Source organism: Acidihalobacter sp., from assembly GCF_037381185.1.
In the GTDB taxonomy this organism is placed as follows: Bacteria; Pseudomonadota; Gammaproteobacteria; order DSM-5130; family Acidihalobacteraceae; genus Acidihalobacter_A.
Genome location: NZ_JARRQY010000002.1, coordinates 1 through 57,671 on the forward strand (window position 1 = coordinate 1; position 57,671 = coordinate 57,671).

48 protein-coding genes are annotated in these 57,671 nt (G+C 62.7%); 34 read left to right on the top strand and 14 right to left on the bottom strand.

The features are described from left to right. Window positions 1-488: 488 nt before the first annotated feature. Window positions 489-1,457: a hypothetical protein gene (locus P8014_RS00660; protein ID WP_337815375.1), complete on the bottom strand. Its 969-nt coding sequence runs from the start codon at window positions 1,455-1,457 to the stop codon at window positions 489-491. A 240-nt stretch (window positions 1,458-1,697) separates the two neighbouring features. Between P8014_RS00660 and P8014_RS00665 the strand changes: the two genes are divergently transcribed. The 4 genes from P8014_RS00665 (at window position 1,698) to P8014_RS00680 (ending at window position 5,540) form a co-directional block, all read left to right on the top strand. Next, on the top strand, window positions 1,698-3,185 hold the full coding sequence (locus P8014_RS00665) for a Do family serine endopeptidase (protein ID WP_337815376.1): 1,488 nt from the start codon (window positions 1,698-1,700) through the stop codon (window positions 3,183-3,185). A gap of 147 nt (window positions 3,186-3,332) precedes the next feature. After that, a complete protein-coding gene (locus P8014_RS00670; protein ID WP_337815377.1) occupies window positions 3,333-3,512 on the top strand; it encodes a PLDc N-terminal domain-containing protein in 180 nt (59 codons plus the stop codon). A 4-nt stretch (window positions 3,513-3,516) separates the two neighbouring features. Continuing rightward, window positions 3,517-4,137, top strand: coding sequence for a DUF938 domain-containing protein (locus P8014_RS00675; protein WP_337815378.1), 621 nt, complete (start codon window positions 3,517-3,519; stop codon window positions 4,135-4,137). A 125-nt stretch (window positions 4,138-4,262) separates the two neighbouring features. Next, complete coding sequence (locus P8014_RS00680; RefSeq protein ID WP_337815379.1) at window positions 4,263-5,540, top strand: ABC transporter substrate-binding protein; 1,278 nt, start codon at window positions 4,263-4,265, stop codon at window positions 5,538-5,540. Window positions 5,541-5,623: 83 nt separating this feature from the next. Here P8014_RS00680 and fghA read toward each other — a convergent pair whose 3' ends face one another. From fghA to P8014_RS00700, 4 genes are all read right to left on the bottom strand, one after another. Next, complete coding sequence (gene fghA / locus P8014_RS00685) at window positions 5,624-6,466, bottom strand: S-formylglutathione hydrolase (protein ID WP_337815380.1); 843 nt, start codon at window positions 6,464-6,466, stop codon at window positions 5,624-5,626. Between the two features lie 8 nt (window positions 6,467-6,474). Continuing rightward, on the bottom strand, window positions 6,475-7,584 hold the full coding sequence (locus P8014_RS00690; RefSeq protein WP_337815381.1) for an S-(hydroxymethyl)glutathione dehydrogenase/class III alcohol dehydrogenase: 1,110 nt from the start codon (window positions 7,582-7,584) through the stop codon (window positions 6,475-6,477). Window positions 7,585-7,630: 46 nt separating this feature from the next. After that, entirely contained in the window at window positions 7,631-8,212 is a 582-nt protein-coding gene (gene gfa / locus P8014_RS00695) for an S-(hydroxymethyl)glutathione synthase (protein ID WP_337815382.1), read from the bottom strand. A 108-nt stretch (window positions 8,213-8,320) separates the two neighbouring features. Then, a complete protein-coding gene (locus P8014_RS00700; protein WP_337815383.1) occupies window positions 8,321-9,742 on the bottom strand; it encodes a selenium-binding protein SBP56-related protein in 1,422 nt (473 codons plus the stop codon). Window positions 9,743-10,196: 454 nt separating this feature from the next. Between P8014_RS00700 and P8014_RS00705 the strand changes: the two genes are divergently transcribed. From P8014_RS00705 to P8014_RS00775, 15 genes are all read left to right on the top strand, one after another. After that, on the top strand, window positions 10,197-12,149 hold the full coding sequence (locus P8014_RS00705) for a sigma-54-dependent Fis family transcriptional regulator (RefSeq protein ID WP_337815384.1): 1,953 nt from the start codon (window positions 10,197-10,199) through the stop codon (window positions 12,147-12,149). A 243-nt stretch (window positions 12,150-12,392) separates the two neighbouring features. Then, a complete protein-coding gene (locus P8014_RS00710; RefSeq protein ID WP_337815385.1) occupies window positions 12,393-13,046 on the top strand; it encodes a hypothetical protein in 654 nt (217 codons plus the stop codon). Window positions 13,047-13,438: 392 nt separating this feature from the next. Further along, entirely contained in the window at window positions 13,439-13,717 is a 279-nt protein-coding gene (locus P8014_RS00715; RefSeq protein ID WP_337815386.1) for a Nif11-like leader peptide family natural product precursor, read from the top strand. An 11-nt stretch (window positions 13,718-13,728) separates the two neighbouring features. Continuing rightward, on the top strand, window positions 13,729-14,031 hold the full coding sequence (locus P8014_RS00720) for a hypothetical protein (RefSeq protein WP_337815387.1): 303 nt from the start codon (window positions 13,729-13,731) through the stop codon (window positions 14,029-14,031). 213 nt (window positions 14,032-14,244) lie between these two features. Beyond that, on the top strand, window positions 14,245-15,486 hold the full coding sequence (locus P8014_RS00725; RefSeq protein ID WP_337815388.1) for an acyl-CoA dehydrogenase family protein: 1,242 nt from the start codon (window positions 14,245-14,247) through the stop codon (window positions 15,484-15,486). Between the two features lie 6 nt (window positions 15,487-15,492). Further along, the gene (locus tag P8014_RS00730; RefSeq protein WP_337815389.1) at window positions 15,493-17,946 is read left to right on the top strand and encodes a PAS domain S-box protein; all 2,454 of its coding nucleotides are present in this window, start codon (window positions 15,493-15,495) and stop codon (window positions 17,944-17,946) included. Next, a complete protein-coding gene (locus tag P8014_RS00735) occupies window positions 17,946-18,584 on the top strand; it encodes a response regulator (RefSeq protein WP_337815390.1) in 639 nt (212 codons plus the stop codon). The genes P8014_RS00730 and P8014_RS00735 overlap by 1 nt, the downstream gene beginning before the upstream one ends. A 349-nt stretch (window positions 18,585-18,933) precedes the next feature. Continuing rightward, window positions 18,934-20,142, top strand: coding sequence for a fatty acid desaturase (locus tag P8014_RS00740; RefSeq protein ID WP_337815465.1), 1,209 nt, complete (start codon window positions 18,934-18,936; stop codon window positions 20,140-20,142). 81 nt (window positions 20,143-20,223) lie between these two features. Continuing rightward, window positions 20,224-20,616 carry a group 1 truncated hemoglobin gene (locus P8014_RS00745; RefSeq protein ID WP_337815391.1) on the top strand — a complete coding sequence of 131 codons (393 nt, stop codon included), beginning with the start codon at window positions 20,224-20,226 and terminating at the stop codon, window positions 20,614-20,616. A gap of 69 nt (window positions 20,617-20,685) precedes the next feature. Next, window positions 20,686-21,759 (top strand): 2Fe-2S iron-sulfur cluster-binding protein, encoded by a 1,074-nt coding sequence (locus tag P8014_RS00750; RefSeq protein WP_337815392.1) that lies wholly within the window; start codon window positions 20,686-20,688, stop codon window positions 21,757-21,759. Between the two features lie 536 nt (window positions 21,760-22,295). Further along, complete coding sequence (locus P8014_RS00755) at window positions 22,296-22,715, top strand: NAD(P)H-dependent oxidoreductase subunit E (RefSeq protein ID WP_337815393.1); 420 nt, start codon at window positions 22,296-22,298, stop codon at window positions 22,713-22,715. Continuing rightward, complete coding sequence (locus P8014_RS00760) at window positions 22,712-24,259, top strand: NADH-quinone oxidoreductase subunit NuoF (protein WP_337815394.1); 1,548 nt, start codon at window positions 22,712-22,714, stop codon at window positions 24,257-24,259. Before P8014_RS00755 ends, P8014_RS00760 begins: the two co-directional genes overlap by 4 nt. A gap of 12 nt (window positions 24,260-24,271) precedes the next feature. After that, a complete protein-coding gene (gene fdhF, locus P8014_RS00765; RefSeq protein ID WP_337815395.1) occupies window positions 24,272-27,127 on the top strand; it encodes a formate dehydrogenase subunit alpha in 2,856 nt (951 codons plus the stop codon). Beyond that, window positions 27,124-27,990 carry a formate dehydrogenase accessory sulfurtransferase FdhD gene (fdhD, locus tag P8014_RS00770; protein ID WP_337815396.1) on the top strand — a complete coding sequence of 289 codons (867 nt, stop codon included), beginning with the start codon at window positions 27,124-27,126 and terminating at the stop codon, window positions 27,988-27,990. The genes fdhF and fdhD overlap by 4 nt, the downstream gene beginning before the upstream one ends. A gap of 14 nt (window positions 27,991-28,004) precedes the next feature. Then, the gene (locus P8014_RS00775) at window positions 28,005-28,217 is read left to right on the top strand and encodes a formate dehydrogenase subunit delta (protein WP_337815397.1); all 213 of its coding nucleotides are present in this window, start codon (window positions 28,005-28,007) and stop codon (window positions 28,215-28,217) included. A 30-nt stretch (window positions 28,218-28,247) separates the two neighbouring features. Here the strand turns inward: P8014_RS00775 and P8014_RS00780 are convergent, their stop codons facing one another. Together P8014_RS00780 and P8014_RS00785 are read right to left on the bottom strand one after the other, a co-directional pair. After that, on the bottom strand, window positions 28,248-30,212 hold the full coding sequence (locus P8014_RS00780) for a monovalent cation:proton antiporter-2 (CPA2) family protein (protein ID WP_337815398.1): 1,965 nt from the start codon (window positions 30,210-30,212) through the stop codon (window positions 28,248-28,250). A 2-nt stretch (window positions 30,213-30,214) separates the two neighbouring features. Beyond that, window positions 30,215-30,691, bottom strand: a complete 477-nt coding sequence (locus tag P8014_RS00785) for a DUF3301 domain-containing protein (protein WP_337815399.1) — start codon at window positions 30,689-30,691, stop codon at window positions 30,215-30,217. A 212-nt stretch (window positions 30,692-30,903) separates the two neighbouring features. On the opposite strand from P8014_RS00785, the gene P8014_RS00790 reads away from it, so the two are divergent. From P8014_RS00790 to P8014_RS00805, 4 genes are all read left to right on the top strand, one after another. Next, a complete protein-coding gene (locus P8014_RS00790) occupies window positions 30,904-31,248 on the top strand; it encodes an inositol monophosphatase family protein (RefSeq protein ID WP_337815400.1) in 345 nt (114 codons plus the stop codon). A gap of 87 nt (window positions 31,249-31,335) precedes the next feature. Next, complete coding sequence (gene msrB / locus P8014_RS00795) at window positions 31,336-31,737, top strand: peptide-methionine (R)-S-oxide reductase MsrB (RefSeq protein WP_337815401.1); 402 nt, start codon at window positions 31,336-31,338, stop codon at window positions 31,735-31,737. Continuing rightward, a complete protein-coding gene (locus tag P8014_RS00800) occupies window positions 31,734-31,949 on the top strand; it encodes a hypothetical protein (RefSeq protein WP_337815402.1) in 216 nt (71 codons plus the stop codon). The genes msrB and P8014_RS00800 overlap by 4 nt, the downstream gene beginning before the upstream one ends. A 34-nt stretch (window positions 31,950-31,983) precedes the next feature. Continuing rightward, the gene (locus P8014_RS00805) at window positions 31,984-32,316 is read left to right on the top strand and encodes a mechanosensitive ion channel family protein (RefSeq protein WP_337815403.1); all 333 of its coding nucleotides are present in this window, start codon (window positions 31,984-31,986) and stop codon (window positions 32,314-32,316) included. Window positions 32,317-32,357: 41 nt separating this feature from the next. On the opposite strand, the gene gshB is transcribed toward P8014_RS00805, so the two are convergent. Continuing rightward, window positions 32,358-33,308, bottom strand: coding sequence for a glutathione synthase (gene gshB / locus P8014_RS00810; RefSeq protein ID WP_337815404.1), 951 nt, complete (start codon window positions 33,306-33,308; stop codon window positions 32,358-32,360). Window positions 33,309-33,474: 166 nt separating this feature from the next. Between gshB and P8014_RS00815 the strand changes: the two genes are divergently transcribed. The 6 genes from P8014_RS00815 to P8014_RS00840 all read left to right on the top strand — a co-directional run bounded on the left by P8014_RS00815 (window position 33,475) and on the right by P8014_RS00840 (window position 43,507). Next, window positions 33,475-33,888, top strand: a complete 414-nt coding sequence (locus tag P8014_RS00815; RefSeq protein ID WP_337815466.1) for a response regulator — start codon at window positions 33,475-33,477, stop codon at window positions 33,886-33,888. Window positions 33,889-34,050: 162 nt separating this feature from the next. Further along, window positions 34,051-34,416, top strand: a complete 366-nt coding sequence (locus P8014_RS00820; RefSeq protein ID WP_337815405.1) for a response regulator — start codon at window positions 34,051-34,053, stop codon at window positions 34,414-34,416. Between the two features lie 7 nt (window positions 34,417-34,423). Beyond that, window positions 34,424-34,960, top strand: a complete 537-nt coding sequence (locus tag P8014_RS00825; RefSeq protein WP_337815406.1) for a chemotaxis protein CheW — start codon at window positions 34,424-34,426, stop codon at window positions 34,958-34,960. A gap of 107 nt (window positions 34,961-35,067) precedes the next feature. Beyond that, window positions 35,068-37,227, top strand: a complete 2,160-nt coding sequence (locus P8014_RS00830) for a methyl-accepting chemotaxis protein (protein ID WP_337815407.1) — start codon at window positions 35,068-35,070, stop codon at window positions 37,225-37,227. A gap of 59 nt (window positions 37,228-37,286) precedes the next feature. After that, the gene (locus P8014_RS00835; RefSeq protein WP_337815408.1) at window positions 37,287-43,001 is read left to right on the top strand and encodes an Hpt domain-containing protein; all 5,715 of its coding nucleotides are present in this window, start codon (window positions 37,287-37,289) and stop codon (window positions 42,999-43,001) included. A gap of 38 nt (window positions 43,002-43,039) precedes the next feature. Then, entirely contained in the window at window positions 43,040-43,507 is a 468-nt protein-coding gene (locus P8014_RS00840) for a chemotaxis protein CheW (protein WP_337815409.1), read from the top strand. A 49-nt stretch (window positions 43,508-43,556) separates the two neighbouring features. Here P8014_RS00840 and P8014_RS00845 read toward each other — a convergent pair whose 3' ends face one another. The 6 genes from P8014_RS00845 to P8014_RS00870 form a co-directional block, all read right to left on the bottom strand. Continuing rightward, the gene (locus tag P8014_RS00845) at window positions 43,557-46,088 is read right to left on the bottom strand and encodes an EAL domain-containing protein (RefSeq protein WP_337815410.1); all 2,532 of its coding nucleotides are present in this window, start codon (window positions 46,086-46,088) and stop codon (window positions 43,557-43,559) included. Between the two features lie 93 nt (window positions 46,089-46,181). Then, on the bottom strand, window positions 46,182-46,682 hold the full coding sequence (locus P8014_RS00850; protein ID WP_337815411.1) for a hypothetical protein: 501 nt from the start codon (window positions 46,680-46,682) through the stop codon (window positions 46,182-46,184). Window positions 46,683-46,753: 71 nt separating this feature from the next. Further along, window positions 46,754-47,872, bottom strand: coding sequence for a sn-glycerol-3-phosphate ABC transporter ATP-binding protein UgpC (ugpC, locus tag P8014_RS00855; RefSeq protein WP_337815412.1), 1,119 nt, complete (start codon window positions 47,870-47,872; stop codon window positions 46,754-46,756). A gap of 52 nt (window positions 47,873-47,924) precedes the next feature. After that, window positions 47,925-48,806: a carbohydrate ABC transporter permease gene (locus P8014_RS00860; protein ID WP_337815413.1), complete on the bottom strand. Its 882-nt coding sequence runs from the start codon at window positions 48,804-48,806 to the stop codon at window positions 47,925-47,927. Then, window positions 48,799-49,710: a sugar ABC transporter permease gene (locus P8014_RS00865; RefSeq protein WP_337815414.1), complete on the bottom strand. Its 912-nt coding sequence runs from the start codon at window positions 49,708-49,710 to the stop codon at window positions 48,799-48,801. The genes P8014_RS00860 and P8014_RS00865 overlap by 8 nt, the downstream gene beginning before the upstream one ends. 115 nt (window positions 49,711-49,825) lie before the next feature. Beyond that, window positions 49,826-51,103 carry an ABC transporter substrate-binding protein gene (locus P8014_RS00870; RefSeq protein WP_337815415.1) on the bottom strand — a complete coding sequence of 426 codons (1,278 nt, stop codon included), beginning with the start codon at window positions 51,101-51,103 and terminating at the stop codon, window positions 49,826-49,828. Window positions 51,104-51,363: 260 nt separating this feature from the next. On the opposite strand from P8014_RS00870, the gene P8014_RS00875 reads away from it, so the two are divergent. From P8014_RS00875 to P8014_RS00895, 5 genes are all read left to right on the top strand, one after another. Beyond that, entirely contained in the window at window positions 51,364-53,190 is a 1,827-nt protein-coding gene (locus tag P8014_RS00875) for an alkaline phosphatase PhoX (RefSeq protein ID WP_337815416.1), read from the top strand. A gap of 66 nt (window positions 53,191-53,256) precedes the next feature. Further along, entirely contained in the window at window positions 53,257-54,948 is a 1,692-nt protein-coding gene (locus tag P8014_RS00880) for a hypothetical protein (RefSeq protein ID WP_337815417.1), read from the top strand. Window positions 54,949-55,041: 93 nt separating this feature from the next. Beyond that, window positions 55,042-56,445 carry a dihydrolipoyl dehydrogenase gene (locus P8014_RS00885; RefSeq protein ID WP_337815418.1) on the top strand — a complete coding sequence of 468 codons (1,404 nt, stop codon included), beginning with the start codon at window positions 55,042-55,044 and terminating at the stop codon, window positions 56,443-56,445. Window positions 56,446-56,448: 3 nt separating this feature from the next. Next, on the top strand, window positions 56,449-56,991 hold the full coding sequence (locus P8014_RS00890) for a DinB family protein (RefSeq protein ID WP_337815419.1): 543 nt from the start codon (window positions 56,449-56,451) through the stop codon (window positions 56,989-56,991). Window positions 56,992-57,005: 14 nt separating this feature from the next. Beyond that, complete coding sequence (locus tag P8014_RS00895) at window positions 57,006-57,665, top strand: LysE/ArgO family amino acid transporter (protein WP_337815420.1); 660 nt, start codon at window positions 57,006-57,008, stop codon at window positions 57,663-57,665. Window positions 57,666-57,671 lie beyond the last annotated feature (6 nt).

Genomic DNA, 57,671 nt, shown 5'->3' on the forward strand with positions numbered 1-57,671 from the left:
CAACATGATCTGCACCGCCCGCGTTGGGGTGCGCTTCGCTTACCCCAACCTACCCCTCGATACGCGAATGCGTAGCCCAAGCGTTTGGGAGGCGTTCTGTTTTGACCTTCGGTTCCCGTGTGGCCTTGCCTCGAGCGTGCGCCCCGGCGCGGGGGCGGGCGGCAGGAGGCCGCCCGAGCAGGCTTTGCCAGGATGGCAAGTGCCTGCGGTGCCCCGTGACGGGGTGTGCGCTCGAGGTTTGCCCGTCAGGGACAAGGCCTTCGGGTGCCTTTCTTTTGCCTCTTTCTTTGGGCATGTAAAGAAAGGGGCTCGGGCGCGTCACCCAAGCAGGATCAAAACTGGAAACGCTGATTCGCGCCCGAAACAAGCCTCAGCGCCAACAATGGGAGCTGCTCCCACCACATAACCAACAGAAACCACACACCTCAAAACCGCGCCAGAAACCGGCCACCATGGTCAGCGAGTACGTCGCCTTTACTCAGGTACACTCAAAAATACCCTTCCTGCTCTGCTACCGCGGACAACAACGCCCGCCCCGCATCAAGGTTGTTCATGATCCCGTGCCGGTGGTCGATCCACCACTTGGCCTCGGCTTGTTCTTCCAGATAGACGGTGGCCTTGGCCACGCCCTGCTTGACGGTATGCCAGTGGTCCGGGTCTTCCTGCTCGGCTTCAGTGTCGTTTTGTGCGATCCACTTGTGCACCTTGTCGATGGCGCCGAAGGCGCTCAGGCGTATGCCCTCGGCCCAGGTGACTTGTTTATCGGAGCCCTCCAGCGGCGGCAGGCCCCGCTCGCGGGCCGCAAGCCGGGCCTGCTCGGTCCTGCTGCGGCGTTCGGCGTCCATCTGGTCGGCCTGACACAGCAGGCAGGCACCCTGGGCGAGCTGCCCGCAGCGGTCGTCCCAGGCATAGTCGTCGTCGCCGTAGAAGGGGTAGAGCGTGACGTGCTCGCAGGCGTGGCGTACGGAGCGCAGGTCGAACAGTTCGCGCTCGGCGCCGTTGCCCTGGTTGGGGCCGAACAGTGTGCAGGGGATGCCTTGCTGCGTGCACCAGCGGGCGAAGTCGAGCTGCTGTGCCGACTCGTACACGCGGCGGATCTTTCGCCCGGCCAGGTGACGTTCGATGACTTGGATCTTGAGTTCGGCCGCCGGTGCACGGTCGTCTGCCGGGCGCATCCACAGTCCGTCATAGCCGATATGCCAGCGCTGCAGCCAGGTATCGGTCTGGGTACGCACGGCTGCGCTGCGGCCGGTGAGCAGCACGATGGGGTGGCCTTCCGCGCGCGCGAGGTTGAGGCGCTGGATCAGCGGCAGGTTGGGCATATCGTCCACGCAGGCGGCGTAGAAGGCGTCCCAGTCGCGCACGCCTTCGTCGTTGTGCAGGTGGTGCAGGCGGTGTTCGATCAGCGCGAGCACGCCGTCGAGTCCGCAGAGTACGATTTCGTCGGCGTCGGACATGCGCACAATGTTCTGGATTCGGGCGCGGAAAGCAACCGTGGGCCGTCAAGTCGTGTTGTTGAGCGTAAAAACAGGTAAAACTTTGCGTGCGGGACCATCGTGCGATTGGGCGTCGGGCCGCGCCAGCGCTGAAATCGCGGGACTTTACAGTCTGTTGGGCAACGCCGCGGGCTTCGGAACCAGCCTTGGGCGACGCCTGTCCATCTGGGCGTGAACGAATATTCCAAGATGGAGGCAAGCATGAAAAATCCCCGCATTCGCCGTTTCCCGACGGCGCCCAGGCGCTTCGTTGCGGCCATGGTCTTCTGCGTGCTGGGCGTCGGATTGGGTGCGACGACGCTCAGTCTGGCCGCACCGGCGCCGCTGGCCATTCACGTGAATGATTCGCCGCAGCCGCCGCTGGTGCGGTTGCCCGACTTCACGCCGATCATCAAGAAGGTCGGTTCGGCGGTGGTGAACATCAGCAGTACCAGCACCAAGACGATACCGCAGAGCGCGCAGAATCCGTTTCCGCCCAATTCTCCGTTCCATCAATTCTTCCACCAGTTCATGGTGCCGGGCGGTCCGACGCACGAGAAGGTGTCGGATCTGGGGTCGGGCTTCATCATCAGCCCCAACGGCTATATCGTCACCGCGGCGCACGTGGTACACGGCGCCGACCACATCATGGTGACGCTGGCCAACCATCACGCCTATCCGGCCAAGCTGGTAGGCATGTCGGTGCGCTACGACACAGCGCTGCTGAAGATCAAGGCGGAGAATCTGCCGACGGTGCCGGTCGGCAACTCGGATCATCTGCGTGTTGGGCAGTGGCTGTTGGCGGTCGGGGCACCCTTTGGCTTCTTCAACACGGTGACCCAGGGCGTGGTGAGTGCGGTCAATCGTTCGCTGCCGCATGACGATCAGTACATCCCCTTCATCCAGAGCGACGTGCCGATCAATCCGGGCAACTCCGGGGGGCCGCTGTTCAATATGTCCGGCCAGGTGGTCGGCATCAATGACCAGATCTACACCAAGAGCGGCGGGTATATGGGATTGTCGTTCTCGATTCCGATCAACACCGTGATGCGGGTGGTGCACGATCTGGCTCAGCACAAGCCGATCCAGTTTGGCTGGCTGGGTGTGGAGGTGCAGGACGTGTCGGCCAAGATGGGGCAGGCGCTGCATCTCAAGGAGCCGGTCGGCGCGTTGATCGCTTCGGTGGTGCCCAACGGTCCGGCGATCAAGGCCGGTCTCAAGCCCGGCGACGTGGTGGTGACCTTCAACGACAAGCCGGTTTACGACGTCGGCCAGTTGCCGCCGATGATCGGCAACACCCAGCCCGGGACCAAGGTATCGATCGGCATTCTGCGCAACGGTAAGCCCAAGACGCTCGAAGTGACGATCGGCGCACTGCCCAAGAACGCTACGAGCATAGGCGGTAGCTCGGGCGGGAAGAGCGGCGATGTGCAGCGCTTGCAGATTCAGGTGCAGCCCTTGACCAAGAGCGCCGCGAAAAACCTCGGGATTAGCCGCGGCGTGCTGGTCATCGGTGTGGGTTCTGGTCCGGCGGCGCAGGCCGGTATCACGCCCGGCATGGTGATCCAGGATATCGGTCAGCAGTCGGTCGATTCGCCCTCGCAGCTTGAACGTATCGTTGCGTCGCTGCCTTCCGGCGAGCCGGTCCCGATCAGGGTCCGCAAGGGCAAGCAGAGCCTCTACACCGTGGTGATCCTGCCCAACTCCTGACTCCTGGCCTTAAGGACGGTTCGGTATCCCGATGCAGGCGCCTCCTCGATTCCCGAGGGGGCGCTTTGCGTCGAGGAGCCCGGCGCTGGTGCATGCGCCCTTCAGGGCCGACAATGTGCGGGATGCCTGATTATTGGGGAATGCTGCATGAGCGTACACGTAAGTGGATTGTTCGGTTTCGTCCTGTTGGTGCTCGATGTCTGGGCGCTGGTCAAGGTGATACAGAGCCGCGTCGGCACCGGCATGAAGGTGTTCTGGATCGTATTGATAGTGCTGGTGCCGTTGTTGGGTTTCATTCTGTGGCTGCTGTTCGGCCCGAAGGATTGATGCGGTGAGTGCAACGACACATGAACCGGTTGCCGACAAGCGCTATTCACCGGCCAGCGAACAGAATCGCGCTCCGATCGAGGAGGTGCTGCACGGGTGTTTTGCAGCGCCTGGAACGGTACTCGAGTTGGGTAGTGGCACGGGCCAGCACGCGGTCTATTTCGCCCGCGCCTTCGCGTACCTGCAGTGGCAACCGAGCGACCTGCCGGAGAATCTTCCCAGCATTCGCGCTTGGCGTGCGGAAGCGGACCTGCCGAATCTGCTCGAACCGCGCGAGTTGGATGTGCGTACGCAGCCATGGCCGCTTGCGGAGGCTGACTACGTCTATACCGCCAATACCTTCCACATCATGGGGTGGGAAGCGGTGGAAGCCTGTGTCGCAGGCATCGGCAAGGTGCTGAAGGATGGCGGCCTGTTCGCGTGCTATGGACCGTTCAACTACGGCCGTAGCTATACCAGTGAAAGCAACGCGCGGTTCGACGCTTGGCTGAAGGGGCGCGATCCGCGCAGCGGCGTGCGCGATTTCGAGGCGGTGGACGGGCTTGCACGCGAGGCTGGCCTGATGCTGCAGCGCGATTTCGCCATGCCTGCGAACAACCGCGTGCTTTGCTGGCGCAAGCGCTGAGCGTCCAATCCGTAAGCTGGTCGACGTCGCGATGCGGTAGTGCGGCGTGGAACCATCCTTCTCGTTATGTGTCAACGGAATGACGGCGCAAGCCGTCACTTCATTCGCTATACGAGGGTGCAGTTATGAGAAGGAACTGGTTCGTGGCGACTTCCGCCGCGCTGGCGGCGCTGCCGTTGACCACGGCGCTGGCGCAGGCCGCTTGTTCGATACCGATCGGGGTGGTGCTGCCGACTTCTGGCGAACTCAGCGCGCAGGGACAGGAAAACGTGCAGATGGCGCAGCTGGCGATCAATCAGATCGATCAGGCCGGAGCGGTGGACGGTTGCCGCTTCAATGCGATCATAGCGAATAGCCAGACCAAGCCGGCGATCGGCGTCGATGCGGCGAAAAAGCTGGTCGACCTGAAGAACGTGCCGGCCATCGTGGGCGCTTCGTCCAGTGGCGTGTCGATGGCGATCCTGACCTCGGTGACCGCACCGAGCAAAGTGGTGCAGATTTCCTCCTCCTCCACCTCTCCGGCGCTGACCACCCTGGCCAAGGAGGGCAAGACGGGGGGCTATTGGTTCCGTACCGCGCCTTCCGACGCGCTGCAGGGCGTGGCGATGGCGTATGTGGCGCGCAAGCAGGCCAAGCTGCAACGCGTTGCCATCCTGTATCTCAACAACCCGTACGGCAAAGGGTTATCGGGGCGTTTCGCCAGCGAGTTCAAGGCTATGGGCGGCAAGGTTACGGCCGATGTGCCGTTCAATCCACGCCAGCCGACGTACATGAGTGAAGTGGGCAAGGCCATGGCGGGCCATCCCCAGGCGTTGTTCCTGGTGGGTTATCCGAATACTGCCGAAGTGATCATGCGCGAGTGGATCGGTTCCGGCGGTCCGCACGTATATCTGTTCCCCGATGCACTGCACGCGCCGCAGTTCGTCGACAGCATCGGCGGCAGCTATCTGAACGGACATGTTTGGGGCACCGTGCCGGGCAATAACAAGACGCGCAGCCTGGGCTACGTGGCGAAGTCCTTCACCAAGGCCTACGGGCATCCGATGCGCGAGTCCTACGATGCGGCTACCTATGACGCCGCGGCGATCGAGGTGCTGGCGGCCGAGGCGGCCAAGGGCAAGGGTGAGTCGGTAAGCGGCACCACGGTGCGTAACATGATCCCCGACGTGACCGATCCAAGGGGAACGCCGATCTATGCTTCGGTGGTGAGTTTCCGTAAGGGGGCCCGGCTGCTCAAGGAAGGCAAGCCGATCCGCTATGTGGGGGCGGCTGGTACCTTGCACTTCAATCGCTACGGCGATGTTTCCGGGCCCATGGTCGTTTGGCGCGTGAAGAATGGCGCCATCGATCCGATCGAAACGCTGAGTGCCAAGCGGATTGCCGGGCTGAAGAGCAATTCCTGATTACGTTCGCGGCGGATCCGGCTCCGCCTGACCGACGACGTGCGGGGAAGCGTTCTGCTTCCCCGCACGCGTTTCCGGGCAGCCTATTTCAATGCCGCCGCATGATAGGCGAGATGTTCGCCGATGAAGCTGGCGATGAAGTGATAGCTGTGGTCGTAGCCGTCGCGCATGCGCAGCGTGAGCGGGAAGCCGTGAGCGTTGCAGACTGCTTCGAGATCCTGCGGGTAGAGTTGTTCGGCCAGGAACTCGTCGGCGGTGCCCTGTTCGATCAGTAGTGGGATTGGCTCGGCGCCGGCGATAACCAGCTCGGTCGCGTCATAGGCCTTCCAGGCTTCGCGGTCGCCGCCCAGGTAGGCGCCGAAGCAGCCCCCGCCCCAGCCGCAGGCCGTCGGGTGGCAGATCGGCGCGAAGGCCGACACCGAGCGGTAGGCGCCGGGGTTCTTCAGCGCAGAGATCAGCGCGCCGTGGCCGCCCATGGAGTGGCCCGAGATGGACTTGAGGCCCGGCACCAGCGGCAGCTCGGCTTCGACCAGTGCCGGCAGCTCGCGGGTGACGTAGTCGTACATTTGATAATGCTCGGACCACGGCGCCTGTGTTGCGTTGACGTAGAAACCCGCGCCCTGGCCGAGGTCGTAGCGTTCGGCTTCGTCCGGCACGTCTTCGCCGCGCGGGCTGGTGTCGGGGATGACCAGCGCGAGTCCGAGTTCGGCCGCATAGCGCTGGGCGCCGGCCTTGGTGCGGAAGTTGTCGTCCGTGCAGGTCAGCCCCGAGAGCCAGTACACGGTCGGCACCGGACCGTGTTCGGCCTGCGGCGGCAGGTAGACGGAGAACGTCATGCGGCAGCGGCAGTTGGTGGAGTCGTGTTGGTAGCGATCCAGCCAGCCCCCGCTTTCCTTGATGCGTTCGATACGTTCGAGTGTCGACATGAAGTCCCTCAGAAAATGATCACGGAACGGATGCTCTGACCTTCGTGCATGAGGTCGAAGGCGCGGTTGATGTCTTCCAGCGGCATGGTGTGGGTGACCATTTCGTCGATCTTGATCTCGCCGTTCATGTAGCGGTCGACGTAGCCGGGCAGCTGGCTGCGGCCCTTGACGCCGCCGAAGGCGGTGCCCTGCCAGCGTCGGCCGGTGACCAGCTGGAACGGACGGGTGTGGATTTCCTGGCCCGAGCCGGCCACGCCGATGATGGTGGACACGCCCCAGCCCATGTGGCAACACTCCAGCGCCTCGCGCATGACTTCGACGTTGCCGATGCACTCGAAGGAGTAGTCGACGCCGCCGTTGGTCATTTCCTTGATCGCCTCGGTGGTGCTGACGCCGAGTTCCTTTGGGTTGACGCAGTCGGTTGCGCCCAGTGCGCGGGCCATCTCGAATTTTTCCGGATTGATATCGACGGCGATGATGCGCGAGGCCTTGGCCATGACCGCGCCCTGAATGGCCGACAGACCGATGCCGCCGAGGCCGAACACAGCCACGGTCGAACCCGGTTCGACCGTGGCTGTGTTGAGTACGGCGCCGATGCCGGTGGTGATGCCGCAACCGAGCAGGCAGACCTTGTCCAGCGGCGCGGCCTTGTTGATCTTGGCCAGGGCGATCTCGGGCACCACGGTGTACTCGCTGAAGGTCGAGCAGCCCATGTAGTGGTAGATGTCCTTGCCGCCGACCTTGAAGCGCCGGGTGTGGTCGGGCATGTAGCCGGTCCATACGGTCTCGGCGATGCTCTGGCACAGGTTGGTCTTGTCGGAGTGGCAGTACTCGCAGTGCCCGCATTCGGGGATGTACAGCGGGATGACGTGATCTCCCACGCTCAGGTTCTTTACCCCGGCCCCCACTTCGACGACTTCGCAGCCGCCTTCGTGGCCGAGAATGCAGGGGAACGCGCCCTCGGGGTCATCGCCGGACAGAGTGAAGGCATCGGTGTGGCACACGCCGCTGGCATGCACTTTGAGCAGGACTTCTCCTTCCTTTGGGCCTTCGACGTCGACTTCCTCGATGACGAGCGGTTTGCGCGGTTCCCAGGCGACAGCGGCTCTGGCTTTCATGGGCGATCTCCTTGTTGTGGTGTTTTTGCTGCGTTGCCGAAGCGATTCAGGCCGTGCCCAGTACGCCTTTCTCCTTGGCGACGTGCGTGGCGATCAGGTCCATCAGCGCCGGCGAGAGGCAGTCGTAGGGCTCGAGCCCGAGTTCGTGCAGCCGCGCTCGGATGGTCTCCATCTGGGCTGGGTCGGTACCGCCTTCGATAAGCGAAGAGACGAAGGCGGCGAACTGCGGTTCGCACCAGCCGGCCTCGTTGGACAGTTCGGTGTGAATGAAATCCAATCCGTAGAACGGATGGCCCTTGTCTTCGATGCGGCCGAACATATGCGCGCCGCATTCGCGGCAGGCGTGGCGCTGGATGGCCGCCGAAGGGTCAAGGATCTCGAGTTTCTCGCCGTGTTCGACGACGCTGACCGCTTCGCGCGGCACCACGGCGACGAGGGAGAACTTCGCGCCCTCGGGTTTCCAGCACTGGGTGCAACCGCAGGCGTGATTGTACGCACTTTGCGCGTCGACTTTTACGACAACCTGATCGTGGGCGCATTTGCAGTGCAGAGTGCCGCCGTGGAAATGCGGATCGGTGGGCTTGATGCCGTGATCGATGTCGGGGTGAAGCGAGACGGATGCGTTCATGGTCGTATGCCTCTTGATCTGTTGGAGTGTTTCGCCGGGCGGCGAAGCGGTATGCGCGGGTGCCAGGCATCCCGCGCAAACGCGGTCGAGCTGTCTGTGCGTGGTGGACTAAACCGAGCTGTAGCAGAACGAGTCGGTCGAGCAGTCACCCCCTTCGAGTCGGATCTGATGCGCGCGATAGCCTTTTTCGAAGGTGACGAAGAAGTCCGGATCGAGCGTCAGCCCACCATTCGGGTCGACGTGGACGAGAACCTGCACACCGGGCATGTCGCCATCGGGATAGAACTGGTCGTCCCAGGTGCTGTACAGCGAATTGGTGAAGTAGATGCGGCGTCCGTCGCGACTGATCTCCAGCATCTGCGGTGCGCCGGGGAAGTCTTTACCGGACGGATGCGGCGTGCGGCGGACGACGCCGCCCAGATGGACGCTGCCGCTCAGTTTCGGATTGTGCGGGTCGCTCACGTCGTATTGACGCAGTTCGCCGGTTCCCCAGCAGGCGACGTACAGGAATTTGTCGTCCAGCGACAGGTCGATGTCGGTCACCGTCGGCGGGACCGCACCGAAACCCTTGAGCAGCTTGGGCAGGTCGGCCGGATCAGCCGCCTCGGCCGGGATGTCGATGATCTTCTTGACCTTGAATTCCTCGCTGGCTTTCGCCTCGTCTCGGTACCACAGCCAGATTTCGCCGTTCAGGTCTTCGGTATTGACGACGACGCCGAGAAAGCCGTAATCGCGGTTCGGCTCGTGCGCCGGGCGTACTTCCAGGGCCATCTGATGGCTGGGGCCGAGGTCGATGGTCTGTTTCAGGCGGCGCTTGGACAGGTCCCAGAAATGCAGGTGGTGGCCGTATTTGTTGGACAGCAGATCTTCGGGGACGATACCGTTCTCGTACTGCCGCGGGGTGCCCCATTCGCTGGTCATGGCGACGTTTTGCGACAAGTGCCACCAGAAGTCGTAGGAGAGCCGCTGCTCGCCGTGGTCCATTTCCCACGGACCGAGGATTTCGAAGGACTCGCAGTCCATGATAAAGATGCCGGAGGGCGTCTCGTCGCCGTTGACGCCTTTGCCGCCGAGGCAGCTGATGTAGATGCCGTCCGGCCCGCAGTGCACGGTGTGCGGCCGCGAATAGCCGGTTTTGCGCATCAGCTCTTCGGGTTCGATGATCTTGACGATGCGCGCCTGCGTCGGATGTGGTTTGGTGTCGACGATGTAGATGCGCGATGAGCGGATGCCGGGGATGACGAGGTAGCGCCGTTCCACGAAGGGGTGCCCGCCCATCGGATTCAGCACCGAACTGCAGGCGTTCCAGCCGAAATGATGCAGTTCGTCGCCGATGTTGGGCATGCGGACTTGATGCACGATCTGACCGTAGGATCCCGAGCGGGGGTCCAGGTCCACGACCGACAGCGCATCGGGTTTGCTGCCGTCGGTGCACAGGTTCACGACAAAGCCGTAAGTCTCTCTAGGGGCCTCCATCGCCAGTTTCGGCGAAGGATAAAAGGTTGGATCCGTACGCAATACGCTGGCCATAACTCCTCCAATTGTGTTCGTCGTCTGTTTTGTTTTTCTGTCGATCCGAAAGCGGCTGAGCCCGTCTTTCCCATTTCCTCCCGAAATCGTTCTCCGCAAGCCGAGCCGCGTTCGGAAATGCTACGAAAGCATGATGCGTGCCATTGATGCGCCCATAAGCGGATGTGTTGCGCTTCGCCGACGATTATCTAAGCTCATGGCCTGGGCGCGATGCAGGATGGTTGCGTGTGTGTATCCCGTGCGCGGCGGCGCCGACGCTGGTGGAGTTCGACGATGTACACGAATCGGATACAGTCGTTTGGGAAGTGCCGTACTGGCTGGATGTGCGCATCCGCTGTGGTGTCCCCGATGTGGAAATATGTGACGCACTGTCACCTTATCGGTACAGCTGCGAGTGTCTCCTTCGCTGTGTACCAGGCGGACGGTCCGCGCCCATGCACAAGGACGGTGACGCGTGCCTGATCGCGAAGCCGCGCGCCATCTCGAACGTATCCAGGCGATCGTGACCGACGACGCCATGGTGCACGGTGTCGAGTCCTATATTTCGGATTCCTGGCGTCGCTGCCTGATTGAGCATTGCTTGGACCCCGGAGGCCGGTGCGAGCCCGAGGTGCTGGAGTCCGCGCTGCTGCGCGAACGCCTTCAGCGGCACGAGCGCCTGCTCTCTCTGGCGTCGGAGGAAATGGGCAATTTGCACCAGCAGGTGGCTGGCTCTGGGCACGCGATCATTCTCACTGACGCGGACGGCTGCGTGCTCGACTTCGTGGGCGACATGGAGTTCGAACGGCAGGCGGGCGCTAACGGCCTGCTTCTCGGCGCGCTGTGGAACGAGCGTACCCAGGGCACCAACGGCATGGGCACCTGCACGGTGACCGGCAAGCCGGTCACCGTGCACCATAACGAACATTTTCTGGTCCGCAACGCGGTGCTGACCTGTTCCGCCGCACCCATCTACGATCCAGAGGGCGGCCTGATGGCGGTGCTGGACGTGTCGAGCACCGCCTGCGTGGCCCAACAGCATGCGATGAGTCTGGTGAGCATGTCCGCCCAACTCATCGAAAACCGGGTATTCCGCTGCGCGTACCGCGACCGCTACCTGCTGCATTTTCACAGCCGGCCGGAGTTCCTGAACACGCTGGGCGAGGGCGTGCTGTCCTTCGATCCGGAAGGCAAGGTGCTCGGCGCCAATCGCAGTGCGTTGTTCCAACTGGGCGTGGATTCGCGGGAGATGCTGCTCGATCGGAATATCGCAGACGTGTTCGACCTGCGCTTGGCCGAGTTCATGGATGAAGTCGCCAGACGTTCGCCCGAACGGCCGGTTTCCCTGCACGGCATGGCGGACGGCAAGCGGTTCTTCGCCCTGCTGGAGAGCCCGGCGCGCGTCGGCGCGCGTGCCGGGGCGAGCGTGCGGTCGGCGCCGCCGCGCGGGACGGGCACGGCGGAGCCCAGTCTGGAGCAGCTCGATTTCGGCGATCCGTGCATGGCCAAGGCCATCCGGCAGGCGAAGAAACTGATCGGCCGAGACGTGTCGCTGCTGCTGTCGGGGCCGACCGGAGTCGGCAAGGGGCTGTTCGCCAAGGCCTTGCACGCCTACAGCGACCGTGCGGACAAGCCGTTCGTTACGGTCAACTGCGCGGCCATTCCCGAGACGCTGATCGAGAGCGAACTGTTCGGCTACAAGGCCGGCGCGTTCACCGGCGCCAACCGCCAGGGCAGCCGCGGCAAGATCGTCCTGGCGCACGGAGGTACGCTGTTTCTGGACGAAATCGGTGACATGCCGCTGTCGTTGCAGGCGCGCCTGCTGCGCGTGCTGGAGGAACGGGAGGTCATGCCGTTGGGGGCGGAAACCTCCATCGAGGTCGACATCAACGTCATCAGCGCGACGCACCGCGATCTTGCGGCCCTGGTGCGCAGCGGCGAGTTCCGCGAGGACCTGTACTACCGTCTGCGCGGCCTGACCCTCGTTCTGCCGGCGCTGAGCGCGCGCACGGACAGGCGCCAGCTGATTGAGTACATGCTCAAACTCGAACAGGCCGGCGACCGCATTCGCATCGAGCCGGATGCGATGCGCATGCTGTTGGACTACGCCTGGCCTGGCAATATCCGCGAACTGCGCAACACCCTGCGGACATTGATCGCATTGTGCGACGACGAAAGGATCGCGGCCGCCGACCTCGCCGATGAATTCCATCAGACCGCGGGAACCGACGCGGCGGGGTCCGCCGATCCGGATGGCTCGGAGGAGGGTGAATCGCACAATCCGCTCGCCTCGGCCGAATGCGCGGTGCTGCTGCGCGAACTCGAAGCGATGCGCTGGAACGTGGCCAAGGTCGCGCGCAGCTTTGGCGTTAGCCGCAACACGTTGTACCGGAAGATGCGCCGCTACGGCATCAAGCCGCCACGCTAGGATCTGCGCGCCCGGCTCACGCTGTACCGATTCGGGCGCAGGCTGTCATGCCCCGCGGAACAGATCGGCACACCCGCGCAGAGCCGTCGCCGTGTCCGGGCGCCGCCGATGCGGTGGAAACCGCGGTCGGGTGCTGTTGGCAAGGTATGTGCTGTGCGATTGCATGACGGTGATGGCCGGCGACGTGAGGCGCGTTGCCCGAAGGCCTGCCGCATAACCACTACAAGAGCGGAGGATCGATCGATGATGCATGTACCGGGTTTGGTCGCGATGGCCGCGGCGATGGGTGTCTACCAGGGCGTGAATCCTTCCATGGGCTGGCTTTACGCAACGTCCAGGGGGCTCGAAAACCATTCGGTGAAGGCGCTGCTCGGCGGCGGAGTGAGGTTCGCCTGGGGACACTATCTGGGTATGAACGTGGTGCTGCTGCCGATGGCCTGGCTGCTGGCGTTCACTCAGCTGCACCCGATGCTGCTGATGCCCTGGATCGGCGCCACGCTGATCGTCTACGGCCTGCTCAAGCTGAGAAAGTCCGGACATCCGCGGTTGCTGAACCGGGTGTCGCCGCTGCACGTGAGCCGCTGGTCGTTCGTGATGGCGCTGACGCATTGCGGTTCTCCGCTGATGATGCTCTCGCCGTTGCTCGGATTGGTGATGATCTCGCAGGCCGGAGCGCCGGCGGCGGTGAGTTTGCCCACCGCGCTGCAGAGCTACACCCTGCTGGCGCTCGGCATCAGCGCGGCGATGGCCTTGCCGCAACTGGTGATCTCGCTCGCCATCGCCGTGGCCGTGTATTTCCGGCTCGGGCTCAAGGCGCTGACGCGCTACTGGCTGAATTTCGATCTCGGCTGGTCGATCATTTTCATCCTGATGGGAGCGATGGCCGTGCGTATGTAAGAAAACATGTTAAGTCGGTGTCGCTGCGCTGATGACGGCCTGGATGCCGTGTGCAGATGCGCGTGCGAGCCCGTTCCCGCATGCCGGCGTGGCGTGATGGCCTAACTCGCCACTCGGCATATCCGATGAATGCGCGGAAGCCGATATTCCCGAAAACTATGTCGCATCGAATATGTCGACGCTGGGCAAACCCGGTCGTCGGTTTCGCCACTGACGTCGGATATGCCACATGCGTAGAACTACCCGTAATCGATAGTAAACGTCCGAATTCTTTTTTTCGCTTGGTTGTCGTTTATTGGCCGACGTTAGGCGCGTTAGCAGGTTTTTATCGGCTCAATACGCAAACGCGCTTTTCGCTTCGGTGTTAATGGAGGAGAAAAGGAGAATCAACGATGATCAAATCCGCGTTGGATCGAGACCAGCAGTCTCGTGCGTTTGAGAAACCCATAAAACAGTTCGGCGAGTTGGTCGTTGCTGATCCGGCTTTGCTGGATCGGTTGGATGAAGCGCCGGATAAGGATAGTTTCGTCGATCTGTACTGCGGACTGGCTGCGGACCGGGGTATTCATTTTTCGCGCGATGAAATGCTCGTGGCAGTCCAGGAACAAAAGCACGGCAGCAACTGGGTGATTCCCAATGTCGTGCTGCGCATGATCGCCGAACGGTTTTAACGGAGGACGCCATGGACGATGTGATCAAGACCGATGCCGGCCGAGTGGTCGGGGCTTGGGATGGTGAACTCGCCGAGGAGTTGATGAGCGAATTGAAGCGCATCAAATTGAAGTTGGCCAAAGCCGGGGCGACGGAAAAGCTGATTCCACGGCAAATGCCGCACCGCAATCAGCTGCCGGAGGATTTACGCGATTTTCGCGCCTACCACCTGTGGGGCTGCGACAGGTCGGGAAATATCGTGGTCGGAACGAATGCGAATCGCATAGAATCGATACAGAAGGTGCGCTCGTTTTCTTTGATTGATCACCATTGAAGGTCCGTCCATATGTCTGCGCGGCAGATCTGCGTCCATTATCGGATGTGCCAGGAATATTGAGAGGGACGCGTATTTGACCGATTGTTCATGGCGGGGTTGTTAGCGGGCATGTGTGTGATCGATCCTGAATTACGCTATGCGCGTCCATGCGAAGGAGAAGATTGGCCGATAGCTGAATTTGCCGCCTTTGATCGGATTCAGTAGTGCCTGGTGCGCAGCGAGGTGCATCGCGTTGTTAGCGTGCGCCTGGCGATCGACATCCCTATTTCACAAGTGGTATCGGATGTGAATAGCCGAGAATTGGAGCTGCTGTTTCAGGGTGTACAGGAAATTGCGACGGACGTGGTCGCTGTCAATACGGATGTTGTGGATCGCGATGCACGCTGGCCCGAGGCCGGTATCCGGGCGCTTCAGGGCGCGGGCCTCGGTGGACTCGTCGTTCCCGAAAAATATGGTGGCCGCGGTCATGGTTTGTTGACGCTGGCGCGGGTTTGCGAAATTCTGGGTAGAGAGTGCGCGTCCACGGCGATCTGTTATGGCATGCATTGCGTCGGTGCTTCCGTGATCGCGGCCAATGCGACGATCGATCAGCAGGCGCGTTTCCTCGGTCCGATTTGCGAAGGGGACTGTATCACCACGCTTTCTCTGAGCGAGGCTGGAACGGGAGCGCATTTTTACTTTCCGCAAACGAAGCTCGAGTCGGCGGCCAGCGATGTATTCACCCTGAACGGGACGAAGACCTTCGTGACCAACGGCGGGCATGCGGATTTGTATGTGGTCTCCGCCGTCGGCAGCGATCCGGAATCGCCAGCCGTCCGCCAGTTTTCCTGCGTGGTTGTGCCCGCGGATGCCGAAGGAGTGAAGTGGGGCGCGCCATGGGATGGTTTGGGTATGCGTGGTAATTCCTCGCGGGCCATGGAATTGCACTGCGTGCTTGTGCCGCGCTCCAATCTTCTGGGCAAGGAAGGCGATCAGATCTGGTACATCTTCAACGTCGTGATGCCGTATTTTTTGGCCGCATTGGCCGGGACTTATTTGGGGGTGGCGACGACGGCGGTGGAAGAAGCGCGGCGTCATCTGATGCGCCGCCACCATGCCCATACTGGGGCGAACCTCGCGCAGGCTTCGGTGTTGCAGCATCGGATGGGCTCGTTGTGGGGCATGCTCGAACGCACCCGATGCTTGATCTACGAGGCTGCGGCGAGTTTCGATGCCGGCGAGCCCGACGCGCTCACGTCCGTGATGGCGGCGAAGGTGGAGGCCGCCGATGCCGTCGTCACGCTGATCAACGAGGCGATGACGATTAGCGGCGGTATCGGTTATCGAGAAGGTTCGAGTCTGCACCGATTGCTGCGCGACGCTAGGGCCTCTCATCTGATGTCGCCGACCACGGATATCCTGCGTTTGTGGATCGGCCGTGCCTTGTTGGGACTGCCGCTGTTGTCGGACTGATGCGCTATGAACGCGCCTCGTCATGACATGCATGGAGCGGTGAAGCTGATAGGGGTCGATTCGCGCCTGGCGCAGCGGCTTGGCGATGAACTCTCGGTAAGGCATGCGGTTGAAGTCCTGTACGACGATGGCGCCTTTTGCCGGGCGTTAGCCGGCGGCGAGCTTCAGGTCGATGCCCTGGTGCTGGGCATGGCACTGGAGGAGCCGGTCAGAACTGCGCAGCATATGCATGCGGTGGATAAGCATCTGCCGATCCTCATTCTCGCTGCGCCCGGAGAGTTCGAGCAATTGCGACGGACGCTGATGTTCAGCCCATTCCTGGGCAACGAGGTGTCGGCGTGCGCGTGCGACGATCTGGAGGAATTGGTTCCGACTGTCTGCCATGCGGTCGAGCGGCGCCGGCTCCGCTTGCAGCATCAGAACACGATTTCCATGACGCAAATGCAGCTCGAGAAGCTGCCCTTGAGGCAACCCGAGGCCACGCATTATCTCGACCAGTTGCTCGATTACGCGCCGATTGGGGTGGTGACGATCAATCTGTGCGGGATCGTGTTGACGCTCAACCGCCGCGCGCTGCAGACGTTGGGTGTGTCCGAGCGCGCGCTATTGGGTCATGCCTTCGTCCCGTGTTTCCCGGTCACGGAGCAGGCGCGTGTGCATGCCATTGTCGAGCGAGCATGTCAGGGCGCCGGAGGGCGGGCGCCAGAGGTGTTGGAATTCCACGGCGCTGCAGACGAGGAGCCACGCTTTATCGAACTCACTGCGGCGCCCTTGTCGTATCGCACCGGCCAGCGCGGTGCCATGGCGATTTTGCAGGACGTCACGCAGCGCGTGCAGGCCGAGCGCGAGCGCGCGCACGCCGAAGACGAATTGCGCCGACACGCGACGGTGCTGCGCGGCTTTCATGAGATCAGTTCCGATGTGACGCTCACGCTGCCGGCCAAACTCAGGCACTTGCTGTATCTGGGCTGCGAGCAGTTCGGTTTGCCGATCGGCATTCTGTCGCACGTCGATGGCACGGTGCTGCGGGTTCAGAACTCGGTGGGCGCCGATATGCAGTACCCCGCTGGCATGACGCGCAGTCTGGGCCAGACCTATTGCGGTGCTACCATCCAGACGTCGGAGCCGGTGGCGTTCGAGTATGCCAAGACCACGCGCTGGTGCTATCACCCGGGGTACGGTCCGCCGACGATGGAGGCCTATATTGGGATGCGGGTGCTGGTCGAGGGCGATGTGTATGGCACGCTGTGCTTCGTGAGCCCCGCGCCGCGCAAGCTCCCATTCAGTTCGACCGACAGGGAGGTGCTCAAGCTCATGTCCCAGTGGGTTGGTAGTGAGTTGCAGCGCCAGCAGGCCGAAGCGCATATGCGCAAACTATCCGGCGCCCTGGAGCAGACGGCCGACGCCGTGATCATCACCGACCGCCGCCGCCGCATAGAGTACGTCAACCCGTCGTTCGAGCGTCTTACCGGTTACACGAAAGCCGAAGTGGTCGGCCAGCAGGCCAATTTCATGTCGTCGCAGCTGCAGGACGACAAGTTTCACAATCAGCTGTGGCGGGTGATTGGCGCGGGAGGCGTGTACCGCGGCACTTTGGTCAATCGGCGCAAGGATGGCAGCCTGTATCACGAACAAAAGACGATCGCTCCTATCAAAGGTTTTCAGGGTGAAATTACGCATTTCATCTCGACGGGACACGACATCTCGGATCTGCTGAAGGCAGAGGAAAAGGAACGCAAGCACCAGGCCGAACTCGCTCACGTCGCGCGCCTCAGCACGCTGGGCGAGATGATGTCAGGCTTGGCGCACGAACTGAACCAGCCGCTTTGCGCGATGACGACCTACGCGCAGACCTGTCTGCGCATACTGGACGGATCCCATAGCGAAACCGGGCGTCTTCGCTATGGTCTTGAGCAGGTCGTGCGGCAGGCGGAAGTGGCGGGCGATATCTTCCGCCGCCTGCGCAGTTTCGCGCGAAAAGACGATTTCCACCCGGTGTACACCAATCTCAGAAAACTGATCAATGAGGTGATCGGTCTCGTACGCACAGAGGCGCGGCAGCGGTTTATTTGCCTGAATATCGACATGGAGCGCGATCTGCCAGACGTATTGGTCGATGCGATTCAGATCGAACAGGTTCTGCTGAATCTGGTTCGCAACAGCATCGATGCGTTGGCGGGTGTCGATGGCAGCCGTCGTATTCTTATTCGCGCGGTCCGGCAGGATACTGAATGGGTCCGCGTTTCCATCTGCGATTCAGGCAGTGGTTGCCCGGAAGATCAGGTCGAGCATCTGTTCGAACCGTTTTTCACGACCAAGCCCAACGGCCTGGGTATCGGGTTGCGCATCAGTCAGAGCATCGTCGAAGTGCATGGCGGTCGCCTGTGGTTGCGAGAAAATTCCCCTCGGGGGGCAACATTCTGCTTCACGCTTCCCATCAATGCGGAGGGTGCTGGCTGATGAGTTTGGACACGGCACTTGTCGGTAAACCGAACGTGCACGTGGTGGATGACAACGCGGCTGTGCGCGATGCCATTCGCTGGTTGGTGGAGCAGGTGGGTATCGACGTACAAACCTACGCCAATGCGCAGGCGTTCATCGACATCTGCCGCCCCGGCATGCGTGGTTGTCTGGTGCTCGATATCCGTATGCCTGAGATGAGCGGCCTGGATCTGCAGGATTATCTCAATCAGGTGGGTATTCACCTGCCGGTCGTGATCGTGACCGGGCATGGCGACATCCCGGTGACGGTGCGGGCGATGAAAGCGGGCGCATACGAATTTCTGGAAAAACCGTTCAACGATCAGGTGCTGCTGGATGCTATCCACAAGGCGTTCGAAAAGTTCAGGCCGATCTGGGACCGGGAAGACAGACGCAGCCGCACGGCTGATAACCTGAGAAAACTGACTTCCCGGCAGCGTGAAGTCCTCGAACTGTTGCGCTGTGGAGAGCCCAACAAGGTGATTGCCGCGAACCTGGGGCTTTCGGTACGTACGGTCGAGGCGCACCGGGCGCACATCATGGAAAAAATGGGTGCCCGTTCTCTCGGTCAGCTTATTGAAATGGTCGTGCACGCCGGCATGGAAAACACCCCCTAAAGACATGGTTGCGCGTACTGCGCTGGCCAATAGCAGCGATCGCTGTGTGCTTGATCGAGTCAATTCCGTTGCTTGGATAGCCTGCGTCACATCGGTTTCGTGAAGCATAAACGCGTTCGCCGGCATACGTAATATTCCGCATGTCCGGACGTGTTTCCCCGGATTCTCACCCCGTTTCTCGTGCGATATAAACCTAGACGTGGCGGTTCGGCTGCCAGTGTTGCATTCGCAACGCCACCCGAAAAGATACCTGCGAGAGAGCGAGGAGGAGAGGAAAATGCGTAAGTTGATATTGGGTCATCTAGTCTACCTATACACGCCCATAGGAATCCTGGCTTGTTTGGCAGGAGTGCTGAAGGGGGGCGGTTGGGTATGGGTGGGTGTCGCCATTTTTGGTTTCAATATAGCTCTGGACACGCTCACGTCGGCGATGCATACCCGCGGGGCAGCTACCAATCGCAACGGCCAGCCGGTGGGGTCGCCACTGTTCCTCAATCTGATGATGTACATGCAATTGGTCAGTTTCATTGCGCTGCAGATCGCTTTGGCATGGCGTATCTACCAGTACACATCGGGAACGCCGATCGATCTTGCCTCGTGGCAGGGATTGTCGTACCAGACCGGAATCACCGGCGTCGAGCTGATCGGCGCAACGCTTGGCGTGGCAATGCATCAAGGTCTGGGCATTATGTTCGGGCACGAGCTTTCGCATACCAAAGGCGTCGGTTTCCTTATCTCCCGCTGGATGATGGCGCTGTCCGGTTCTGCGCATTTTTGCTTTGCGCACGTCTACAACCATCACCTGGAACTCGGTCGTCCCTGGATGGGGCCCGAAGGCAACAAGATGGGCGACGACACTGACCCGGCGACGGCACCGAGGGGGCGCAGCATCTATGCCCACTTTGTCATTTCGCACATCGGTCAGTCGTATTTCGGAGTGATGACGGAGAAAAAACGTCTGCGCCGGATGGGCAAGCCGTTTCTCTCGCTGTCCAATCGCTGGATACGCGGATATTTGATGAGCGTCCCGACGGTGGTGCTGTTCCTGGGGGCGGGCTATCTGGGTAATGCCTGGTCAGGTCTTCTCCTCGGATTGGCAGCCCTGGCCGTTGTCTGGGTGATCTCGAACTTCGAGTTGGAGGCGCTCAATTACATGGAGCATTACGGCCTGATACGAGTGAAAGGCGAGCCGATCGAATATCGCCATTCATGGGATAACGACAATGCGTTCACAAGCTGGGCCTTCATCGAAATCGGGCGTCAGGCGGATCATCATGATCGCGGTGAAACGCATTTTTGGGAGCTGTCCAGCGTGGGTGAACCATCGACGCCGGCCGGCGCTCCCAACGCGATGATCGGATACTACACGGAGTTGAGCCTGGCCTTGATTCCGCCGATGTGGCACTCCGTTTACAAGAAAAAACTGGCCATTTGGGACCGGGATTTCGCCAGTCCGGAAGAACGGAAGATCGCTCAGGAAATTAACCGTAAAGTCGGCTACGAGGTGGCTCCGGAAGATATCCAGGGACAGAAATTGCAGGTCGACTATGCGTTGTGACGTCCGTCGAGGACGAAATCTGACGATCCGGTCGGATGGTCAGGAGTGAAATGAACGGAGCTTCAAGAGGAGATGACGACTATGAGCGCTGTAAAAGAAGACGCATCCGTTGCAGAAACCGACACGCTTTACGCTCGCCTTGGCGGTAAGCCGGGGATCGACGCGATCGTCGAAGACATCTGGAACAACCACATTACCAATCCGCTGATCAACAAGCGCTACGCCGAGAGCGATCCGGAAACAGTCAAGCGTCTGGTGTCCGAGATGTGCTGTGCCGGTTTCGGGGGGCCGGAAACCTATTCCGGTCGTGACATGGCCACCGCGCACACGGGGATGAACATCAGCAACACCGAGTTCATCGCGGTCTGTGACGATGTGCTGGCCGCACTCGACAAACACAACGTCGGAAAGCGCGAGCGCGACGAGGTCCTGTGCATTCTGTACTCCCTCAAAAGCGACATCGTCCATCTATGATCATGCGCTGCGGCGCCGGCCGTTGCGCCGGCCTCGCAGCGTACGTCGGAGGAGCCGAACGTGTTTGGAATGTTCAGTCGCAAGGGGCCTTTCACGGCCAGCATTTCACCCGCCAATAAACGTGTTGAGGTGCAGGCGGGGGACAACCTTCTGAAGGCGGCGTTGGCGGCCGGCTTGGCTTGGCCGCATAACTGTCGAGTGGGCAGTTGTGGCGAATGTCGGACCAGGCTGATCAGTGGACGGATCAAGCCGCTCAATGATTTCAGTTACGTACTCGACGAGGCGGAACTCGACGTCGGAATGATTCTGGCCTGTCAGACCTCGCTGCGCAGCGATATCGAAGTTGAGATCACCCTTGGCGAGGGCGGGGGGCTGCCCGTTCCCAAATCCGTGTCCGGCGTCATCGAACGTACGCGGCTGTTGACGCACGACATCACCGAGGTCCACGTGCACCTGGACGAACCGCTTCCAGCCTATCGGGCAGGACAGTACGCGGATATCTGGGTGCCCGGCGTGATCGACAAACCGCGGTCCTACTCTTTCGCCACGGCGCCCGTGTCGGGTGATGCGGTTGAGAAGGTCAGTTTCTTTGTGCGTCACATACCAGGAGGGGAGATGAGTGGTTGGCTGCATGCGGAATCTCGCGACGGGACGTGGATCTCGCTGGCCGGCCCCTATGGTAATTTCTGGCTGCGCGATTCCAACGCGCCGATATTGTGTGTCGCCGGTGGAAGCGGACTCGCTCCGATCAAAGCGTTGCTTGAACAGGTTTCGGCAGGTGGCTTTCAGCGCAAAGCGATCTTGGTCTTCGGTGCGCGTACGCAGGACGACTTGTATTGTCTGGACGAATTGCAACGGATCAAGGCGCAGGGTAACGGGCAATTTATATTCGCTCCGATACTCTCGCAGGAGCCGGAGGCCAGCGCGTGGGATGGCCCGCGAGGCAACTGTACCGACATGTTGGCCGAAATGGCTGAAGACCTTGCGGACTACGAAGCATATTTATGTGGTCCTCCAATCATGATCGATCTTGCGATCGAGTGCTTGACCAACTCCGGCGTCAAGACCGAGCGTATTTACTACGACAAATTTCTCGATGCGTCGAATTTGCCGGGTGGGCGTGCCGCTGCGGTCGGCAGCTGATTCGGCGATATTTTGGTCATCAGCGTGACTGTGAATTTGGTGGCGTTCCCCGTCTGGGTGAGTGCACTCACGTCCGCCTCGGCTCGAAACCGCGCTAATGGGCCGTCGTCAACGACGATGACGTCGTGGTTCGCGCCACCGTGGATGGATACGAGAGGGTCCAAACGTCTTGCCGGCTGAATCAGCAATAGATCAGCGTGTCCCTAGGGATACTGGCCCACGAGGCCGCCAATCAGATGAGGAGCCGGTGCGCGAATGACCATCTGGGCCAGAGCTACTTTGCTCATCAACAGGCCGTATATAAGCGCGCAGTCGAACCTACCCAAACGCAGATCAACTGGAAAACCTGGTAGAACCCATATAAGCGTGTCCCTAAAGTCTTTCATAGGCGTTGGCTATGAATTCATCCGGACAGACTATTTGACGTTGTTTCAGCGTGTATTTTAATCCCTGTGTGAATGCCTCTGGTTGTGCGGTGACCAAGGCCGCGGCCATAAGAGCCGCATGTGTAACGCAGGAGACAAGGGAGAAGTGCGATGCCTGAACGTGACGCAGCGAAGTCGGTGTTGTCCGTTTTGCAGGAAATTCAAGAGCGGGCAGGTTACGTATCACGGCAGGCTGTGGCCGAGGTCGCCGCGCACTTGAATCTGAGTCGCGCCGAAGTCGACGGCGTGGTCAGCTTCTATACGGATCTTCGGACCAGTCCGCCGCCGGAACACGTCGTGAAGGTCTGCCGAGCGGAAGCCTGTCAGGCGAGCGGCGCGCGGGCGGTCTGGGATGCGGCCGAAGCGGCAGCGGCCCGCAGCGACGGGACGGTCGGCATCGAAGCGGTCTATTGCCTGGGAAACTGCGCGTGCGGGCCTTCGGCCATGAGCGAAGACCGGGTGCTGGGCCGGATGAGTCCCGAGCGCATTGAGGCGGTGCTCGACGCACTCGGGCAGGAGAGGCGGGCATGAAGGTATTCATCTCGACGGACAGTAGTTCGCTGTCCATCGGTGCAGGCGAGGTGGCCGAGGCACTGGAAAGCGCGGCGCGGACGCGCGGCCTGGATCTGACGCTGGTGCGCACGGGCTCGCGTGGCCTGTTCTGGCTCGAACCGATGCTTGAAGTCGAGCGCGATGGCCGGCGGGTGGCGTATGGGCCGCTGACGCCTGCTGATGTGCCCGGCGTGCTGGATGCACTGGCGGCAGAACACGGGCATCCGTTGGTGCTCGGAGCGCCCGATGCCTTGTTGGCCGAGCAGGGGCAGCAGAGGGTGAATTTCCGCCGCTGCGGGCTCGTTGCGCCCGGCGACTGGGATGCCTATCTGGCGATGGGTGGCCTGCAGGGCGTGCGCAAGGCGCTAGAACTCGGCGCCGGGGGCGTCATCGAGGCGGTGACGGCGTCCGGCCTGCGCGGACGCGGCGGGGCGGGGTTCCCGACCGGCATCAAATGGCGGACTACGCACGAGGCCGCGGCCGAGGTCAAATATATCGTGTGCAACGCGGACGAGGGCGACAGCGGCACCTTCGCCGACCGCATGCTGATGGAGGGTGATCCGCTCAGCCTGATCGAAGGCATGGTCATTGCCGGCTACGCAGTCGGGGCGACCGAGGGGTTCATCTTCCTGCGTTCCGAATATCCGAGTGCTCGCGAGGCGCTGCAGCGGGCCATCGATGTCGCCTACGCGCACGGTCTGCTCGGCGCTGACGTGCTCGGCAGCGGCGTGCGTTTCGATTTGAGCCTGCGTATCGGCGCCGGCGCGTACATCTGCGGCGAGGAGACCTCGCTGCTCGAAAGCCTGGAAGGCAAACGGGGCACGGTGCGCTTCAAGCCGCCGCTGCCCGCCATGGACGGCCTTTTCGGCAAGCCCACCGTGGTCAACAACGTCATCACCCTGGCCACGGTGCCGGCGATCCTGGCCGATGGCGCGGAGGTTTACGCCGCGCTGGGCCACGGCCGCTCGCGTGGCACGCTGACGGTACAGCTGTGCGGCAACGTGCGCCGCCCCGGTCTTTACGAGCTGCCGTTCGGCGTCACCCTGGGACAGGTGGTGGAGACGCTGGGCGGCGGCAGCGCTTCGGGGCGGCCGGTGCGGGCGGTGCAGGTCGGCGGACCGCTGGGCGCCTATTTCCCGGCCGAGTTGTTCGATACGCCGCTGGACTACGAAGCGTTCGCCGAACGCGGCGGCATGCTAGGCCACGGCGGCGTGGTGGTGTTCGACGACACCGTGGACATGGTCGAGCAGGCCCGCTTCGCGATGGAGTTCTGTGCGCTCGAGTCCTGCGGCAAGTGCACGCCCTGCCGCATCGGCTCCACACGCGGTACGGAACTGATCGAACGCATGCGCGGCGGCGCGCAGGCCGAGGACCTGGAACTGCTCGAGGACCTGTGCACGGTGATGGAGCAGGGTTCGCTGTGCGCGCTGGGTGGCTTGACGCCGACCCCGGTGCGCAGCGCGCTGCAGCATTTCCCGGAGGATTTCCGCCCAGCGGCTGCGGCCGTGGCCGCGGCAGGATAGGAGAGATCGACGATGGCTCTGACCGAAACCGATTACGGCACCCCGGCGGTGCGTTCCGGCGGTGAAACCGTCGTGCTCGACATCGACGGGCAGCGCGTGGAGGTACCGGCAGGCACCTCGGTGCTGCGCGCGGCGGCCGAGGCGGGGGTCTCGGTGCCCAAGCTCTGCGCCACCGATTCACTGGAGGCGTTCGGTTCCTGCCGTCTGTGTTGCGTCGAGATCGAAGGACGCAAGGGTTTCCCGGCTTCCTGTCATACTGAGGTCGCGCCCGGCATGGTGGTGCGCACGCAGACCCCGGCGCTGGAGAAGCTGCGCCGCGGCGTGATGGAACTCTACATTTCCGACCATCCGCTGGACTGTCTGACCTGCAGCGCCAACGGCGACTGCGAGTTGCAGGACATGGCCGGCGCGGTGGGCTTGCGCGAGGTGCGCTACGGCTTCGAGGGCGAGAATCATCTCGCTGCGGAGACGGATGCCTCGAATCCCTATTTCAGCTTCGACGCCAGCAAGTGCATCGTGTGCTCGCGCTGCGTGCGCGCCTGTGAGGAGGTGCAGGGCACCTTCGCGCTGACCGTGCACGGCCGCGGCTTCGACTCGGTGATCAGCGCCGGGCAGCAGGATCCGTTCCTGGACTCCGAGTGCGTGTCCTGCGGCGCCTGCGTGCAGGCCTGTCCGACCGCCACGCTGATGGAAAAGAGCGTCATCGAGCACGGCCAGCCGGAGCGCAGCGTGGTGACCACCTGCGCCTACTGCGGCGTGGGCTGCTCGTTCAAGGCCGAGCTGCGCGGCGACCAGGTGATCCGCATGGTGCCGTACAAGGACGGCCAGGCCAATCACGGTCATTCCTGCGTGAAGGGTCGTTTCGCCTGGGGGTACACCACGCATCCCGACCGCATTACCAAGCCGATGATCCGCGAGCGCATCACCGACCAGTGGCGTGAGGCGAGCTGGGAGGAGGCCATCGGCTTCGCCGCGCGGCGCATCCGCGAGGTGCAGGGCGCGCACGGACGCGGTGCGGTGGGCGCGATCACCTCCTCGCGCTGCACCAACGAGGAAACCTTCCTGGTGCAGAAGCTCGCCCGTGCGGTGTTCGGCGTCAACAACGTCGACACCTGCGCCCGCGTGTGCCATTCGCCCACGGGTTACGGTCTGAAGACCGCGTTCGGCACCTCGGCCGGCACGCAGGATTTCGATTCGGTGGAGGATGCCGACGTCATCCTGGTGATCGGCGCCAATCCCACCGATGCGCATCCGGTGTTCGGTTCGCAGATGAAGCGGCGTCTGCGCGCGGGCGCGCGCCTGATCGTGATCGACCCGCGGCGCATCGACCTGGTGCGCACGCCGCACGTGCAGGCCGAGCATCATCTCCAGCTGCGCCCCGGCACCAACGTCGCGCTGATCGACGCGCTGGCGCACACCGTGGTCAGCGAGGGATTGGCCGACGAGGAATTCGTCGCCGCGCGCTGCGAGCCGGACGCCTATGCCGAATGGCGCGAGTTCATCCTGCGCCCGGAAAACGCGCCGGAGGCGGTGGAAGGCGTTACCGGCGTGCCCGCCGGTCAGATCCGCGAAGCGGCGCGGATGTACGCCAAGGCCGGCAATGCCGCCATCTACTACGGTCTCGGGGTGACGGAGCATAGCCAGGGTTCGACCATGGTCATGGGCATGGCCAATCTGGCCATGCTGACCGGCAATCTTGGCCGGCGTGGCGTCGGCATCAATCCGCTGCGCGGGCAGAACAACGTGCAGGGTTCCTGCGATATGGGCTCCTTTCCGCACGAGTTCCCCGGCTACCGCCACGTCGCCGACGAGACGGTACGCACGAGCTTCGAGCGTGAGTGGGGCGTGAGCCTCGACCGAGAGCCGGGGCTGCGCATCCCGAACATGATCGACGCGGCCATCGCCGGCAGCTTCAAGGCGATCTATATCCAGGGCGAGGACATCCTGCAGTCCGATCCCAACATGCAGCACATCGCGGCCGGTCTCGAAGCCATGGACTGCGTGATCGTGCAGGACCTGTTCCTCAACGAGACGGCGACCTACGCGCACGTGTTCCTGCCGGGGTCCACCTTCCTGGAAAAGGACGGCACCTTCACCAATGCCGAGCGCCGAATCAACCGCGTTCGGCGCGCGGTGGCGCCCCCCGGAGGGATGGCCGATTGGGAAATCACCCAGGCGCTGGCGCGGGCGCTGGGCTATCCGATGGATTACGCCCATCCCGGCGAGATCATGGACGAGATCGCGCGTACCACGCCGACCTTCGCCGGTGTCTCCTATGCCGAACTCGAGCGCCAGGGCAGCATCCAGTGGCCGTGCAACGACAAGGCGCCGGAAGGCACCCCGACCATGCACGTGGGTAATTTCGTGCAGGGCCTGGGGCGCTTCATGCTCACGCCGTACATTCCCACCGAGGAGCGCACCGGACGCAAGTTTCCGCTGCTGTTGACCACCGGCCGCATCCTCAGCCAGTACAACGTCGGCGCACAGACCCGGCGCACCGAAAACCGCGTGTGGCATGCCGAGGATGTGCTCGAAATCCATCCGCACGATGCGGAGCAGCGTGGCGTCAACGACGGCGAACTGGTCGCGGTGCGCAGCCGCGTCGGCGAGACCACGCTGCGCGCACGCCTCAGCGATCGGGTGCCGCCCGGCGTGGTCTACACCACCTTCCACTTCCCGGAGACGGCGGCCAACGTGGTCACCACCGAGCAGTCGGACTGGGCCACCAATTGTCCCGAGTACAAGGTGACCGCGGTGGAAGTGATGCCCAGCCACACGCTGTCGGAGTGGCAGCAGCGCTATCGCCAGCACCGCGAAGACACGTTCGGTCTGCCCACAGGCCGTACGGCGGAGGTGACCGGTTCATGAAGCCGGAGTTCGTGAGAGCAGGGGCGCCGATGGCGGGCGATAGCGACTTGTCTCCCTGTCGTCCCGCCGCTTATCGCGAGGTGCCGGAGCGCCGGTGGCGCGGCTTTGCCGCCGTCGGCGGCCGGCGCTGCGTGCCCGAGGAGGTGCCGGTGGCCTTGCGGGTGAACTGCGCCGACTACGCCGTGATGCTCGCCAGCCCGGTCGATCTGGAGGATTTCGCCCACGGGTTTCTGTTTACCGAAGGTCTGATCGAAGCCCCTGGCGAGGTGGTGGAACTGACGATGGCGACGCGGGAGGAGGGCATCGTGCTGCGGCTGGAACTCGCAACGGATGCGGTGCGCGTGGTGCAATCCTCTGGCAATTCGCGGCGTCTGCCCGCTGCAACCGGCTGCGGCCTGTGCGGCGTGCAGAGCCTGCGCGAGGCGGTGCGGCCGGTGCCGCGCGTGACCGGCGTGCAGCGGGTGACGGCAGCGGCCGTAGGGCGCGCGGTGACGGCATTGCGCCAGTGGCAGCCGTTGAACGCGAGCGCTGGTGCATTGCATGCCGCCGCTTTCGCCACGCCGGAGGGCGAGATCGTGTTGGCCCGCGAAGACGTCGGGCGCCACAACGCCCTGGACAAGCTGATCGGTGCCTTGCTGCGCGAAGGGCGTTCCGCGCAGGACGGCTTCGTGGTCATGAGCAGTCGCTGCAGCTATGAGCTGGTGCAGAAGGCGGCGCGGTTCGGCGTCGGCATGCTGTGCACCGTTTCCGCGCCGACCGGTCTGGCGATCCGGTTGGCCGAGGAGGCGGGGATGACGCTGGTGTCGCGCGCGCAGGCGGATGGGTTTTCGGTGTTCGCCGGCGAGTGCCGGCTGGATTGGTAGAAGGACGGAACGAAATGCAGACCGAAAAGCTGGTGGTGATGGCCAATCAGATCGCTGCGTATTTTGCCGCATACCCCGAAGAACGGGCGCGTCGGGGCGTGCTGGAGCACATCGACGCATTCTGGGCGCCGCGCATGCGGGCGGCGTTGGCCGAATGCGCCCGGCACGAGGAGTGCGGACTGCATCCCCTGGCGCGCTGGGCTGCAGGGGAATTGTCATCGCGCTAATCTCACTGCCGGCCATCCGCGGCGGCGGTTCTACACGGTGTGGCGGGACAGGGCCGTATCCATGCGTGTCAGCGCCTTTGCATCGCCGCGAAGAACGAGCACGTCGCCGCTTTCCAGTTGTAACTCGGGATCCGGCTCCTCGCCGCGGATACCGGCGCGGCGCAGCGCTTCGACGTGTACGCCGCTGGCCTCGAAATCGAAGTCGCGCAGCGTCTTGCCGACGGCCACGCTGCCGGCGTGGATGGTGACGCTGTGCAGGGCTTCGGTGAGCTGTTCGGTCTCGCCGCCGAAGCGGCTGCGCAGGCTGCGGTAGCGGTCGGCGCGTTCGCGTTCGATGAGTTCGTCGATCTCTTCCTGGGCGATGTCGAGGCGTTCGAGCAGCGCGCGGGCGATGAGCATGCTGGCTTCGAGGATTTCGGGGATGACAGTGGTGGCACCGGCCGCCTCCAGGCGCTCCATGTCGCGTTCCTCCAGGGTGCGCACCAGGATCGGCAGATCGGCGCGTCGCTTGCGCGCCTGCAGAATAATGCGCTCAGCGGTATGTGCCTCGTTGAAGGTGATTACCAGCAGGCGGGCGCGGCTCAGGCCGGCCGCGCGCAGGATCTCGCCATGCGTGCTGTCGCCGTAGAACACGTGTTCGCCGGCTTCCCATGCATCGCGGATGATGTAGGGATCGAGATCGAGGGCAACGTATTCGATATTCTCTCTGCGCAGAAAGCGCGCCAGATTCTGGCCGACGCGACCGAAGCCGCAGAGGATGACGTGATCGCTGACCTCGCGCGCGGCCCAGCCGAGCTGGCGGGTCTGGGTGATGCGGCTCTTGATGTAGGAACGGGCGAACAGGGCCTTGGCGACGCGGCCGTTGTAGCGCAGCAGCAGGGGCGCGAGCGCCATGCTCAGGATGACGGTGGCGAGGATGGCCTGGCTGTTTTCGGCGCTGAGCAGGCCGCGGTTGAGGGCCAGGGCGAGCAGTGCGAAGCCGAACTCGCCTCCCTGGGCGAGCGCCATGCCGGTGCGCAGGGCGACGCCGGGTTCGTAGCCGGCCAGGCGCGTGAGCAGCATGATCAGCAGGCCCTTGCCGACGATCAGTCCGCTCAGCATCAGCAGCACCCAGGGCCAGACCGAGAGCAGTGCACTGATATCCAGCTGCAGGCCTATGCTGACGAAGAATACGCCCATCAGCACGTCGCGGAAGGCGCGGATCTCGGTCTCGATCTGGTGGCGGTATTCGGTCTCGCTGAGCATCATGCCGGCGAGGAAAGCGCCCAGCGCGAGCGACAGGCCGAGCAGGTAGGTGACCCAGGCGGCGGTGAGGGTGACCAGCAGTACGCTGAGCGTGAACAGTTCGCTGGAGCGGGCGGCGGCCACGCCGTGGAACAGCGGGCGCATGATCCAGCGCCCGGCGGCGAGCATGATGCCTAGCGCCGCGATGCCCTTGATCAGGGCCAGGCCGAATTGCTGCCACATGTCGTCGAACTGGCCGCTGGCGAGAATGGGTATGGCTACCAGGAAGGGCACCACCGCGAGATCCTGGAACAGCAGCACGCCGAGCGCCAGGCGGCCGTGGCGTGAATGGAGTTCGAGTTGTTCGTCAAGCTGCTTGACGACGATGGCAGTGGAGGAGAGCGCCAGGGCGCCACCGGCGACCACGGCTCCGGCCCAGCTCAGGCCGGACATCCAGGCGATCAGCGCGCCGATAGCGCTGGATAGCACGACCTGCGCACCGCCGAGGCCGATCACGACACGGCGCATAGACCAGAATTGGTTGATCGAGAATTCCAGGCCAATGGTGAACAACAGGAAGACCACGCCGATTTCGGCCAGCAGATGGATCAGCTCGCTGTCGTCTAGCAACCCGAGCGCGTGCGGTCCGACCACCACGCCGACCAGCAGATAGCCAAGAATGGACGGCAGGCGAAGACGCCGGAAGGCCGACACCGCCAGCACGGAGCAGGTCAGCAGGATGAGGACGCCTTCGATGATGTGGTGAGCCAAGACTAACCTCGCTGATCCCGGGAGGTCGTCGCCCGCGCGCGGAAATCGCTCAGTCGCACCACGTTGTCGGTCTGTGGCGCCTCATCGTCGTTGCCGGGAACGAAGTCGGCGGGCACGTGAGGGCGCTGCGGGACTCGCTGTGTGTCGGTCCCGTCGGTTCGGCGCGTCTCACCAGTCTCTCCTTCGATCCAGTCACCGCGCACGGATTCGACGCGCCGTCCGAGCAGAACGGCTTCGCCCTGGCGGCGTTCGTTGCCGCGTTCGCTGTATTCGAAGCCGTAGCACCGCCGCAGGCGTACGCGTCCGTCGGCGTCCCGGCGCAGGCGCAGCTGGCGGAGGCTGACCGTTTCGTCCAGCAACTGCAGACCCAGGCGTTCGCAGGTGCGGCGACAGGCGCGCAGGGCCGCCTCCCGGGCGCGCAGGGCGTCCACCCAGGCCCAGACCATGGCGGCCAGCAGTGCGAGGAGTAGTTCGGTCATGATGGCAGTGTACCAATTAGCGGCGCTGTTCCCGAGTCGTGTGCGAGCCCGGGCGTGGATGCGCATCGTGCAAAGTCGTGCGCTTGACGATGCGGCGAGTTTGTCGAATCTTTGGAGTGTCTGGTTACAAAATGCGCTGGGCAACTGCTGCCTGCCCGGCGAACGGGGATTCGTTGTCCTTAATGGCTACGGGAGGTGCGAGTTTGCCGCAGATGGATATCAAGACCGTCGAGGCGCTGCTGGCGCAAACAGGGCGCGAGGAGCTGTTGCCGCGGCTTGAGCGCGTCAGCGCGCAGCGCAATCTGGGCACCTGCGCGCTGGAGTGGGTCTGGCTGGCTGCCGGCCGCGGGCATGTGTATCTGCACGGTGGCGTGCGTTTGTGGGATTATGCGGCGGGTAGCCTGCTGTCGGCGGAAGTGGGCGGGGTCAGTGCTACGCTCGAGGGCGAGCCGGTATTCCAGCCTGATCCCGGGCCGCGCTCGGTACTCGCAGCCGCCGATCCGGCGCTGTTCGAAGCCTGGCAGCGTGAACTCGCCGTTGCTTCCACGCTGCGCTAACCACGTGGCGACGGTGTCGCGTCGTCCGTGAAACCTCTTCAGAACGCCGATACTCGGGAGTCCGGGGTCGGCCATCAGGAGTTCAGCATGACAGAGAAGGAACTGCGTAATGCACGCTGGCGCCAGGCGTTGACTGCCGAGCAGTATCACGTCACTCGCGAAGGCGGTACCGAGCCGGCTTTCAGTGGCTGTTACTGGGATCATCACGAATCCGGTACTTACTACTGCATCTGCTGTGGCGCACCCTTGTTCCGTTCCGATGAGAAGTACGATTCCGGCAGCGGCTGGCCGAGTTACTGGCAGCCGGTGTCGCCGGAGGCGGTTCGTGATCTGGTGGACAGCAGTCACGGCATGGTTCGCGCCGAGGTGCGCTGCGCCAGTTGTGACGCCCATCTCGGGCATAGGTTTCCCGATGGCCCCCCGCCGACCGGGGAGCGTTACTGCATCAATTCAGCTGCGCTGCGCTTTGAGGCGGTGCCCCAGTCGTGAGCGTATTCGGACTCGATTTGCCGCAATGGCTGCCGAACTGGCAGCAACTGCTGCCGTCGGTCTTGATCTTCATCATCGGTGCGGTGCTGGTCATGTTGGTGCAGCGCGCATTGAGCCGCGCGTTGGCGCGGGCCAGTCAGCATACGCCGATGTCGGCGGAGACCGCGCTGACGTTGCAGCGCGTGTCGGCCGGTGTGCTGTGGTGCTGCTGACTCTGCGCCACCTCGGGGTCAATGTGAACGGTCTGTGGACGCTGATGGTCAGTACGTTGGCGGTGATCGGCGTCGGTCTGCTGGCGGTCTGGACCATGGTGAGCAACATCACCGCCAGTTTTTTATTTGGATCTGGCGTCCGCACGAACTCGGCGAGCGCATCGAACTCATTCCGGACGGCATCAAGGGACGGACGGTCGATCGCAGCCTGATGTTCACGGTGATCCGGGAAGAGGACGGCAGCACGCTGATGGTGCCGAACAACCTTTTTCTCCAGCGCATCATCCGCCGCGAACCCAACGATGGGCGGCAGAGCGCGGTGGAGCGTTGGGAGCGCGGCAAACGACAGCCGCCGGGTGAGGGCTAGCTCCCGTCCAAAAAGCGGGGACGGTCGAAAGTGTAGAGACCTCAGCGGAGGCGGGCTTCGATCGCTTTCATGAGTTGACCGGCAATGTCGATGCCGTACTGAGCGTCGAGTTCGCGAATGCAGGTGGGGCTGGTGACGTTGATTTCGGTGAGCTGGCCGCCGATGACGTCGAGGCCGACGAAGATCAGTCCGCGGCGCACCAGTTCGGGGCCGACCTCTGCGGCTATCCAGCGATCGCGTTCGCTGAGTTCGACGCCTTGGCCGCGACCGCCTGCGGCGAGGTTCGCGCGCGACTCGCCGGCTGCAGGAATGCGCAGCAGGGCGTAGGGTACGGGGTCGCCCTCGATCAGCAGGATGCGGCGGTCGCCTTCCACGTATTCGGGTATGAAGCGCTGGGCCATCACGGTGCGGGTGCCGCGAGCGGTGATGGTTTCGAGGATGACGTTGGTGTTGGGGTCTCCGGCCTTCACGCGGAAAATCGACTCGCCGCCCATGCCGTTCAGCGGTTTGAGAATGACGTCGCCGAGTTGCGCGGCGAAATCCCGTAGACGCTGCATGTCGCGGCTGACCAGCGTCGGCACGGTACACTGCGGAAACCAGGCGGTGAACAGCTTTTCATTGGCATCGCGCAGGCTGGCGGGACGGTTGACCACCAGTACGCCCTCGTGTTCGGCGAGTTCGAGCAGATGGGTCGTGTACATGAACTCGAGGTCGAAGGGCGGGTCCTTGCGCATCAGGACCACGTCCATCTGGGCCAGCGGCGCATCCTCTGCGGCGCCCAGCTGGAACCAGCCGGACGGGTCGTCGTTCACGCTGAGGGGGCTGGTGCTGGCGTAGGCCCGCCCGTCGCGCAGATAGAGATCGCCCTGTTCGAGATAGTGCAGCGACCAGCCTTGCCGTTGCGCGGCCAGGAGCATGGCGAAGGTGCTGTCTTTCTTGATGTTGATGCCGCTGATGGGATCCATCAGGACGGCTACTCTGCGCGCGCTCATATCGTTGAGTCTGCCTCGGTTGACGCGTGGGGTGTGAAGGTCGCCAGTATAGCAGTCGCGACGGTACGCTCTGCGCCCTGCGGGGCGTTTGCGAATGCGTGGTACTTGGAGTACATTCGAGCCCGTTATATGGGCGTTATTGCCCGAGGGCGAATGGGATTTGAGCGTGATTGACGACGCAAGCCAAGCCGATTCGGCCGCCGTGTCCAACGGACAGGCGTCGCTTAAGGTCATGGTCATAGACGACAGCAAAACCATCCGGCGAACGGCTGAAACCTTGCTCAAGAAGCAGGGTTGCGAGGTCGAGACCGCCAATGATGGTTTTGAGGCGCTGTCCAAAGTGGCCGAATTTCGGCCCGATATCATATTCGTCGACATCATGATGCCGCGGCTCGACGGCTATCAGACCTGCGCGCTCATCAAACAGAACAATGCCTTCAGGAAAACGCCGGTTATCATGCTGTCGAGCAAGGACAGTATCTTCGACAAGGCGCGCGGCCGCATCGTCGGTTCGGAAGAATACCTGACCAAGCCGTTTACCAAGGACGATCTGTTGGAAGCCATCAGGCGCTTCACTTGATAGAGGCAGGGATCCTGCCGGGTCTGTGAACGGAGGCCGGGCGCATAGGCATGAACCTCAGGCGTACGGCGTCGCTGTAGCGAACGGTTCCCGAGGGAACCGGCTGAGAAAAAACTTTAAAGCGTTAGTGTTGGCATTGAGCCTCCCGAGAGAGACAAAGCGATGGCGCATATTTTGGTAGTCGATGACTCACCCACCGAACTGCATGTCATCAAGGGCATGCTCGAAAAACACGGTTTCCAGGTCACTGGAGCGCAGAGCGGCGAAGAGGGCGTCGAGCTGGCCAAGCGCGTGAAGCCTGATCTGGTGCTAATGGACGTTGTCATGCCCGGTTTGAACGGTTTCCAGGCAACCCGCCAGCTCGCCCGCGAGCCGGATACGGCTTCCATTCCGATCATCATGGTCACGACGAAGGACCAGGAAACGGACAAGGTTTGGGCTATGCGCCAGGGCGCCAAGGACTACATCGTCAAACCGGCCAAGGAAAAGGATCTGGTCGAGCGGGTCAACGGCCTGCTACGGGCCTGAGTCGATCATGACCGAAGTCGTACAATCGCCCTTCGACCTGCTGGTGCAGATCGAGCGCAAATGTCGGGTTGCCGCACCGGGGTTGCCGGTGCACGAGGAGGAGCGTCGGCAGTGGAACGGCGTGTTTTTCCGCCTGCGCGGCTTCGAACTGGTCATGCCCATCGAACAGGTGGCGGAAATCGTCGATATGCCGCCGGTTTCCTCCATTCCCGGCGTCAAGCCGTGGGTAGTTGGCTTGGCCAATATGCGCGGCAATCTGCTGCCGGTGGTGGACCTTGGGCGTTTCCTGTTCGGCGACGATGTCGCAGCGCAGGGGCGTTTGCTGGTGATCCGCTATGCCGGGAGCCTGGTCGGTCTGCGGGTCGATGCGGTGTACGGCATGCGTCATTTCTGGCTTGACCAGCAGGCCGAATCGGTACCCGAGCTACGGCCGGCATTGCAGCCTTATGTCTATGACGCCTATTACGAACAAGACAAGATTTGGCCGGTGTTCGATGCCAACGCGCTGGTCACGAACGCGGAATTTCAAAACGCTGCCGCCTAAGCGGGCGTAGTTGAGCGAAACGCTTCGGCGTGCGGCGGACCGCAGCCGGGCAGAGGGACGAATAACGGGCGTCGGCCCGTTTCATCATCAGTTTGGGAGAATTGCAGATGAAGGCGCCAGACAAAGCCGATCGGCCTCGTGTCGCAGGCACTAAAAAGCTTTGGTTTCTGTGGGGATTGCTCGCGGTTTCCATCGCTCTGACCGGTGCTTCGTTCATATACCCCGCGATGCAGCAGCGCGACAATCAACACTACATTCGGGTGGCTTCCCAGCAGCAGTTGCTGTCGCAGCAGATCGCTACCGCAGGTCTCGAGGCGACCAGCGGGCAGGCAGGCGGCTTCGATCAGATCAAGCGCTTGCGCGAACGCTTTGTCGGGCTGGTGCAGGAACTTCATAAGGGCGGTTTGGCGCACGACGCGCCGGTATCCGTACGCGACAGCCTCGGCAACCTCGACAGGCTGTGGAACAGCGCCAATCAGGAGATCGAACAGATCCTCGAAGCGCAGAAATCGGTGTCTTCTATCACGAGTTATGTGGATCAGGTCAATAAGCTGATGCCGCAGTTCTTCGATCTCTCCGATCAGGTTACCAACCGTCTGATCGCCACCGGCGCATCGACCAGCCTGGTGTACATGGCTCAGCGCCAGTCCTTCCTGGCTCAGCGTATCCAGAACAGCATCAATCGTCTCCTGTTCACCTCCGGCCAGGGGGGCTCGGCCGCGCTGGCCGGCTTCAGCAACGGCGTCAATCTGTACGGCAAGGTCATGCAGGGCATGTTGACGGGGGCGACTGACCTGAAGCTTTCGCAGGCCGAACTCGGCGGCGTGGCGCATGCCTACAACGTGATCCTCGACGGTGACAAGCTGGCTAATATTCCTGAGGTCAAGGATGCCCAGGCGCGGGCCAAGCTGCGGGACTTGGCGATGGTGCTCAGCACCTTGAGTGGGCACGTCAATGCCATCGTCAGCGAAGCGCCGCAGCTGTTCGCCGCCAAGCAGGCGGTGAATGCCCTGCAGGACAATACCACTGGCTTGTTGACGGCCTCCACGAATCTGGAACAGGCGATCGTCGCGGAGAACCGGGGGCTGAGCAAGTTCAACATTGCCGGTTACGTGCTGGGTGCGCTGGCGCTGATTACCCTGGTCGTGCTGGGCTTGGTGCTGGTCTCGGACAAGAAGCGCGAACTGGCCTTGACCAGCGAACAGAATCGGCGTAATCAGCGCGCGATCCTGCGTCTGCTCGACGAGATGACCAATCTGGCCGAGGGCGATCTCACCGTGCACGCGACGGTGACCGAGGACATTACCGGCGCCATCGCCGATTCGGTGAATTACGCCATCGACGCGCTGCGTAGCCTGGTCACCACCATCAACCAGACCTCGGTGCAGGTTGCCACGGCTTCGGAGAAGACGCAGACCACCGCGCTGCGTCTGGCCGATGCGAGTAATCACCAGGCGCGGGAGATCGCATCGGCCTCGGCGGCGGTCACCGATATGGCCGACTCGATCGAACGTGTGGCCGGCAGCGCCATGAACTCCGCCGACGTGGCCAAGAAATCGGTCGAAATCGCGGCCAAGGGTACCGCAACGGTGCACCGTTCTATTGACGGTATGAATACCATCCGCGAACAGATCCAGGATACCTCCAAGCGTATTAAGCGCCTGGGCGAAAGTTCGCAGGAGATCGGCGACATCGTTGGTCTGATCAACGATATCGCCGACCAGACCAACATCCTCGCGCTCAACGCGGCGATACAGGCCTCGGCGGCAGGTGAGGCGGGCCGCGGCTTCGCGGTGGTGGCGGACGAAGTGCAGCGCTTGGCGGAACGCTCGGCAAACGCGACGCGCCAGATCGAGGCGCTGGTTAAGACCATCCAGGCTGATACCAACGAGGCCGTGCTGTCGATGGAGCAGAGTACGGCCAACGTGGTGGCGGGTGGTCAGTTGGCGGAGGATGCCGGCGAGGCGCTGACGGAGATCGAGGGCGTGTCCAATCAGCTCGCCAAGCAGATCATGACCATCGCCAGTTCCGCACGCCAGCAGGCGGCGGTGGCGGCCAACGTTACCAACACCATGAACGTGATCCAGGAGATCACGATGCAGACCTCCGACGGAACCAACGAAACCGCGCAGTCCATCGGCCAGCTCACCTCTCTGGCGGCCGAATTGCGCAAATCGGTGGCCGGCTTCAAGCTGCCCGACAGCGAGGACGTGGCGACTTTCGTTCTCGATGACGCGGAGGGTGAAGGCGACGAAGCCGCGGCCTGAGCAACGTTGCGTGAGATTGGGATGAACCCCGGTGTAGGATCAACGAGATAGGGGTAGCAATGAAGCACGATGTATCTGTCGAGTACGACGCACTGGCTTGGGTCAAGCCCGAGCTGGATGCATTGCTCGACCGTGCGCGCCAGTCGCTAGAAGCCTACGTCGAGGAGCAGGATCGGGAGGATCTGATCAGCGCTGCCGCCCAGGTGCTGCGTCAGGTTCGGGGCACCCTGCAGGTCGTCGATCTTTCCGGTGCGGTGTTGCTCGCGGAGGAGATGGAGGCGCTTATCGATGCGTTGCTCGAAAACCGTGTGAGCAACCGAGATGCCGCGTTGGGCGTGCTTTCCACGGCGGTTCTGCAACTCCCCGATTATCTCGAGTATGTACAGTCGGGGCATCCAGATACGCCGATTGTGATCCTGCCGTTGCTGAATGATCTGCGTGCTTCGCGCGACGCCGAATTGTTGTCAGAGAATGTGGTTTTCGTCCCCGACCTTGCCGCGGACGAGGATCTGCCGGTTCCGGTGACTGTCGAGACTGCTTCGGCGGAGTCGGTGGCGCAGTCGAAACGACATGGCTACCAGCTTAGCCTGCTCAATGTCTTCCGCGACCAACAGCAAGCGAGCGCACTGGCGCGGATGATCGACGTGTTCGGCGCGCTCGAAGCCTCCTCGCGTCAGGTTGCCCTACGGCGCTTGTGGTGGGTTGCCTCGGCGCTGGTGGAAACGCTGGACGAGCAGCAGGCCGTGCCCGTTGCGATCAAGGTGCTGCTCGGGCGCCTGGATCGCGAGATGCGTCGGATGATCAAGGAGGGCGAGGCGGCTTGTGCGCGCGAACTCGCCCCTGATTTGCTGAAGAATCTGTTGTTCTACGTTGCCCGGGCCGAGTCCAAGGGGCCCCGCGCGCAGGCGGTGCGTGAGACCTTCCATCTCGATACCTTGCTGCCTGGCGAGGGGGGCTTGGAAGTTGCGCGGCGTGAACTGTCAGCGCCCAATATCAAGTTGCTGGAAACGGTCAGCGCGGCAATTCGCGAGGATCTGGCCGAGATTCGCGACCAGCTTGAGATATACACGCATGCGGAGGATACGCAGGCTGCGGATTTCGCCGCGATTGCCGCACGCCTGCATAAGATTGCCGATACCCTGAGTATGCTTGGCCTCGGCGAGGCGCGGGAACTGGTGGCTCAGCAGGCGGCGCGTATCGACGGTGTAGCGCAGGGCGGCGGCGCGGTCGATCAGGAAATGCTGATGACGCTGGCTTCGGCGATGCTGCAGACCGAGCAGGCACTGCAGAATCTGCTGCAACGAAGGCGCGGCGGCGAAGGCAGCGACGTGGCGGTGGTCAGCAATGAGATCACAGCTGCCGGCGTGCGCGAGGCTTTGCGCGAACTGAACCGCGTCAAGGACGCGTTGCTGACGTATCTGGCCAAACCGGAAGAGCGGGGTGAACTCGCCGAGGCACCGAAGGTTCTCGCCGGCATCATTGCGGCGCTGGAGCTGATTGGCATCACATCGCCGTTGCCGCGTCTGCAAGCGGTCGATCAGCGCATCAGAGAACTGTTGAGCGATGCCGCCACTTCCTCGCCGGAATGGATCGATGCGCTGGCCGAAGCGATCACGGCGGTCGAGATGTATCTCGAATCGCGAGCCGAGCAACGTCCCGAACAGCAAGCGTTCCTGCCGCGTGCCGACGAGGCGCTGGCGCGCTTGGAATCTGCGGACGTACCGCTGGAATCTGAATCCCCGGCGCCGTTGGAGTCTGCGGGGACATCAGCGGAACCGCGGCCTGTCGACGAACTTCCGGAAGTATCGCGGTCTGCAGAGATCGATGCCTTCGAAATGGAGACTCTGCCGGCGACCGATATCGGTTCCGAGGCCGAGGACTTCGGCCTTCCCGCCATCACTGAAGTGCCGCCTCGCGTTGTCGATACGCCGGAGACGTCGGCCGATGACGAAGCGCTGGCGGACCCCCGCCAGCGGCTCGAAGCCGTGCGAGAGGATGCCGATCCGGAAATCCTGGATATCTTTCTGGAGGAGGCGCAGGAAGAGATCGACCGCGTTGCCGAGTTGTTACCGCAGTGGCGTGCCAATCATGCTGACGAGGAGGCGAGAACCTCGATTCGGCGCAGTTTCCATACGCTCAAGGGTAGTGGTCGGCTGGCCGGAGCGGACTTGCTTGGGGAATTCGCCTGGGCGTTCGAAAACATGCTCAATCGGGTAATTGACCAGACGGTCGAGTTGCGCAATGAGCATTTCGACTTGCTTGAAGAAGCCTTGCCGATGCTGCGTCAAATGGTCGGCCAGCTCAACGACGGCCAGGCGCCGGATGGCGATCCGGTTGCTCTGATGCGCCGGGCGGACGCTGCCGCTATGCCCCGGACAGAGGATGAGTCGGGCGAGATCGAGGCCGAGGCCGAGCTGATGTCGGCTGACGGGACTCCGGATGACGACCAGATGCAGACGGATGCGGTCCCGGACGATATGGCCTTGGCCGAGATACACCTCGATGAACCGGACGCGCAGCGTGTTGCCGGCGCGGCGCAGCCGCAGGATGCCCCCGAAGAGCCGGCGGCACACATCGATCCGGGGCTGCTCGATATCTACACGCGCGAGGCGCGTCAGCATCTTGCCGTCATCGATGATTACCTCAGCGCCACGCAGGGTAGTGGCGCGCCTTCGCTGATCGACGATTCGATGGTGATTGCGCTGCATACGCTGAACGGCAGCGCACGGACGGCGGACCTCGGTTCGTTGTCCAGCGTGTTCGCTCCGCTGGAGTCTCTCGCGGTGAGTCTGCAGAAAATGGGTCGTCCGCTGCCGCAGGGCATGCTGGGTATTTTCCAGGATGCGGTTGCAACTACCGAGGCAACGCTGGAGGTTCTGCCCGATGCCGGGACCCCGCTACCCGACACCGGCGATCTCGTTGTACGAATCGAAGAAGCACTGGGTGGCCTGGATGCGAGCGATACGCTGATTGCCAGTGCGGCCGATGCCGAAACTGCAATGGCTGCCGCCGAACAGGACGCCTCGCTCGACTGGCGCGAAGACACCGAAGACACCGCGCCGGCGCTCGCAGTCGTTGCGGCGGATGGGCCTTCCGCCGCGGATACCTATGTCGGAGAGCTTGATTCTGCCGGCATGGCACTGCAGTCCGAACCCGCTCCGGAGGAGCCTCAGGCAGAGTCCGAATCGGTCGTTCTGGAGCCGATGGAGCTGGAAACACCTGATCATCCAGAGGCTCTGGATGAGGAATTGGTGGCGATTTTCCTGGACGAGGGCGACGAACTTCTGGCTGGGTCGGATGCTGCTGTTCAGGCCTGGGAGAGCGGCTCCGGTGAGGCCTACACTTCGATCGAGACGCTGCAGCGCGAGCTGCACACCCTCAAGGGCGGCGCCCGCATGGCGGGATTCTCGACCATAGGCGATCTGACGCATGCCCTGGAAACGCTTATCACACGTATCGCCGAACGCGGCGGCGCGCCCGGCGTCGAAGGTTTCGCGCTGCTGCACGAGGCATTGGACCAACTCGGTGACATGCTGCAGCAGGCGCGGGCCGGAGAGTCGGTCTATCCGCAGACGCGTTTGATCGCCGGCCTTGCCGGTCACGCCGTCGCCGCGGCGCAGGTAGACCCGGAGCAGGCAGTTGTCGAACAGTCTGCCCCGGAGCAGGAAGCCGCAGTCCAGGTCCAAAAGCAGCCGGATCCGGAACCGGTTCGGGAGATGGAGAGCGTGCCGGCCGAGGCCGTGCAGCAGTCTTCTCCGCCGATTTTCGAGGCCGCTTCCGCCAAGCAGGAATCGCCGGAAACAGTGCCCGAAACCGAGTCCGTGCCTGTCCCTGAGCCGGACGTCGTCGAAGAAACCCCGGTCGTTGGGCAAGGGGGGGCGCCGGAAACGCCTGTGGCGGCATCGTCCAGTGGTCCGGTCCACGGGGGTGAGCAGGTACGCGTACGCGCCGAACTGCTGGACAGTCTGGTCAACCACGCCGGCGAGGTGAATATCTACCACGCCCGCCTGCAACAGCAGATCAGCGGCTTCAGTTTCAACCTCAACGAATTGCGCCAGACGGTCAGCCGCCTGCGCGACCAGCTACGCAAGCTGGAACTGGAAACCGAGGCACAGATTCTCTATCGCTTTCAGATGGAACACGGCGAAGAGGAGGAGACGGACGCACGTGTCGAATTCGATCCGTTGGAACTGGATCGCTATTCCAATATTCAGCAGTTATCCCGCGCGCTGGCCGAAAGTTTGAACGACCTCGTCAGCATCGAGGATCTGTTGGGCGAGGAGGTGCGCGACGCCGAGACCCTCCTGCTGCAGCAGCAGCGTGTAAGTACCGACCTGCAGGACGGGCTGATGCGCAGCCGGATGGTGCAGTTTGGCGGCCTTGCGCCCCGGCTGCGCCGCATCGTACGTCAGACTGCCACGGAACTCGGCAAGCGTGCTGAGTTGCAGCTCGTGGGAGAGCAGAGCGAAGTCGATCGCTCGGTGCTCGATCGCCTGATCGCGCCGCTGGAACATATGCTGCGCAATGCTGTTGCGCACGGTCTTGAGACGCCGGCCGAACGTGAAGCGGCCGGCAAGCCGGAGGCCGGGCGAATCAGCGTGAGCGTGGCGCGCGAAGGTTCGGAAGTCGTCGTGACGGTGCAGGACGATGGCGGCGGCGTGGACGTCGAAGCTGTGCGTGCCAAGGCGCAGCGCCAGGGGCTGATTCCGGAGGATGCGCAGCTCGATGACGAGCAGGTGGTGCAACTCATTCTCGAAAGCGGTTTTTCGACGGCAGGCGAAGTGAGCCAGATTGCTGGCCGCGGCGTAGGCATGGATGTCGTTGTGCGCGAGGTCAAACAGCTCGGTGGCGCTCTTTCGATCGATTCCGAGCCCGGCCGGGGCACGCGCTTCGTGGTGCGCCTGCCGTTCACGTTGACGATCACCCAGGCGCTGTTGGCGCAGGCGGGAGAGCACCTGTACGCCCTGCCGTTGTCCGGTGTGGAGGGCGTGGTGCGCATGCCCATCGCGCAGCTGCGCGAGATCTATGCCGAGGAGACGCCCAGTTACGAGTACCTGGGGACGCGTTATGACGTCAAAGCGCTGGAGAGCTTGCTCGGAGGGACGACGTCCCAGCTGCCGGACCAGGATGGCGTGTTCTATCCGCTGTTGCTGATCCGCTCCGGCGAACATCGCGTTGCGGTGCAGGTCGATAACCTGATCGGCAGCCGTGAGATCGTGGTCAAGGCCATGGGACCGCAATTCGCTCATCTGCGCGGCGTTGCCGGCGCGACCATCCTTGGCGATGGTCGCGTGGTGTTGATCCTGGATACTTCCGATCTGGTGCGCCTGGCCGGTACGCAGCCGCTGCTGACCGGGGCTGCACAGCCTGCCGAAGCCGAAGAGGAGTCGCGTCAGCCGTTGATCATGGTGGTCGACGATTCGATCACCATCCGCAAGGTCACCTCGCGTATGTTGGAGCGCAACGGATTCGACGTGATGACGGCGCGCGATGGCATGGATGCGGTGGCGCAGCTCGATGAACGCAAGCCCGACCTGCTGCTGACCGACATCGAAATGCCGCGCATGGATGGCTACGAGCTGTCCTCGCACGTGCGTAACGACAGCCGCTTCCGCGAAATACCGATCATCGTGATTACTTCGCGCAGCGGTGAGAAACATCGCCAGCGTGCCCGGGAACTGGGCGTCGACCATTATCTCGGCAAGCCCTATCAGGAAAGCGACCTGCTCGACAGCATTCGCGGCCTGTTGCGCGAGCGCAGGGCGCAGGCATGAGGCCACGTACGATGCAGTACCACCCGGAGAGTCTTTGAATGGCTATCAGCAAACTCAATACGCTGATATTGGACATCGCCAGCGGACTGCGCGTAGCCGCGCCGCAGGCAATTCTGGCAGAAGTGATTCCGCAGCAGACGATGAGTGCGTCCGGTTCTGCGGAAACATGGCTGTTGGGTTTCCTCGAGTGGCGCGGCGAACAGGTGCCTGTGATAGATCCCGGCGTTGCGTGCGGGTACTTGGCGCCTGAAGTGGAGGGGATTCACCGCTACGCCGTGCTGTACGCGCTGGAGCATATCGTCGGCCTGAACTACTACGCCGTGCCGCTGTCGGCGATTCCGCATCCGGTGCGTGTGAGCGCCGAGGATGTGCTGACCGATGACGTGTCCACGCCGATACTTTGTCCGGGGGTCGCCGCAACGGTCCAGATCGAGGGTCAGTCGGTGACGATTCCCGATTTTCCGTACCTGGAGCATCAGATCGAGCAGGAACTCACACGGTTGTAAACGGGAACTCGCCGCGCTGAGTGTGGACATGGAGTGTGGTCCTGCGGTTTCAGCCCACGGCTGGTCGGCAGTAGAGGCGGTCGAAATCCTCCGACGGCACGGCAGCTCCGAAAAGGTTTCCCTGCAGCACGTCACAGCGCATTTGACGCAGGCAAGCGGCCTGTTCCTGAGTTTCCACCCCTTCGCCGACCACTTTCAGTCGCAGTTCATGGGCCAGATTGATGGTGGCCGAGACGACTGCGCGCGTTTCGGCGCTGTCGGTCAATTCCTCGACGAAGCTGCGGTCTATTTTCAGATAGTCCAGCGGGAAGCGGCGCAGGTACGCCAGCGACGAATAGCCGGTGCCGAAATCGTCGATCGAGACGTGGATGCCCTTTCCCCGCATCGCTTCCAGCAAGGAAGCGTGGCTTTCGGCGTCCGTCATGAGTACGGATTCGGTAATTTCCAGGCCGAGTTGGCCGGGCGCGACGCCGGCGCGCTCGAGACTGTTGCAGATGTTTCCTAACAGGTTCGGGTCGGAAAGCTGGGTCGGTGACAGGTTTACCGCGATCGGTACACCGCCGAGTGCGAGGTGTCGTACGGTAAGTTCCAGAATGTGCTGGCCGATCGTCTGGATCTGGCCGGTTTCCTCGGCCAATGCGATGAACTCGTCCGGAGGGACAGTTCCCCACTGAGGGTGATGCCAGCGCGCCAGGGCTTCGGCGCCCACGGTCGTACCGGAGACGGCGTCCACCAGCGGCTGCAGATGCACTTGAATCTGATCGTGCTCCAGTGCTTGGCGCAATCCGGTCTCCAACTGCAGCCGGCGTTGCACCTGTCCGTCCATGGTGGCGGTGAACAGCCGGTAGGTATTGCGCCCGCGTTCCTTGGCGCGATACATGGCGATGTCGGCATTCTTGATCAGGGTGTCCAGATTGTCGCCGTCCTCGGGGTAGAAGGCGATGCCGATGCTGCAGGTTAGCACCAGTTCGCGTCCGGCTGCATGCACGGGACGGGTCAGTTCATCGACGATTCGTCGGGCGGTGTTCGCCGCATCGTCGTAATGCGGTGTGTCCGGCAACAGGATCAGGAACTCGTCGCCGCCGGTGCGGGCGACCGTGTCATCCTCGCGCACGCAGCGGCGCAGACGCTGTGCCACGTGCTCCAGCATGTTGTCGCCGATATTGTGTCCGAGCGTGTCGTTGATGTTCTTGAAGCGGTCGAGATCGACGAACATCACCGCGAGCTGTTGGCGGTGGCGGTGGGCATGCGCGATGGCCATGGACAGCCGATCATAGAACAGGCGCCGGTTGGGCAGGTCGGTCAGCGGATCGTAGTAGGCGAGATGGCGAATCTGCTGTTCGGTCTTCTTGATTTCGGAAATGTCGCTGAATAGTGCGGCATAGTGCTCCAGCGCACCGTCCTCGCCGTTGATGGCAGTGATGGTCAGCAGCTCCGGATATATCTCGCCGTTCTTGCGCCGGTTCCAGATTTCTCCCTGCCAGTGTCCGAAACGATTGATCGAGTCCCACATTGCGGAGTAGAACGTCTTGTCGTGCCTGCCCGAACTGAGCAGGGAGGGACGCTGCCCGACCGCTTCCTCCTGTGTGTATCCGGTCAGTCGGGTGAAGGCAGGGTTGACTTGTTCGATGACGCCGTCGGCGTTCGTGATCACTACCCCTTCAAGCGAGTTCTCGATGACCTTTTCGGTCAGGCGCAGATTGCGCTGCGACACGGCCAGCGCTTGATCGGCCTGGCGCAGCTCATCCACATAGGCGAGTTCGAGGCCGGAGAGCAGGTCGGTGAAACTCAGCAGACCGATAAGCTCGCCATCGTCGAGCACGCCGACGTGCCGTATCTGGCGCTCGCTCATCAGGCTGCGCGCTTGATACAGGCTGGTGTCGGGCGTGACGGTGACGAGGTGCTGTGTCGCCAGTTCTCCGACGGAGAGGTTCCCCCTGCGTGCGGCGATCTGCCGTACCAGGTCGCGTTCGGTCAGTATGCCCCAGCGTCTGTCGGCCAGTGAAACCAATACGGCGTCGGTTCGTGCCTCGTGCATACGCCGGGTGGCCTCGCTGAGCGGCGTGTCGCGGCCGATGCGTTCGGCTTCGCCGTGCAGGATACTGCCAACCGTGCGAAAGCTGAGATAGTGTTCAAGGCCATGGTGGCGGACGACGTCGGTTTGCGAGACTACGCCGCTCATGCTGCCGTCGGTTTCGACCACCAGCAGATGACGGACGTGTCCGTCCCGGAAGCGCTCGGATGCGGCCGCCAGTGGCGCATCCGAATCTATGGTCAGGATTGGTGCGCTCATTACCTGGCGGATGGGGGTGTTCAGCGCTTGCGGATCTTCGAAGTCGACGCGCAGCGCATCGCGTTCGGTCCAGATCCCGACAGGTTGGTCGCCCTCGATCACGACGATGGAGCTGCATCGGTTGTGCTGCATCAACGAGGCCGCTTCGTGCAGCGGCGTATCGGCATGGCACTTGATGATGTCGCGATTGGGAGGCAGAAGCTCCCTGATCCGCGGAAGACTCTTGTCGTCGTCGCGCGTTTGACGGTCGACGGTGTCGGTCACCGGCGGCGTGCGGTGTCTTGGCATGTTTTTTCGGCTTGATGGCGGGCGTGGTTTTGCGGCGTTATTTCCGCTCGATGATAGCAAACGACATAGCAGTAATGGGGGGGCGAGCTGGCATCAGTCGTCGTTCGGTTCTTCGGAAGAAGATAAGGCGCCTTGCGGGGCAGCGATGAGTTCGCCCAATTGGTGTTTGGCGATATGCCGGATAAGTGTGACGCTCAAACGGCGCCGGGATGGCAGTATTCTGCTTCTCAGGGCCCGGTTTTCGAACAGGCAGGCTTCGACAGATGGTGCGTAGGGCCGGTCGCGGCTCACCCTCAGAATACGCCCCAGATTGACGCCGCGTCCGTCATCAAGTAGCAGTATGTGCGGATACAGATGATGCGCCGGGTCGGGGCGCGGAAAGTCGACGATGGCCAATAGCTCGTAGGGTGTACCGGACATGCGTGCTGACACGTGCTGTGCGTCGAAACGTGCTTCGACCAGATACACGCTTTGGCCTACGGCGCTTCGTAGCCGCGAAAGTTGTTCGTCGTATTCATCCGACGGCCACAATGCAGGGCCTGATGCGGCAGTCGGTTCGAGTTTTTTGGAACCCACCTCAAAATACCCCGCCATGGGCCGAAGGTGTGCTGGTGGGGAATTCTGTTAGCTGTCCTCTGCGCATGAGCGACAGCATAACAGTATGCTCAGGCGATACGTTGCTCGGTCTGAGGATCGAAGAACACGGCCTTGGCCAGATCGAACAGCAGTTCCATACGCTCTCCGGGCTGCTTGGCCTCCGGCGGATGCACGCGGCAAATGACCTTTGTATCGTTTAGGTGAATGAAGATCAGCGTGTCTGGCCCGGTCGGCTCGATGATGTCGACGGTGGCCGTCATCAGCCGGGTGTCGGCTTCGTCGAGCTGCGAAACGCGTTTGTGGGTGATCTGCTCGGGGCGTATGCCGAGAATGACCTTTTGCCCGTTGCGCTCCCGCAATGCAGCCTGGGCATGGTCTGGCGCTTGCATCACCAATCGGTTGTCGCCTTCCTGCATCTGCAGTCCCGCACCCTGATCGTCGACCGTGATCTCACAAGGAATGAAGTTCATCGAGGGCGAACCGATGAAACCGGCCACGAAAAGATTCGCTGGGTTGTCGTAGATTTCCTGCGGCGAGCCGAGCTGCTGGATCTGGCCGTCGTTCATGACCGCGATCAGGTCGCCCAGAGTCATTGCCTCGATCTGGTCGTGGGTGACATAAACGATGGTGGTCTGAATGCGTTGATGCAGGCGCTTGAGTTCGTCGCGCATTTCCACGCGCAGCTTGGCGTCCAGATTGGACAGAGGCTCGTCGAACAGGAACAGCGCCGGATCGCGTGCGATGGCGCGGCCGATCGCCACGCGCTGGCGCTGTCCGCCGGACAGTTCGCGCGGCTTGCGCTCGAGCAGGTGGTCGATCTGTAGCATGGCGGCAACGTCCTTGAGAGTGCGTTCCCGTTCTTCCCGCGGGACCTTGCGGATCTGCAGACCGAACAGGATGTTCTGGCGCACCGTCATGCTCGGATACAGCGCGTAGGACTGGAACACCATGGCGATGTCGCGATCGCGCGGACTGAGATCGTTGACCCGGCGGTCATTGATGTGGATGTCGCCGCCGGTGGATGCCTCCAGACCGGCGATGATATTGAGCAGGGTTGATTTGCCGCAGCCGGAAGGTCCGACCAGGATCAGAAACTGATTGTCGCTGGTCTCGATGTCGATACCTTTGAGAACCTCGACGTTGTTTCCGAAAGTCTTGTGTACGTTGCGGATGCTGAGCTTACCCATGTCGCTGCGTCTCTGCTCTCTGGTGATGGATGGATGATGAGGGCGCTGCGGCTCAGCCCTTGACCGAGCCGGCGGTCAGCCCGCGCACGAAGTATTTGCCGGCGATCAGATAGACCAGCAGCGTCGGCAGTGCAGCGATCAGGGCTGCCGCCATGTCGACGTTATAGCGACGTACACCGGTCGAGGTGTTTACGAGATTGTTCAGCGCGACGGTGATGGGGTGGATAGCGCCGGATGTGAACACGACCCCGAACAGGAAGTCGTTCCAGATCTGGGTGAACTGCCAGATGATGGTGACCATGAATATTGGCGTCGAGACCGGCAACAGGATGCGCCAGAAAATGGTGAAGAAGCCAGCGCCGTCGATCATCGCCGCTTTGACCAGCTCGTTGGGAATGGTCACGTAGAAATTTCGGAAAAACAAGGTCGTAAAGGCCAGGCCGTAAATTACATGCACCATTACGAGACCGGCGATGGTGTTTTCCAAATGAATCTTGCCGAGTACCCAGGCCATGGGCAGCAGAATCATCTGGAACGGGATGAAAGTGCCGATCAACAGCAGGGAGAAGAACAGATCGCTGCCGCGAAAACGCCATTTGGTCAGTACGTAGCCATTCACCGCGCCGAATGCGGTGGAGATCAGAACGGCCGGTATGACCAGGTGTACGGAATTCCAGAAATACACCTGAACACCTTGGCAGGTGGCGCCGGAGCAGGCGCTGGACCATGCTTCCCGCCATGCGTCGAAGGTCGGGCGAAGGGGAAGCGACAGCAGGTTGCCGAGGTGGACTTCCTGCAGCGATTTGAGCGACGTGATGACGATCACGTAAAGCGGCGTTAGATAGAACAGTGCCGCAAAGACGAGGATCGCGTAGATCCCGATCCTTGCCGCTCGCGGAGTGTGTGAATGCACGCTGTGGTCGCGCTCAGACATCGCTCTTCCTCCGCGATTCGAGCAGAATGAAGGGGCCGACCAACAAGCCCACCGCGACCAGCATCATGACCGCGCTGGCGGCGCCCAAGGCGATCTGACCGCGCTGGAACGCGAAGTCGTACATGAAATTTGCCGGCAGGTAGGTTGAGAAGCCGGGACCGCCGCCGGTCATCGCCATGATCAGGTCGAAGCTCTTGATGGCAAGTCCGGTCAGTAGAATCAGAGCGCTGAAAAAAGATGGTCTTAGGCTGGGTATGATCACGCTCCAGTAGATGCGCGGCAGACTGGCGCCGTCAATCATCGCCGCCTTGATGACGGAGTCGTCGACACCCCTCAGGCCGGCTAGAAACAGTGCCATGACGAAGCCCGAGGATTGCCAGACGGCGGCGACGACCACGGTGTAGATCGCCATTTTCGGATTGATCAGCCAGTCGAAGCTGAAATGCGTGAAACCCAGGTCATGCACCAGTTTTTCCAGACCCAGCCCAGGGTTGAGCATCCATTTCCAGGCCACGCCTGTGACGATCAGCGATAGCGCCATCGGGTACAGGTAAATCGCCCGGAAGATACCTTCGCCGCGGATACGTTGATCCAGGAGAATGGCGAGGAAGAGGCCGATGGCCATCGACAGGCCGATATAGAGTGTGCCGAAGATGCCGAGGTTGATCAGCGACGTCCACCAGATGCCGTTTCCGAAAAGATAGCGGTACTGTGCGAGCCCTGCCCACACGTTGTTAGGCAACAATGTGGAACGCGTCAGCGACAGCCATATCGTCCACAGAATGAACCCGTAAAGAAAAAAGACTGCGGCCAGAAAGGTCGGGCTCAGTACCAGTTTTGGCATCAGCCGTTGCAGCGTATCTCGCACCCCGGGACGGGGTGGCGTGTCGTGCGCGTCGCTCATGACGGAGTCTCGCTTATGAAAAGGGCTTATCCCAGCAATATGGGATAGGGTGCATGTGCCCGCAAAATCCGTCTATGCCCGGTTTCTTGGCCGGGCATAGACGGGGGCGAACCTATCAGAGCTGAGACTTGGCCACGGCCACTTGTTTGGCCAGCTGTTCGGCTGCCGTTTTCGCACTCATATTGGAGTTGTAGAACTGTCCGAGCACGTCGAAGATGGCGCCAGTGGTGGCGTTATAGGTCGACATGTTCTGCGACATGCTGGGTACCAGAGCATTGTTCTTCGAGGCTTGAGTGAAGTCCTTGGCCGATTTTTGGGCACAGGCATTGAAGCTGCCCATCGGCGTTCCCATGCGTGCGGGGATAGAGCCTTTGACCTTGTTGAACAGGATCTGGAACTTTTCCGACATCACGGTTTTAGCCATCGCGGCCTGCGCTGCGCGAGCGGACGCGCTGTTCTGCTTGAAGAAGACCATCGTGTCGACGTTGTAGATGAAGCTGCCGTTGGTGCCGGGGAAAGCGGCGCACTGAACGTCCTTGCCGGGCGTCTTGTTCATCACCATCAGCGTACCTTCGGCCCAGTCGCCCATGAACTGCATGGCCGCCTGCCCGTTGGCGACCATCGCCGTGTCATGATTCCAGGAACGGCCGGTGCCGTTGGGATCGGTGTATTTTTGAAGTACGCGCAAGCGTTCGAATGCCTTGACCATGGTCGGGCTGTTGAGGGCCTTGGGGTCGAGTTTGACGAAGGCGTCGTTATAGAATTTCGGTCCACCGGTCGCTAGTACAACGGGGCCGAACTCGGTCGCCACCTGCCAGGTGTTGCCTCCGCCCGCAATCGGAATGATGCCTGCCGCCTTGATTTTCTTCAGCGCGACGACCAGTTCGTCCCAGGTGGCGGGTACGGACTCGACGCCGGCTTTCTTGAGCAGTTTCGGGTTGACCCACATCCAGTTGACGCGGTGGTTGTCGAACGGCACCGCAACATAGTTGCCGTCGTACTTCAGCAGGCTGAGAAATGCCGGATCGAGCAGCTTGTTCCAATGCTGCGACTTCGCCACCGCGTTCATGTTCCCGAGAAGACCGGTCTGGCCCCATTGCTGGATGCTGACGCCTTTGATCTGCGCGGCACCCGGTACATTGCCGGACACGATGCGGGACTTGAGGATGGTGCGCGCGTTGCCGCCGCCGCCGCCGGCAACGGCATCGTTGACCATCTTGATGCCCTGCTTGCTCAACATCTGCTGCAGGACGCCCATCGCCTTGGATTCAGAGCCGGATGTCCACCAGTTGAGTACGTCAACCGTGGGTTCGGCGGCCATTGCATGACCTGCCAAGCAGGCGCAGGACAGGGCGACGGCGCTCGCCAAGTGTTTCACACGAAAATTGAGCATGATCTCCTCCGTAAGAATCGCTGTAGTTGTGTTGCAAAGGTATCTCGTCTCAGCACAGGCATGCCCGCATTTGCTCGCATCCGTAGGGCTCGCGCAATCTTGTGCGGAGAGAGTTGCGTTCAGGTCTGCGTTGGGATTCTAGTCCGCGAGGCGATGCCGTCAATACTGCCCTGGTTCCTTGTTGATTTTGGTCATGGCCTTGTCACGTTCCCAGATTAGCCTGTACTGGGGCTAAAAACACGTTCCTGAGGGGGGACACGATGAAAATGACGCATGTTGCGCGTGCCGTCGCTGCCGCGCTGATTCCTGTTGCCTTGGGCGCCTGCTCGACCACCGGTGGACAGGTTGCTACCACGGGTAAGAGTCTGACTTTCGCCGAGGTCGGCGTGCCGGTCACTGATGCGCAAAAGCGCGCCGTGCAGGCCAGCGATCTGGTTGTCGTCAACGGCCTGGCTCACAAGATCGGCTACCACACCATCCTGCGCTCCGGTCAGCAGGCGGGCGGTGGGGTGTTCGGCGAATTGGTGGATATGCACGGCAAGCCGTTGGTCGCGGCCGACGGATCGCACGCCATTTCCGATTCCAACGACTTCAGTTCGCTGATCCAGAAGGACGGCGCACTGTTCATGATCTCGCATTTCGAATCGCGCCCCGGCGCCATGTACCTCACCAAGCTGGGGCAGGACGCGGAATCCGGCGAACTCTCCGCGCAATGGACGCGCAACATCGATTTCTCCGCCATCCATGGCCTATGGGTGCCTTGCGCGGGCAGCGTGACACCCTGGGGTTCGCATCTGGGCAGCGAGGAATACGAGCCGGATGCGGCCAAGTGGAATTCCGCGACCGGCAAGATCGATCCCTACTACAACGCCATGGGCGCCTACACCGACGGCGATCTGCACAGGATCAATCCGTACTACTACGGCTATCCGGTGGAAGTGGCGGTGGAAAACGCGCAGGGCGCCACTCAGGTGATGCCGCACTATTCGATGGGGCGTCTGGCCATCGAACTGGCCAAGGTCATGCCCGACCAGCGCACCGTCTACATCTCCGATGACGGAACCAACGTCGGCTTCTACATGTTCATCGCCGACAAGCCCGGCGACCTGTCCGCCGGCACGCTCTACGCCGCCACCTGGCTGCAGCTCGATGCCAAGCACGGCGGCAACGCCAAGCTGTCCTGGGTCGATCTGGGGCATGCCACGGACGCGCAGATCAAAGGCGTGCTCGATCAGGGACCACCGCGTTTCGGCGATATCTTCGCCTCTGCCGCGCCGAACAAGGACGACGGCTCCTGTCCGGCGGGCTACGGCGACATCAACACCAGCGCCGGCCACGAGTGCCTGATGATCAAGCCCGGCATGGAGAAGGTCGCCTCGCGTCTGGAGACGCGCCGCTACGCCGCGCTGATGGGCGCGACCACCGAGTTCCGCAAGGAGGAGGGCATCGCCTTCGATCCGGCTACGCGCTCGCTGTTCGTGTCGATGAGCGAGGTCGCGCGCGGCATGGAAGACTACGCCAAGAACGGCAAGCCGACCGACAAGTATGATGCCGGCGGGCCGAACGATGTGCGCCTGCCTTACAACCGCTGTGGCGTGGTCTATCGCCTGCCGCTCGGCAGCGATGCCGCTGTGGGCAGCGACTATGTCGCCAAGTCCATGCACGGCCTGGTGGCCGGGCAGATGACGCAGGCCTGGGACAAGAACAGTCCGATCCCGGCCTACCGTGGTGCGCTCGCCAACAACAAGTGCGCCATCAACGGCATCGCGAATCCGGACAATCTCACCTTCATCGACGGCTACGCCACGCTGATCATCGGCGAGGACACGGGCCCCGGCCATCAGAACGACGCCGTGTGGGCCTATAGCCTCGAGGACGGTCAGCTCTCACGCATCGAGACCACGCCCTACGGTTCCGAGACCACAGGTGTGTACTGGTATCCGAACATCAACGGGCATGCCTACCTGATGAGTGTGATCCAGCATCCCTACGGCGAGTCCGACGAAGACAAGGCTCCGGAAGGCAGTCAGGCGCGACGCGCCTACACCGGTTACATCGGGCCGTTCCCCGCCATGGATGCCAAGTAAGGGCGTTCGCATTCGCCCGGGCGCCGGCAGGGCCGGCGTCCGGGCATTATCCTTGGGGGGTGTCCGATGCCGTTGCCGCTCAAATACCTGTCGGCCATTGCCGCGCTGTGTGTTCTGCTCCCGGTGCCGCCGGCGCGCGCCCTCGATCTGACCGACGACACGCTCGCCAACGCCACCGCCTACATCCCGCCGCAGTGCTACACCCGCACGCGTGCCGCCAACGGCGCCGTGCACAATCCCTGCTATGCCTGTCACGTCGCCTCGCAGGCACCGAACTATGTCGACGACGCGGACCTGCAGAGCGAATACACCTTTCCGCAGCCGGCGCAGGACAATCACTGGGTCAACCTGTTCAAGGATCGCAGCCTCGCCGTGCACCTGATGGGTGACGAGGACATCCTGAGCTACATCCGCACCGACAACTACCGCCGCGGCGACACGCTGCTGCTGGCAGCGAGGCTGCGCAAACCGCCCAAAGGCTGGGACGTCGACGGCAACGGCCGCTGGGACGGCTACACGCCCGACGCCTGGTTCCATTTCGACGCGCAAGGCTTCGACCGCGCGCCCGACGGGCGCTATACCGGCTGGCGTGCCTATGCCTATTACCCCTTTCTCGGCACCTTCTGGCCGACCAACGGCTCCACCGACGACATCCTGATCCGTCTGGCCGGGCCGTTCCGGGAATCGGCGGAAGGACATTTCGACCTTGCCGTGTACCGCATCAACCTGGCCATCGTCGAAGCCGTGATCAAGCGTGCCGACGTGCCGCTGCCGTCCACCGACGAACGCCGCTACGGAGTCGATCTCGACGGCGACGGGCGTCTCGGTCAGGCGCGTCGCGTGCGCTACGACTGGGCGCCGCTGGAAGGCCGGTACATGCACTACGTCGGCCGTGCCGGCACGCTGCAGCGTGCGGGGCGTCTGCATCTGGCCGCCGGGTTGTTCCCTGAGGGCACCGAATTCCTCCACAGCGTGCGTTACGTCGATCCGACCGGTGACGGCAACGTGCGCCTGTCCGCGCGCCTCAAGGAGCTGCGCTACGCGCGCAAGACGCGCTGGCACAGCTATTCCGATCTGCATGAGGCCGCGTTGGGCGAGTTCAAGGAGCAAAACGATTTTCCGGACCGCCCGTCCCAGTTCGTCGGCAACGCCGAGCGCGGCCTGCGCAATGGCCAGGGCTGGGTCTACCAGGGCTTCATCGAAAACGCCCGCGGCGATCTGCGTCCGCAGACCTACGCCGAAACCGTGTTCTGCATGGGCTGCCATTCGGGGTTGGGCATCACCACCGACGGCATCTTCTCCTTCCAGCGCAAACTGGTCGCGCCCGCCCGTCAGGACGGCTGGTATCACTGGACGCAGACGAAGTATCTGCGCGGCCTGGCCGATCCGCTCCAGGCCGACGGCCAGGGTTTCTACGCCGCCTATCTGCGCGCCAACGGCGCCGGCGACGAATTCCGTGCCAACCGCGAGGTCGGCAAGCGCTTTTTCGATGCCAGCGGCAAGCTCAAGCCGGCGATGCGCGAGCGCCTCGGGCATGACATCGCGCTGCTGCTCTATCCCTCGCGCGAACGGGCGCTGACGCTCGACAAGGCCTATCGGATCATCGTCCAGGAGCAGTCCTTCGTGCATGGCCGGGACGCCACCGTCACCCCGCCGAAGAACGTCTACCGCCACGTGAAGACCGATCAGTCCACCGGCATCGAGACGCCGCTGCCGGCGCCCGGCAATCTGCGCGGTACGTACCTGTCGGCCGAGTGAGCGCCGATGGCCTGGCGGTAGGCTGCGCCTGGGTCTCAGGAGCGAGTAGACTGGGGGAAACCGTCTCTTTCCCCCGACATGGAGTGTCCGTTCATGCGCAAGGTCCGCATCGCCATACTCGGCGCCGGCAGCGCCGGTCTCACCGCGCTCGCCCAGATACGCAAGCACACCGATGATTACGTCATCGTCAACCACGGCCCCTACGGCACCACCTGCGCGCGGGTCGGCTGCATGCCCTCCAAGGCCCTGATCCAGGCTGCCGACGACTACTACCGCCGCCATGCACTGGACACGCTGGGGATCCGCGGCGGCGCGGGCTTGAGCGTGGATTTGCCGGCGGTGCTGCAGCGCGTGCGCGACTACCGCGACGCGCGCGTCGCCGGCGTGCTCGGCGCCACCGACAAGGCCGGGGAGCGCAGCATCGCCGGCCGTGCGCGGCTGGACGGCCCGCAGCGTATCGTAGTCGAGCTGGACGGCGGCGGTGAGGAAGTCATCGAGGCCGAGCGGATCATCGTCGCCACGAGAACCCGCCCGGTGGTGCCTGAGCCGTGGCTGGCCTTCGGCGAGCGCGTCTTCACCACCGATAACCTGTTCGAACAGCCCGAATTGCCGCAGCGTATCGCGGTGATCGGGCTCGGCGTGATCGGTCTCGAGCTGGGCCAGGCGCTGGCGCGGCTCGGGCTGGACGTGGCCGGCTACGAAATGCGCGAAAGCCTGGGTCCGCTTAGCGATCCGGTGGTGCAGGCCGAGGCCGAGCGCCTCATGGGCGCCGAGTTCCCGCTGCACCTCGGGCGCGCGGTGGAGCTGCGCGAAGGCGAGGGCGGCGCCATCGTGGTCGACAATGGCGAGCAGGTGCAGAGCTTCGATGCCGTGCTGGCGGCCATGGGCCGGCGACCGAATGTCGACGGTCTCGGTCTGGAAACGCTGGGCGTGCCGCTGGATCGTCGCGGTCTGCCCGAGTTCGACCGCCACACCCTGCGCGTCGGCGATCTGCCGGTGTTCATCACCGGCGACGTCAACGGCGAACTGCAGGTGCTGCACGAGGCCTCCGACGAAGGCTTCATCGCCGCCTGGAACGCGCTGCACGGTCCGGCCCGGTTCCGCCGGCGTGTGCCGCTCGCCATCGCCTTCACCACGCCGCAGATCGCCGTCGCCGGAGAGTCCTACGCAGCACTGGCTGGGCGTGAAGACGTCGCTATCGGCGAGTTCGACTTCGCCCAGCAGCCGCGCGCGCTGGCCATGCTGGAGGCCGCGGGGCGCCTGCGCATCTACGCCGAGCGCGGCACCGGACAGCTGCTCGGCGCCGAGGTGCTGATCCCGGCCGCCGAGCATATCGGCCACCTGCTGGCGCTGGCGATCCAGCGCAACATGAGCGTGGCCGAATTGCTGACCCTGCCGTTCTACCACCCCGTGCTCGAGGAAGGGCTGCGCTCGGCGTTGCGTCCGCTGGCCAAGGAGGTCTACGGCGAGGCGCCGCTGGAGCTGGAGAAGATCTGATCGATGGTCGACGCCATGCTGGAACAGTTCAAGCTGTTCGCCGCCTACAACCGTCTCATGAACGAACGCCTGTACGCCGCGTCCGGCGAGCTGTCGGACGCGGAATTGCGCCGCGATCGGGGGGCGTTCTTCAAGTCGGTGCTGGGTACGCTGAATCACATCATGGTGGCCGACATCGTCTGGCTGCAGCGCTTTTCCGCTCACTCTGCCAGCACGCAGGTGCTGGCCTATGTGCGCGAGCAGCCGCGTCCTGCCTGGCTGACGACGATTCTGTTCGACGATCTCGGCCCTCTGGGCGAGGAGCGCGTGCGGCTGGACCGGCTCATCATCGACTGGATAGACGCCCTGTCTCCGCCCGATCTCGAGGACGACGTCAGCTACGCCAATATGGCAGGCAAACCCTATACGCAGCGCTACGCGGGGCTGATCAGCCATTTGTTCCTGCACCAGGTGCACCACCGCGGCCAGGCGACCACGCTGTTGTCCCAAGCGGGTGTCGATTTCGGCGATACCGATCTGATCGAGCTATTGCGTGACGCTCGCTGAGCGGGAGGCGCCGCATGTTGCCTGACGGTGCCCAGCTGATCGATCCGTATTTCAATGGCCTGTTGCTGTGTCTCGGCCTGATCGCGGCCATCGGCGTGCAGAACAGCTACGTGCTGCGCCAGGGGCTCAAGCGCGAACATCACTGGCTGGTGGCGGCGGTGGCCACGCTGTCGGACTTCGCGCTGATCCTGCTGGGCACCAACGGCCTGGGCGCGTTCATCGCCCGCGTCTCCTGGCTGGAATACGTGTTCTACTTCTTCGGCGCGGCATTTCTGGCCGTCTACACCTATCATGCCCTGCGCGCCGCCTGGCGCGGGGACCCGACCATCGGGCTCGGCAACGGCCAGCCGCGCCAGTCGGCAGGCCGGGCCGTGCTGGCCACCCTCGGTTTCACCTGGCTCAACCCGCACGCATGGCTGGACACCACGGTGCTGGTCGGCGCGTTCTCGGTGCAGTACGGCGGCGCCAGCCATTGGGCGTTCGCCGCCGGCGCGATGAGCGCTTCGCTGATCTGGTTCTACAGCATCTCGCTGCTGGCGGCGCGCCTGTCGCCGTGGCTCACCCGGCCGACCGCCTGGCGCATCATCAACGTGGTGATCGGCCTCGTGATGGCCTACATCGGCCTGCGCTTCCTGACCGCCGGGGTGGAGGGCGTTCGGCATTTGCTGGCGTGAAGCCGC

What these genes read in the sequence shown, in the direction of transcription:
- P8014_RS00660 (WP_337815375.1), bottom strand. Translation starts at nt 1,457, where the DNA reads ATGTCCGACGCCGACGAAATCGTACTCTGCGGACTCGACGGCGTGCTC.
- P8014_RS00665 (WP_337815376.1), top strand. Translation starts at nt 1,698, where the DNA reads ATGAAAAATCCCCGCATTCGCCGTTTCCCGACGGCGCCCAGGCGCTTC.
- P8014_RS00670 (WP_337815377.1), top strand. Translation starts at nt 3,333, where the DNA reads ATGAGCGTACACGTAAGTGGATTGTTCGGTTTCGTCCTGTTGGTGCTC.
- P8014_RS00680 (WP_337815379.1), top strand. Translation starts at nt 4,263, where the DNA reads ATGAGAAGGAACTGGTTCGTGGCGACTTCCGCCGCGCTGGCGGCGCTG.
- fghA (WP_337815380.1), bottom strand. Translation starts at nt 6,466, where the DNA reads ATGTCGACACTCGAACGTATCGAACGCATCAAGGAAAGCGGGGGCTGG.
- P8014_RS00690 (WP_337815381.1), bottom strand. Translation starts at nt 7,584, where the DNA reads ATGAAAGCCAGAGCCGCTGTCGCCTGGGAACCGCGCAAACCGCTCGTC.
- gfa (WP_337815382.1), bottom strand. Translation starts at nt 8,212, where the DNA reads ATGAACGCATCCGTCTCGCTTCACCCCGACATCGATCACGGCATCAAG.
- P8014_RS00700 (WP_337815383.1), bottom strand. Translation starts at nt 9,742, where the DNA reads ATGGCCAGCGTATTGCGTACGGATCCAACCTTTTATCCTTCGCCGAAA.
- P8014_RS00710 (WP_337815385.1), top strand. Translation starts at nt 12,393, where the DNA reads ATGATGCATGTACCGGGTTTGGTCGCGATGGCCGCGGCGATGGGTGTC.
- P8014_RS00715 (WP_337815386.1), top strand. Translation starts at nt 13,439, where the DNA reads ATGATCAAATCCGCGTTGGATCGAGACCAGCAGTCTCGTGCGTTTGAG.
- P8014_RS00720 (WP_337815387.1), top strand. Translation starts at nt 13,729, where the DNA reads ATGGACGATGTGATCAAGACCGATGCCGGCCGAGTGGTCGGGGCTTGG.
- P8014_RS00730 (WP_337815389.1), top strand. Translation starts at nt 15,493, where the DNA reads ATGAACGCGCCTCGTCATGACATGCATGGAGCGGTGAAGCTGATAGGG.
- P8014_RS00735 (WP_337815390.1), top strand. Translation starts at nt 17,946, where the DNA reads ATGAGTTTGGACACGGCACTTGTCGGTAAACCGAACGTGCACGTGGTG.
- P8014_RS00745 (WP_337815391.1), top strand. Translation starts at nt 20,224, where the DNA reads ATGAGCGCTGTAAAAGAAGACGCATCCGTTGCAGAAACCGACACGCTT.
- P8014_RS00750 (WP_337815392.1), top strand. Translation starts at nt 20,686, where the DNA reads ATGTTCAGTCGCAAGGGGCCTTTCACGGCCAGCATTTCACCCGCCAAT.
- P8014_RS00755 (WP_337815393.1), top strand. Translation starts at nt 22,296, where the DNA reads ATGCCTGAACGTGACGCAGCGAAGTCGGTGTTGTCCGTTTTGCAGGAA.
- P8014_RS00760 (WP_337815394.1), top strand. Translation starts at nt 22,712, where the DNA reads ATGAAGGTATTCATCTCGACGGACAGTAGTTCGCTGTCCATCGGTGCA.
- fdhF (WP_337815395.1), top strand. Translation starts at nt 24,272, where the DNA reads ATGGCTCTGACCGAAACCGATTACGGCACCCCGGCGGTGCGTTCCGGC.
- fdhD (WP_337815396.1), top strand. Translation starts at nt 27,124, where the DNA reads ATGAAGCCGGAGTTCGTGAGAGCAGGGGCGCCGATGGCGGGCGATAGC.
- P8014_RS00775 (WP_337815397.1), top strand. Translation starts at nt 28,005, where the DNA reads ATGCAGACCGAAAAGCTGGTGGTGATGGCCAATCAGATCGCTGCGTAT.
- P8014_RS00785 (WP_337815399.1), bottom strand. Translation starts at nt 30,691, where the DNA reads ATGACCGAACTACTCCTCGCACTGCTGGCCGCCATGGTCTGGGCCTGG.
- P8014_RS00790 (WP_337815400.1), top strand. Translation starts at nt 30,904, where the DNA reads ATGGATATCAAGACCGTCGAGGCGCTGCTGGCGCAAACAGGGCGCGAG.
- msrB (WP_337815401.1), top strand. Translation starts at nt 31,336, where the DNA reads ATGACAGAGAAGGAACTGCGTAATGCACGCTGGCGCCAGGCGTTGACT.
- gshB (WP_337815404.1), bottom strand. Translation starts at nt 33,308, where the DNA reads ATGAGCGCGCGCAGAGTAGCCGTCCTGATGGATCCCATCAGCGGCATC.
- P8014_RS00820 (WP_337815405.1), top strand. Translation starts at nt 34,051, where the DNA reads ATGGCGCATATTTTGGTAGTCGATGACTCACCCACCGAACTGCATGTC.
- P8014_RS00825 (WP_337815406.1), top strand. Translation starts at nt 34,424, where the DNA reads ATGACCGAAGTCGTACAATCGCCCTTCGACCTGCTGGTGCAGATCGAG.
- P8014_RS00830 (WP_337815407.1), top strand. Translation starts at nt 35,068, where the DNA reads ATGAAGGCGCCAGACAAAGCCGATCGGCCTCGTGTCGCAGGCACTAAA.
- P8014_RS00835 (WP_337815408.1), top strand. Translation starts at nt 37,287, where the DNA reads ATGAAGCACGATGTATCTGTCGAGTACGACGCACTGGCTTGGGTCAAG.
- P8014_RS00840 (WP_337815409.1), top strand. Translation starts at nt 43,040, where the DNA reads ATGGCTATCAGCAAACTCAATACGCTGATATTGGACATCGCCAGCGGA.
- P8014_RS00845 (WP_337815410.1), bottom strand. Translation starts at nt 46,088, where the DNA reads ATGCCAAGACACCGCACGCCGCCGGTGACCGACACCGTCGACCGTCAA.
- P8014_RS00850 (WP_337815411.1), bottom strand. Translation starts at nt 46,682, where the DNA reads ATGGCGGGGTATTTTGAGGTGGGTTCCAAAAAACTCGAACCGACTGCC.
- ugpC (WP_337815412.1), bottom strand. Translation starts at nt 47,872, where the DNA reads ATGGGTAAGCTCAGCATCCGCAACGTACACAAGACTTTCGGAAACAAC.
- P8014_RS00860 (WP_337815413.1), bottom strand. Translation starts at nt 48,806, where the DNA reads ATGTCTGAGCGCGACCACAGCGTGCATTCACACACTCCGCGAGCGGCA.
- P8014_RS00865 (WP_337815414.1), bottom strand. Translation starts at nt 49,710, where the DNA reads ATGAGCGACGCGCACGACACGCCACCCCGTCCCGGGGTGCGAGATACG.
- P8014_RS00870 (WP_337815415.1), bottom strand. Translation starts at nt 51,103, where the DNA reads ATGCTCAATTTTCGTGTGAAACACTTGGCGAGCGCCGTCGCCCTGTCC.
- P8014_RS00875 (WP_337815416.1), top strand. Translation starts at nt 51,364, where the DNA reads ATGAAAATGACGCATGTTGCGCGTGCCGTCGCTGCCGCGCTGATTCCT.
- P8014_RS00880 (WP_337815417.1), top strand. Translation starts at nt 53,257, where the DNA reads ATGCCGTTGCCGCTCAAATACCTGTCGGCCATTGCCGCGCTGTGTGTT.
- P8014_RS00885 (WP_337815418.1), top strand. Translation starts at nt 55,042, where the DNA reads ATGCGCAAGGTCCGCATCGCCATACTCGGCGCCGGCAGCGCCGGTCTC.
- P8014_RS00890 (WP_337815419.1), top strand. Translation starts at nt 56,449, where the DNA reads ATGGTCGACGCCATGCTGGAACAGTTCAAGCTGTTCGCCGCCTACAAC.
- P8014_RS00895 (WP_337815420.1), top strand. Translation starts at nt 57,006, where the DNA reads ATGTTGCCTGACGGTGCCCAGCTGATCGATCCGTATTTCAATGGCCTG.